This window comes from Mycolicibacterium arenosum, from assembly GCF_024320865.1.
GTDB lineage: Bacteria > Actinomycetota > Actinomycetes > Mycobacteriales > Mycobacteriaceae > Mycobacterium > Mycobacterium arenosum.
On the sequence record NZ_JANDBD010000001.1, the window covers coordinates 511,353 to 567,767 of the forward strand.

Sequence of the window (56,415 nt, forward strand, 5' to 3'; positions counted from 1 at the left end):
GGGCGGGGTGGGCGACGCTGCTGTTCCTGGCGTTCCTGCTGGGCGGTGGATTCGCCGTCTATTCGGGCGTCAAGCGTCGCTGATCGGACGTCCCGCGTTCGCTCTGGGAGAGAACTACGTCTCACTGCGTTGTAACGGTGTAATCATGTAATCATGAAGCCACATCATCACCGCGGCCGCCCCGGCGGCTGGCAGCAGTCACAGCAGCCCGACGCGTCCACCGCGCCGGACTGGATCGCCGGGCGCCTGCCCGAGAACTGGTTCGACGGCGACCCCGACGTCGTCGTCGACCGCGAGGAGATCACCGTCATCGGACGCCTCCCCGACGCCGAGGGCGAGAGCGAGGCCAGGGCGTCCGGCCGCGCGGCCCGATTCCGCGAGGAGACGCGCTCGGAGCGCATGAGAATCGCCGATGAGGCGGAGCATCGCTACGGACGAAAGGTCGCATGGGGCGTGGATGTCGGAGAGGGTGAGTCGGCTGAGCGGATCCTGTTCACCCACATCGCCGTTCCGGTCATGACCCGGCTCAAGCAACCCGAGCGCCGGGTTCTCGACACACTGGTGGACGCCGGGGTGGCGCGGTCGCGGTCGGATGCGATCGTGTGGTCGGTCAAGCTCGTCGGCGAGCACGCCGACGAGTGGCTCGGCAAGCTGCGCGAGGCGATGTCGGCGGTCGACGACGTACGCGCCGAAGGCCCCGGCGTCTAAATCACGGGTCGACGCGCTCCACGCCGACGTAGGTGGAGCTCAACGTCGACGTCTGCGACAGCGGGTCGACCTCGTCGCCGACCAGCAGGTTGCGATTGACGCCGAACGACTGCGGTTCGGCGCCGCCGCGCGGGTCGAAGATCCGCGACCCCCACCCGTGGTCGACGACCACCAGGCCGCGACGCGGGCGGTCGCTGAGCACCGCGGCGAGTTCCACCTCGCCGATGGGGGAGAACACCCGAACCCGGTCGCCAGCCGCGATGCCCAGCTCGGCGGCGTCCGCGGTGTTGATGAGGACGTCGTTGCGCTTGCCCGAGCGATGCAGTCCGGGTAGCTCGTTGAGCCAGGAGTTCATCGAGTGCCGATTGCGCCGATTGCCCAGCTGGAACGGATAGCCGTCGGGGGCGGTCGCGCCGGGTTCGGCCAGCAGTTCGCGTGCGCGCGCGACGAATTCGGGCGGTGCCGCGTGGACTCGCTTGTCGGCGGTGCGCAACGCGCCCCTGAAGTGCCCGAACTCGCGCGGTCCCAGCACGATGCCGTGCGGGTTCGCCATCAGATCGCGCCAGGTGAGTCTGCGGCCGTTGTACTTTCGGGACATCCGCACGAACAGTCGGTCCAACCAGTCCGGACTGAACGCGAGGCCGGGCCGACGGGTCGCCGCCGCCACCCGTCGACTGGCCCTGATGAAGCCGTTGAGGCCGCGCGCCCCGAACAGCGGTCGACGCATCGCTATCGCGAGGTCGACGAACATCCGCCATTCGGGGCGGGTGTCCGGCGGTGGCTCAACGACTTTCGCGCCGTACTGGACGAACGGCTCGTCGTGCATGTTGCTGGTGAAGGCCAGCAGGTCGGCGCGTTCCAGCCAGTGCTGGGCGGGCAGCAGCCAATGCGCGTGCCGATGACTCTCGCGCTGGACGAGATCGACGACGACCAGCAGGTCCAGCTGCGCCAGCGCCCGGTCGAGCTTCGCGCCGTCGGGGCCGGAGATCACCGGGTTGCCGCAGTTGATCAGCATCGCGCGGATCTGGCCGGGTCCGGGAGTCAGGATCTCGTCGGGCAACTCGGCGAGCGCGTGCGCGCCCGCCACCATCTCCCGACCCGCCACGCGGCTGACGTGTGGCTTCGTCTTCGCCAGTTCGGCCAGGCGCAGCGCGTCGAAGTAACCGGGCTCGAATCGGCGGCCACCCGGCCGGTCCATCCGCCCGGTGATGACGTTGAGTACCTGGCCGAGCCATTCGCCGACCGTGCCCGCGGCGTGCAGCGAGATGCCGGTGCGGGTGACCACCATGGCGCGGCGAGCGGTGGCGAAGTCGCGCGCGGTCCGTTCGATCACGGTGCGGTCGAGGCCGCAGCGAGTGGACAGGTCGTCGAGATCGGCCTCGGCGACGAGGGCCCGCAGGTCGTCGACGCCGGTCGCGAGGTCGCGGCAGTCGGTGGTGTGTTCGAGCCGCTCGTCGAGGATCACCTTAACCACGGCCAGCAGCAGCGCCCAGTCCTGGCCCGGCCGAACCGCGAGGTGCACGTCGGCCTTCTCCGCCGACTCCGTGCGCACCGGGTCGACGACGACGATCGTCGCGCCCTCCCGTTGCCGGTTCAATGCCCGCTGCCACCCGCCGGGCACGGTCTCGAGCCAATTCCAGGCGCTGACAGCGGGATTGGTGCCGATCAACAGGAAGTAGTCGCAGTTGTCGACATCGGAGACGGGCACCATCAGGGCGGAGCCGAACATGGCCTCGGCGACGACGTGGAGCGCGTTCTGGTCGACCGACCCGACGGCGAAGCGGCTGCGGGTGCCGATGGCGTCCATCCAGGCGCTCATGAACATCACGTTGGACGACGAGTGTCCCGACGGATTGCCGTAGTACGCACCGATGGCGTCGGGTCCGTCGGCGTCGATCAGGGCGTTCATCCGATCGGCGATATCGCGGATCGCCTCATCCCAGGTGGCCTCGACGTAACCGTCGCCGACCCGCCGCATGGGGGCGAGGATGCGGCGCGGATGCTCGACGAGCTGGTTGGCGGTGCGGCCCTTGGCGCAGAAGTCGTGCCAGCTGTGCGGGTTCTGCTTGTCGGGTGCGATCTTCGTGATGCGGTTGCCCTCGACCGTGACCTCGAGGCCGCACGATGCCATGCAGTAGCGGCAGAAGGTGTGCACGGTGGAGGTCACGCCCTCATGCTGCCGCACGCCCAGCAGTCACACGCCCGAACGTGATTGAGCACCCCGCTCACTTCATTCACGCATTGACCATCGCCCAGTACTCGCCGCGGCGGGCGAGCAGTTCGTCGTGCGTGCCGCGTTCGACGATGCGGCCCGCCTCGACGACGAGGATCAGGTCGGCGTCGCGAATCGTGGACAGCCGGTGCGCGATGATGAAACTCGTCCGGTCGCGGCGCAGTTCGGCGGTGGCCAGCTGGATCAGCAGCTCGGTGCGGGTGTCGACCGAGCTGGTGGCCTCGTCGAGGATCAGCAGCCGCGGCTGCGCGAGGATCGCCCTGGCGATGGTGATGAGCTGCTTCTCGCCGGCACTGATGTTGCCGCCGTCGTCGTTAACCCGTGTCTCGTATCCGTCTGGCAGGGTGTGCACGAACCGGTCGACGTGCGCGGCCGTCGCGGCCTCGATGACCTCGGCCTCGGTCGCGTCGGGCCGACCGTAGGCGATGTTGTCGTAGATGGTGCCGCCGAACAGCCAGGTGTCCTGCAGCACCATGCCGATGCCGGAGCGCAACTCGTGCCGGTCCATGTCCGCGATGTCGACGCCGTCGATCAGGATGCGGCCCTCGTCGACCTCGTAGAACCGCATCAGCAGGTTGACCAGCGTGGTCTTGCCCGCACCGGTCGGCCCGACGATGGCGACGGTGCTGCCCGGTTCGGCGACGAACGACAGGTCCTCGATGATCGGCGTACCGGGGCGGTAGGCGAACTCGACGTGCTCGAACTCCACTCGGCCCGCGAACGGCTGGGCCCGCGGCGTCGGCGGCACCGGGTCGGGCCGCTGCTCGTCGGCGTCCAGCAGGTCGAAGACCCTTTCGGCACTGGCGATCCCGGACTGCATGGTGTTGTACATGGCCGCAACCTGGGTGAGCGGCTGGTTGAACTGGCGCACGTACTGGATGAACGCCTGGATGCTGCCCAATGTTATCTGTCCGGTGGCGACCTGGATGCCGCCGACCACCGCCACGGCGACGTAGCTGACGTTCCCGATGAACGTCGTTGCCGGCCCGACCAATCCGGACAGGAACTGGGCACCGAAACTGGCGCGGTACACGTCGCCGTTCAACTCGCTGAACTTCTTCTCGGCGATCTCCCGGTGGCCGAACGTCTTCACCACGGTGAAACCGCTGTACGTCTCCTCGATGTGGGCGTTGAGTCGCCCGGTGTTGCGCCACTGGTCGATGAACAGTTTCTGGCTGCGTCGCGCGATGGTCCGCGTCGCCAGCAGCGACAGCGGCACGGTGAGCACCGTGATGAGGGCCAGCAGCGGGGAGATCGTCAGCATCATCACGAACACCGCGATCACGGTCAGCACCGAGGTGAGCAGTTGGCTGATGGTCATCGTCAACGACTGCTGGATGTTGTCGACGTCGTTGGTGACGCGGCTGAGCACCTCGCCGCGTTGCCGGGTGTCGAAGTAGGACAGTGGAAGTCGATGGACCTTGTCCTCGACGTCGGAGCGCAGGGCGACCATGGTCCGCTGCACGGTGACGTTGAGCAGTCGGGCCTGGACCCAGATCATCAGTGCGGCGATGAGGTAGAGGCCGAGTGCGAGCAGCAGCGTCCGCGCGATCGCGGCGAAGTCGACACCGTAGCCGGGAATGACGTTCATCCCGGACAGAAGGTCGGCGAACTGGCCGTCGCCGCGGGCCCTGGCCGCCTCGACGGCCTGCTCCTTGGTGAGGCCCAACGGCAGTTCGCGGCCGATGACGCCGTTGAACAGCAGATCGGTGGCGTGTCCGAGCACGCGCGGGCCGATCACCCCGATCGCGATCCCGCCGATGCCGAGCAGCAGCACCATCGCGGTGAGGGTGCGTTGCGGCGTGAGGCGTTTGACGAGGCGCAGCGCCGAGCCGCGGAAGTCCTTGGAGCGCTGCGTCGGTGCGTTCATCGCACCGCCGATCGGGCGGTTCATCGGTCCGCTCATCGCGCGTCTCCTACGGCGATGGACTGAGAGTCGGCGAACTCCGCGTAGATGGCGCAGTCGGCGAGCAGCGTCTGGTGGGTGCCGACGCCGACGACCGCGCCGTCGTCGATAACGACTACCTGGTCGGCTTCGGCGACCGTCGAAATGCGTTGGGACACCACGATCACCGTCGCGTCGGCGGAGGCCTCGCGCAGCGCCGCTCGCACCCGCGCGTCGGTCCGGACGTCCAGTGCGGAGAAGGCGTCGTCGAACAGGTAGACGGTCGGCCGTCGGATCACTGCACGGGCGATGGCCAGGCGCTGCCGCTGCCCGCCGGAGAAGTTGATGCCGCCCTGCGCGACGGGCATGTCGAGGCCGTCCGGGTGCGCGGACACGAAGTCGTCGGCCGCCGCGACCCGCAGCGCCGCCCACATCTCCTCGTCGTCGGCGTCGGACTTGCCGAACCGCAGGTTCTCGGCCACCGTGCCCGAGAACAGGTAACCGCGCTGCGGGACGAGGCCGATCGTCGACCAGAGACGTTCGATCTCGTAGTCGCGAACGTCGATGCCGTCGATCCGGATCGCGCCGCCGGTGACATCGAACAGCCGGCAGATCAGCGAGACCAGCGTCGACTTGCCGGAACCCGTCGAGCCGACGATCGCCGTGGTGCTGCCGGGGCGCGCGGTCAGCGAGATGCCCTGCAGCACAGGCCGATCGGCACCCGGATAGCTGAACGTCACGTCGTCGAGTTCCACCCGTCCGGTGACGGTGGCGGGCGCAACCGGCTTCGGTGGGCTCGCGATCGCGGGGTCGGTGTGCAGCACGGCGGTGATGCGCTCGGCGCAGACCGATGCCCGCGGCAGGATCACCAGGATGATCGTCGCCAGCAGTACCGACATCAGGATCTGCATGAAGTAGCTCAGGAACGCGATGAGCGAGCCCACCTGCATCCGGCCATCGTCGATGCGCATCCCGCCGAACCAGATGAGCGCCACGCTGGACACGTTGATGACCAGCGTCGTGACCGGCAGCATGAGCGCCTGCCAGCGCCCGACGGCCAGCGCGGTGTCGGACAGCTGCTGGCTCGCCGCGCCGAAGCGCGCCCGTTCCTTCGCCTCACGGGCGAACGCCCTGATCACCCGAATACCCGAGAGTTGTTCTCGCATCACCCGGTTGATGTTGTCGATGAGGCCCTGCATCGAGCGGAACAGCGGCAGCAGGTGCGAGATGATCCAGTAGTTGGCGATCGCGAGAACCGGGACGCTGACCAGCAGCAGCCACGACAGTCCGGCGTCCTGGTGCACGGCCATCGCGATACCGCCCACGCACATGATCGGCGCGGTGATCAGCATGGTGCACGTCATCTGCACCAGAAGCTGGATCTGCTGGACGTCGTTGGTGGTGCGGGTGAGCAGGGTCGGCGCGCCGAATCGCGCCGCCTCCGCGGCCGAGAGTCCGGTGACGTGGTGGAAGACGGCCGAGCGCAGGTCGCGTCCGAAGCCCATGCCCGCCCGCGATCCGAAGTACACCGCGCCGACGGCGCAGACGACCTGACCACCGGTGACCGCGAGCATGAGCAGTCCGAGTTCGGTGATCCTGCCGGTGTCACCCCTGGCGACGCCGTCGTCGATGATCGCCGCGTTGATCGTCGGCAGGTACAGCGAGGCCAGCGTGCTGACCAACTGCAGCGCGGCGACGACGGTGAGCAAGCTGCGGTACGGCCGCGCGTACTGTCGCAGCAGGCCGGAGAGCATCTCGTAACTGTCGCACACCAACCTGCTCGCCCCGTGTCGGGACGCGGTCCGGAGCCGGTGACGAAAAGGCCAGGTCAGTCGGCATGTCTGCGAGCCTTCTCACGGGCTGCCGCTACAGTTGCGGGCGTGATTGGACGACGCGCCGACTGCAGCAGGCGCAACGCGAAGATGCTGTTCGCGGCGGGCGTGGCGCTGCTCCCGCTACTCGCCGCCTGTTCATCGGACTCCGGGGATTCGGGTGGGCCCGACGTGCCGCAGAGCGAGGAGCCGCAGGGAAGCATCAAGCACGGCCCGTTCTTCCCCGAGTGCGGTGGTGTCAGTGACGACGAGATCTCCGCGCAGACGCAGGTGCCCGGACTGGTGAACACGGCCAAGACCTCCGTCGGCTGCCAGTGGTTGGCGGGCGGCCAGATCACCGGGCCGCACTTCTCGTTCTCCTGGTACCGCGGCAGCCCGATCGGTCGTGAGCGCAAGACCATGGAGTTGACGCGGACGAGCGTGGAGGACATCAACATCGAGGGTCACGACGGCTTCATCGGCTACACCGACAGTCCGCCTCTCGGCGTCGCCCTGTGCGAGGTCGGCATCCAGTTCGACGACGATTTCATCGAGTGGTCGATCAGCTTCGACCGCCAGCCCTTTCCCGACGCGTGTGAGGTCGCCAAGGAACTCACCCGCCAGTCGATCGTGAACTCCAAGTGAGCGCGCGCTCCGGCCGACGCGTGACCGCGGCGGTGCTGGCGGTGCTCGCCGCGGCGACGCTGGCCACCGGGTGTGGTCGCACGGTCGAGGGAACCGCGACGAAGGCGGGGACCGGTGACGTCGCCCGCAACGACGACTCCGAGCGCAAGTACCCCAACCTGCTCAAGGAGTGCGACGTCCTGACGACGGACATCCTCGCCGAGACGGTGGGTGCCGACCCGCTGGACATCCAGAGCACGTTCGTGGGCGCGATCTGCCGGTGGCAGGCGCTGAACCCCGCCGGGCTGATCGACATCACCCGCTTCTGGTTCGAGCAGGGCAGTCTCGACAACGAGCGGCAGGTCGCCCAGGAACTGCAGTATCAGATCGAGGACCGCAGGATCAACGGCGTCGACTCGATCATCATGAAGACCTCCGATGCCAACGGCGGATGCGGTGTCGCGAGCGACGCGGCGGGTGCCGTCGGCTGGTGGGTCAACCCGCAGGCGCCGGGTATCGACGCGTGCGGCATGGCGACCAAGCTGATGGAGCTGACGCTCAACACCAACAGCTAGCAATTCAACGCCGACGAGCGCTTGCGCGAGGAGAATTCAACGCCGACGAGGGCTTGCGCGAGGAGAATTCAACGCCGACGAGCGCTTGCGCGAGGAGAATTCAACGCGGCACGTGGAACGCGACCAGCGTCGCGCTGCGCGGCTCGAGCCGCTGCCACGGTTGGTCGGTCCGCAGCACGGCCAGCGCCGACGTCGGGTACTTCAGCGACATCGCCTCGAACGCGGCGTCGTCTCCGCTGCCCGCGAGGCCGAGAGCCAGTTGCGAGGTGGTCGGTTCGTGCCCGACGACCAGCAGCGTGCGGACGTCGATGCCGAACAGGTCGTCGACGCCGTTGATCACCTCCAGCGTGATCCCCGGCGACGAGTCGTACAACCGGTCGACGAACTGCGTCGGCGCCTCGACACCCGTGCGGGCCAGGGTCTGCCGGGTGCGGGTCGCCGTCGAACACAGCACGGCGTCGATCGCGGGTGCGTTGGCCCGAAGCCAGTCACCGGCCAGTCCGGCCTCGCGTTCCCCGCGCGGCGCCAGCGGCCGCTCGTGGTCGCCGACGCCATCCGGATAGCCCGACTTGGCGTGACGTAGCAGCACCAACGTGCGCTCACTCGTGCTCACCCCCGTCACGGTAGCCGGTACGGTTCACCCGTGACCGCCGCACGAACGAAGGCCGCGCAGCTGCGCGGCGTGTTCGTCGGCGCGATATCCGGAGTGACCGCCGTCGCCGGACACGGCCTCGGCGGCGCCCATCTCCCCGGCAGCGCCGCCGTCCTGCTCGTCGTGCTGTGCTCCGCCGTCGCGGGGGCCGCCGCGTCCGCCGCCGTGGTCCGTCGCGTGCCGATCGTCGTCGCCTGCCTGCTGCTGGGCCAGGTGCTCGGGCACTTGCTGCTGGGCGTCGCGTCGGAGCACGCGCACGCGACGCAGTGGTCGGCGGCGATGGTGTGCGCGCACCTCTGCGCCGCCCTCTGCGCCGCCGCCCTGATCTGTACCGCCGAGCGCCTGTTCGCGGCGGTCGCGGTTGCGGTGTGGCGGCTGGTTCTCGTCCTCGTCGCGCTGCGCGATTCGGCGCACCGCCGTCCGATCCTCACCCGCTGGGGCGTCGCAGCCCTCGCCGCCCGCCCCGACGTCGGCTGCGGCCGCGTCACCCGGGGTCCGCCGGCGCTCGCCGCCGCGTAACACCGCCGCACCTCCACCACACCGGACGCACCCCGATGCCGTCCGGCGTTCGCCGTTGCGTGTGCCCGCATCGGGCCGCGACGGCGCCAGCCACGTTCACGAAAACGAAACGAGCTTGCATGTCCTCATCGTCTCCATCCCTGTCCACCCCCGACGACCCCGCGCTCGCATCCTCGATGCCGGCACAGCGCGGCCCCCTTCCGCTGCTGCGGCGCCTGCACTTCTACGCAGGCGTCCTGGTGGCACCGTTCATCCTGATCGCCGCCGTCACCGGCGCGCTCTACGCCGTCGCCCCGACCGTCGAGCGATTCGTGTACGGCGACATCCTCTCCGTCACCCCGGCGGGGGATGCGCTTCCCCTCACCGCCCAGGCCGAGGCCGCCGGGGCTGCGGTACCCGACCTGCAGATGTCGGGGGTCCGCCCGGCCGCGGACCCGCACGCCGCGACGCGGGTGATGTTCACCGACCCCGATCTCGGCGAGGAGTTCGCCCGCGCCGTGTTCGTCGACCCGTATTCCGGCCGGGTGCTCGGGCAGGAGCCGACGTGGTTCGGCTATCTGCCGGTGAGCACCTGGCTCGACGGCCTGCACCGACACCTGCAACTGGGTGAGCCCGGCCGCGTCTACAGCGAGTTGGCGGCCTCCTGGCTGTGGGTGGTGGCGCTCGGCGGCGCCGTCCTGTGGTGGGCCAGGCGCCGTCGGAGCAGGCTGTTGCTGCCCGACCGTTCGACGACGGGCCGGCTGCGCACGCTCAACTGGCACGCGGTCGTCGGGCTGTGGATCCTGCCGATGCTGCTGTTCCTGTCCGCCACCGGGATCACCTGGTCGACCTACGCGGGTGAGTGGGTGTCGGATCTGCGGGCCCACTTCGCCTGGGAGCGCCCGCAACTCGACACGGCGGCCGTCGGCGGTCACGACGATCACGGTGCCTCGAGTGGCCACCGGGGCGACGGCCCCGTCGATCTCGACGCGGTGGTGCGGGCGGCCAACGGTGTCGGCGTCGACGCCCCGCTCGAACTCACCCTGCCCGCGACGCCCGGAGACTCCGTCGGGGTCACCGAGATCGACGAGCCGTACCGCCTGACCACCGACGCGGCCGCGGTCGACCCGGCGACGCTGCAGGTGACGAGCGTCGTCGATTACGCCCGCGACTACTCGACGATCGCGAAGCTCGCCGACTGGGGGATCCGGATGCACATGGGCTTCCTGTTCGGGTGGCTCAACCAACTCCTGCTGTTCGGTATCGCGGTGGCGCTGGTGACGGTCATCGTTCGCGGCTACCGCATGTGGTGGCAGCGCAGGCCGACGCGGGGGACGCAGTGGGCGGTCGGGAGGCCGCCGGTGCGCGGGTTCCTGCGCAGGCAGCATCCGGCGGTGCTCGGGGCGCTGACCGTGGGTGCGGTGGCCGTCGGGGTCGTCCTGCCGCTGCTCGGCATCAGCCTCGCGGCGTTCCTGGTGCTCGACGCGATCGTCGGGCGGGTGAGGGCCGGCTAGCCACATGCCGAGTGAGGTCCGCGGACTTGTCGGTCCGCGGACCTACACTCGCCATGCCCGGTTATCGACGAGGCCGTGTCGTCCACAGAGAAGGGGAGCCATCCGGATGCGTTTCATTCACACCGCCGACTGGCAACTCGGCATGACTCGGCACTTCCTGAACGACGAGGCGCAGCCGCGGTATTCGGCCGCACGTCGTGACGCGGTCGCCGGTCTCGGTGCGCTCGTCGCGGAGGTCGGCGCCGAGTTCGTGGTCGTCGCCGGTGACGTGTTCGAGCACAACCAACTGGCCCCAGGGGTGGTGGCGCAGTCGCTGGAGGCCATGCGGGGCATCGGCGTTCCGGTGTACCTGCTGCCCGGCAATCACGATCCGCTCGACGCGGGATCGGTCTACACCAGCCCGCTGTTCACCGCGCAACGTCCCGACAACGTCGTCGTGCTCGATCGCGACGGTGTGATCGACGTGCGGCCCGGTGTCCAGATCGTCAGTGCGCCTTGGCGTTCCAAGAGGCCGACCGTCGATCTGCTCGGTGCCGCGCTCGCCGACCTGACCGGTGACGGCACCATCCGCATCGCCGTCGGCCACGGCGGAGTGGACATCTTCGAACCGGACCGCGAGAAGGCGTCGCAGATCCGGCTGGCCACGGTCGAGGCGGCGCTCGAGCGGCGCGCCGTCCACTATGTGGCGTTGGGCGACAAGCACTCCCGCATGCAGGTCGGCGGTTCGGGCCGGGTGTGGTACTCGGGCTCACCCGAGGTGACGAATTACGACCACGTGGAGCCCGACTCGGGGCACGTGCTGGTCGTGGACGTCGACGAGGACGACGCCGCGCATCCGGTCCAGGTCGACGCCCGCCGGGTCGGGCGGTGGCGCTTCCTCACGCTGCGCCACACCGTCGACAGTGCGCGGGATGTCACCGATCTGGACATCAACCTGGACAACCTGACCGACAAGGAGCGCACGGTCGTTCAGGTCGGGCTCACCGGCACGCTGAGCGTCACCGACATGGCGGCGCTCGACGAGTGCGTCGCCAAGTACAGCCGGCTGTTCGCCGCACTTACCATGTGGGACAAGGAGACCGACGTCGCGGTGCTCCCCGCCGAGGGTGAGTTCGACGATCTCGGTGTGGGCGGCTTCGCGGCGGCGGCAGTCGACGAACTGGTGACTCTCGCGGCAGCGGGCGGTGCGCGGTCCGAGGACGCACAGGCGGCGCTGGCGCTGCTGCGACGCATCGTCGACAGAGGGAGCGCGGCGTGAAACTGCACCGGTTGGTATTGACGAACTACCGCGGCATCTCACATCGCGAGGTGCAGTTCCCCGATCGCGGGGTGGTCGTCATCAGCGGCGCCAACGAGATCGGCAAGTCCTCGATGATCGAGGCCATCGACATGCTGCTCGAGGTCAAGGACCGCTCGACCAAGCGCGAGGTCAAGGACGTCAAGCCCACGCACGCCGACGTCGGCGCGGAGGTGACCGCCGAGATCTCGTCGGGGCAGTACAGGTTCGTGTACCGCAAGCGCTTCCACAAGCAGGCGCAGACGGAGTTGACGGTTCACGCGCCGGTCCGTGAGCAGCTCACCGGTGACGAGGCGCACGAACGCGTGCTGGCCATCCTCGCCGAGACGGTCGACATGGATCTCTGGCGTGCACAACGGATTCTGCAGTCCGGTTCGACCGGGCCGGTAGACCTGTCGGGCAGCGACGCGCTGTCACGGGCACTCGACGCCGCGGCCGGGCAGGCGGCGACGCTCTCGGGCGTGGAGCCGCTGCTGGTCGATCAGATCGACCTCGAGTACCGCCAGTACTTCACCGCGACGGGCAGGCCCACCTCCGAGTGGCTGGCCGCGACCAAGCGACTGCAGCAGGCGGTCGACCGGGTCGCCGAGTGCCAAGCCGCCGTCGACGAGGTCGACGGCGCCGTGGCCCGCCACGGTGAGCTCGCCGAGCGTCTCGCCCGATTGGCCCTGGAACGGTCCGCGGCCGCGCAGCGCCTGGACGCGGCGAAGACCGCCGCGGCAGCGGTGGCGACGATGCGGGGTCGCCTGGACCACGCCCGCGCGCTGGCCGACGCGGTCGGCGCGGCGCACGGGGCGGCGGTGGAGAAGGCGCAGCGTCGCGCCGCGCAGTGCGCCGCGCTCGAGGTGCTCGCCGGCGCCATCGCCGAACTCGATACGGCCGTCGGCGTTGCGACCGCCGAGCACGGCACCGCACAGGCTGCGGCCACGGCTGCGCACGCTGCCGCCGAGAAGTCGCGCGCCGCGGCCGATGAGGCCGACCTCGCCGTGCGCGACGCGCGCAGCGCCGTCGACGCGATCGTGCGGCGCGACGAGGCCGTGCGGTTGGCGGCCCGAGTCGCGAAGCTCGACACCACCGACGACGAACTCGCCGCGGCCGCGCGGGCCCTCGAGGCGGGCACCCTGACGGCGAAGGTGATGAAGGGCATCGAGACCGCGCAGACCGCAGTCGAGGTGCAGGCCGCCAAGGCCGAATCCCTTTCGGCGCGTGTGGAGGTCACCGCGTTGGCCGATCTCGCCCTGAGCGTGGCGGGCAGCTCGGTGGAACTCGCCGCGGGGGCCGTCCACTCGGTGGTCGTGTCGTCGGATACCGACGTCGAGGTCCCCGGTGTGGTCAGCATCCGCGTCGTCCCCGGCGAATCGGCTGCCGACTCGCAGGCGACGCTCGACGCCGCACGGGAGTACCTGGCCTCGCTGCTGGAGGTGGCCGGTGTTGCCGATGTCGATGCCGCGCGCGCCGAGTTCGACCGCCTGCGCGGCGTGTCGTCCGAGCGCGACCGGCTGAGGGCGACCCGCGAGGGCCTGCTGGCGGGCGACGATCTCGACACGCTGCGTGCGAGGCTGACGGCGCTGCGCGACGTCGTGGACGTCTCCGGTGACGCGGACGCCGCCCGCGCCCATCTCGAGTCGGCCGTCGCGGGACATCGCGCTGCCGTCGCTCAGTGCAACGCGCAGCGCATCGCCGCCGAGAAGGCCGCCGCAGCGGTCGCCGACGCGACCACCCGCCTCACCGTGCTGACCGAGAAGGCAGCCGGGTCCCGTGAGCAACTGCGCACGGGCACAGCCGAACTCGACGCGCAGCGTGCAATCGACACCGACGAGCAGTTGGCGGCCACGGCGGCGGACACCGCGCAGCGCACCGCCGAGGCCGTGGCACGGGTGCAGACCCTGACCGCCGAACTCGCCTGCCTGGCGCCCGATGCGGTCGCCTCCGAGCTCGCCGATGCCGCCCGCACCGCCGCCCGCGTGGCGGCATGCCACGACGAGGTCGGCGAGGAACTGCGCGATGTCTCCGCCCAGCTGAAGGTGTACGGCGGTGAGGGCCGCAAGGGCCGCTTGGACGACGCTGAGGCCGAGAGGCAGCACGCCGCCTCCGAGCACGCGCGGCTGAAGCGTCGCTCCGGCGCGGCCGATCTCCTGCGTGCTGTGATGAACCGGCACCGGGACGCGTCGCGGGAGCGGTACGTCGAGCCGTTCCGACGCGAGGTCGAACGGCTGGGCCGCATCGTGTTCGGCGCCGACTTCAAGGTCGAGATCGACTCCGCGCTGCGCATTCTCAGCCGGACGCTGAACGGCTGCACGGTGCCCTACGACTCGCTGTCGGGGGGCGCCAAGGAGCAGCTCGGCATCGTGGCACGCCTGGCGGGTGCCGCACTCGTCGCCAAGGAGGACGGCGTCCCCGTCGTCATCGACGACGCGCTGGGATTCACCGACGCCGTGCGGCTCGCGAAGATGGGTGAGGTGTTCGACGCCGTCGGCGGCGACGGCCAGGTCATCGTGCTGACGTGCGCACCGGACCGGTACGCCTCGGTCGGCGACGCCCAACACGTCGAACTGAGTGCGTAGTTCCGACCACAGCGCCGTGTCGTCCTCCTAGACTCCGCGGGATGGACGCCGACTACATCGTCGTGGGTACTGGCTCGGCCGGCGCCGTCGTGGCAAACCGACTGAGCGCCGCTTCGGACGTGCGGGTGACCGTGCTGGAGGCGGGCCCGCCGGACAAGGACAGGTTCATCCACATCCCCGCCGGGTTCGCCCGGTTGTTTCACAGCGAGACGGACTGGGACTACGCCACCGAGCCGCAGAAGCAGCTCGACGGCCGCGAGATCTACTGGCCGCGTGGCAAGACGCTGGGCGGCTCGTCGTCGATGAACGCGATGATGTGGGTGCGCGGATTCGCCGCCGACTACGACGAGTGGGGTGAGGTCGCCGGGGAGGGGTGGAACTACGCCAACGTCGAGAAGTACTTCACCCGAATCGAATCCGGCCCGCTGGTGGTGTCGGAGCAACGCAGCCCACGCAGCCTGACGGCCGCGTGGCTGGCGGCCGCGGCCGAGTGCGGGTACCGCGTCGAGGAGCCCAACAGCGCTGCGCCGGAGGGGTTCTGCCAGACGATGGTGACCCAGCGCCGAGGTGCGCGGTGGAGTACCGCTGACGCGTACCTGCGACCCGCGATGCGCAGGCCGAACCTCACGGTGATCACCGAGGCGCACGCGACCAGGGTGCTGTTCGACGGCAACCGCGCCGTCGGGGTCGAGTACCAGCACGGCGGTCGACGACAGGTGGTGCGGGCGCGGCGCGAGGTCGTTCTCTGCGGCGGCGCGATCAACAGCCCGCAGTTGCTCATGCTGTCCGGGATCGGCGACCGCGAGTTACTCGCCGACCACGGCATCGACGCCGCGGTGCATCAACCCGAGGTCGGCCGCAACCTGGCCGACCACCTGTGCGTGCCGATGGGATTCGACGCCGACGCCGACACCCTGTTCGCCGCCGAGAAGCCGGGGCAGCTGGTCAACTACCTGCTCCGGCGGCGCGGGATGCTGACCTCCAACGTCGGCGAGGCCTACGGATTCGTCCGCAGCAGAGACGATCTCGAGGTGCCGGATCTGGAACTGATCTTCGCGCCTGCACCGTTCTTCGACGAGGGCCACGGCGACCCGTATCCCCGGCACGCCATCGCCATGGGCCCGATCCTGCTGAAGCCGAAGAGTCGTGGCAGCGTCACGCTGCGCTCCGCGGACCCGTTCGACAAGCCGGTGATCGACCCGCAGTACCTCAGCGATCCCGACGATCGTGACGTGCTGCTGGCCGGGCTACGTATCACCGCGCGAATCGCGCAGAGCCCCGCCATGCGGGCGGTGCTCGGTGCGATCGCCCGCCCGACCGGTGCGACCGAGCTCAGCGACGAGACGCTCGAGACGGCGCTGACGTCGGTATCGCACACCCTGTACCACCCGGTCGGCACGTGCCGGATGGGCACCGACGACGCCAGTGTGGTCGACCCGACGCTCCGGGTCCGCGGCGTCGACGGTCTGCGCGTCGCCGACGCCTCGGTGATGCCCACGATCATCCGCGGCCACACGCACGCTCCCAGCGTGGTGATCGGGGAGAGGGCTTCCGAGCTGATCCTGGCCGGCTGAGTGACGACCGTGAACTCTAGGGCTTCATGAAGCCGATCGCGGAGTAGTTCAGGTCGCCGATCCCCGCGGGGCCGAAGTTCGCCAGATTGCTTCGCACCGCCACGTTTCCGGCCGACTGGAACAACGGCAGGCTGTGGCCGATGTCCCACAGCATCGTGTCGAGTTCGTTGGCGTACTCCCGCGCCTTGGTCGGATCCAGCTCGGCGAGGGTCTTCTCGATCTGTGCGTCGATCTCCGGGCTGCCGATTCGGCCGCGGTTACCCGACCCGTCGCTCGCGTAGATCTGCGTCAGGCTGGACAGTGGGAACGCGTCACCGCCGTAAGCGAATTGGACGATATCGAAGTTGCCGGGGTTGACGTAGTCGCTGAACAGCGACCCGCCGGCGACGGCGCTCAATTGCAGATTGACGCCGATCTGCGCGAGGTTGGCCTGCGCGATCTGGGCGATCTGCCGGGTGCTCTGCGCGTCGTAGAACACGTCGCGGATGGTGAGCTGCCTGCCGTCCTTCTCGCGGAACTGGCCGTTCATCGTCCACCCAAGGGCGTCGAGATCGCGCTTGGCCGCCTCGGCGTCGAACGGAATGCTGTTGTCCTGATAGCCTTCCTGGCCCGCCAGGTAGATGTGATTGTTCAACGGTCGCGGTGTGTCGACCATGCCGCGCTGGCTGATGTCGGCGATCGCCTGCCTGTCGATGCCCTTCATGACGGCGACGCGCAGTTTCGGGTCGGCCAGGATCGAGCCCTCGGCGCCGTTGAACGTGAAGTGGTACCAGCTGTTGGCGGGTGCCCGGCGGATCGCGACGTTGGCGAGCCGCTTGGCCCTGGTGAGGTCATCGAGCGTCGCCAGCCCGACCGCGTCGATCGCGTTGTTCTCCAGGGCCGGGATCTTCGCGTCGTCGGACAGCACGGTGTAGGTGATCGAGTCCAATTTCGGCGGTGTGCCCCACCACTTCGGGTTGCGGGTGAGTGTGACGCGCTGGGCGGCCTTGTCCAGGCCGGTGACGATGAACGGCCCCGCCGACGGACCGGGGGCGTTGAGCTGGCCCTTGTCGAACGCCTCGGGCGTGCCCGTCACCGCCTTGGGGTAGAGGAACGTGTTGCCTGCGAACATGCCCTGCCAGTCGGCATAGTGCCTGGCGAACGTGATGATCGCCTGGCGATCGTCGACGCCGCGCGTGACGCTCGCGACGCGCTCGCTGCCGTTCGGCGAGGCGATTCGGTAGGCGGGGTCGGTGCCCTTGGTCGCGTTGATCTGGGCGGCGATGTCCTCCCAGGTGATCGGGGTGCCGTCGCTCCACACCGCCTTCGGGTTGATCGTGTAGGTGACTTCCTGCGGCTCGGTCTTCGTGAGCTCGACGTTCGTGAAGTAGTCCTTGTTGACCGAGGTTTCACCGTTGGGGGCCACGACGAACGCCCGCGGCATCGTCGGCCGCAGCATGCCGCCGAGCTCGCCGAGGTTTCCGTCGATGTGCAGCGTGTTGAAGTTGGGCGGGTAGCCGGACAGCGACAACCGGAGGGTGCCGCCGTCCTGCAGGGTGGCCGGTTCCTGGGGATTGATGTCGTTGGTGGCGCCCAACTCGGCGTTCCCACCGGGCGACGGCGCCGACTCGGTGCCGCCCGAACAGCCGGTGAGGGTCAGACCGACGACCAGCGCGGCGCTGACGGCGGCGCGAAGTGAACGCAACATCATGATCGCCGATGCTAGAGGTTCGGAGGCTTCGTGGTGGTCAACGCTCCGAAGCGAGCCGTTAGCCGGGGGTCGGCTGCGGCACCGCGGCGAGCAGGCGCCTGGTGTAGTCGTGGCTCGGTGACCCGAAGACGGTGTCGGCGTCGCCCTGTTCGACGATCACCCCGCGATACATCACCGCGACGTCGTGGGCCAGGTGCTTGACCACCGACAGGTCGTGTGAGACGAACAGGTAGGACAGCCCGAACCGCTGCTGCAGATCCAGCAGCAGGTTGATGATGCCCGCCTGGATCGACACGTCGAGTGCGGAGACCGGTTCGTCGAGCGCGAGGATCCTGGGCTGCAGCGCTAGTGCGCGAGCGATGCCGATGCGCTGCTTCTGGCCGCCGGAGAACTCGGCGGGATACCGGCTGGCGTCCTCGCGACGAAGGCCGACGATGCCGAGCAACTCGGCGACCCGCTCGCCGATGCGGGGCGTGTCGTATCCGTTCGCCGTCAACGGCTCGGCCAGCACCTCGTAGATCGGCAGGCGCGGGTCCAGCGATGCGACGGGATCCTGGAACACCACCTGGAGGTCACCGCGCACCTCCCGGCGCGACCGGGTGTCCAGCTGTGCGACGTCGCGCCCGAGCACCTCGATCGAACCACCTTGCGGCGCAGTCAGTTCCAGGATCTGATGCAGTGTGGTGGATTTCCCGGAGCCGGACTCGCCGACGATCGCGAGCGTGCGCCCCTCGTGCAGTTCGAAGCTGATGCCGTCGACCGCGCGGACCTCGCCGATCCGTCGGCGGAACACGATCCCCTTCGTGAGCGGGAAGGTCTTCACCAGGTCGCGCACGCGCAGTACCGCGGGCCCCGCACCGTGGGCCGACTCGTCGGGCGGGGCGGTGGAGACACCGTACAGTTCGGCCGCGCTGCGACCGGCCACGTCGTCCGTGCGAATGCAGGCGGCGGCGTGGTCCGCCGCGATCTCTCGGAGATCCGGTTCGCGCGTGCGGCAGTCGTCGATCACCAGCGGGCACCGCGGTGCGAACGGACACCCCTCGGGCAGGGCGGCCAGCGACGGCGGGGCGCCGGGAATCGGCACCAGCCGGGCGCCCTGAGGCGCGTCGAGCCGTGGTACCGAACCGAGAAGTCCTGCGGTGTAGGGCATTCGACGATCGGCGTACAACGTACCGACCGGCGCGACCTCGACGGCGCGGCCGGCGTACATCACCAGCGCGCGGTCGGCGAACTCGGCGACCACGCCGAGGTCGTGGGTGATGATCAGCACGCCGGCCCCCGTGACGTCGCGCGCCGTCTTCAGCACGTCGAGGATCTGCGCCTGCACGGTCACGTCGAGCGCGGTGGTCGGCTCGTCGCAGATGATGAGGTCGGGGTCGTTGGCGATCGCGATGGCGATGACGACGCGCTGCCGCTCCCCGCCGGACAGTTCGTGCGGGAACGACCGGGCGCGCTGTTCGGGTTGGGTGATGCCCACCAGGTCGAGCAGTTCGACCGCCCGCGCGCGTGCGGCCTGCTTGCCGAGGTCGCGCTGATGGACCCGAAGGGCTTCGGCGATCTGGTCGCCGACGGTGTAGACGGGGGTGAGCGCCGACATCGGATCCTGGAACACCGTGCCGATTCGGGCGCCCCGAATGGCCGACATCCGGTGGTCGCCGAGGCCGATGAGCTCGTCTGAGGCTTCACTGCCCGCTCCGCGCGCGGCGGCCAAACGCACCGACCCCGACACCCGCGCGTGCTCGGGCAGCAGACCGATCAGCGCCATCGCGGTGGCCGACTTGCCGGAGCCCGATTCGCCGACGATCGCGAGCACCTCGCCGGCCTCGACGTGGAAGTCCATCCCGCGGACGGCGGCGACGTCCTCGGTGTCGGTCGGGAACGTGACGTGGAGGTCGGTCACCTCGAGCAGGCTCACGGGCGTCGGCTCCGCTTGGGCCTGCGGCTGTCCGGGTCGAACGCGTCTCGCAGCCCGTCACCGACCAGGTTGGCGCACAACACGATCAGCACCAGCACGCCCGCCGGGAACAGGAACAGCCAGGAGAACGTCAGCACCGAGTTCTTCCCGTCGGCGATGAGCGTGCCGAGGGAGACGTCGGGCGCCTGAATGCCGAAGCCCAGGAAGCTCAGGCCGGTTTCGGCCATGATCGCGACGCCGACGTTGAGCGCGGTGTCGATGATGAGGATGGACGCGACGTTCGGCAGCACGTGCCGCACGATGATCCGGGTGTTGCTGACACCCATGTACCTTGCGGCGGTGACGAACTCGCGTTCCCGCAGGCTCATCGTGAGGCCGCGGACCATGCGCGAACTGATCATCCACCCGAACAGCGAGAACAACACGATCAGCCAGAAGATCCTGGCGTCCTGCCCGAGTCGCGGCGTCACGATGGCCACCAGGATGAAGCTCGGCACCACCAGCAGGAGGTCGACGATCCACATCAGCGCGCGGTCGCGTAACCCGCCGAAGTATCCGGCGACGGCCCCGACCGTCGCGGCGATCAGCGTCGAGGCGAACGCCACGCACACCCCGATCAGCATCGACTTCTGCATGCCCCGCAACGTCTGCGCGAACAGGTCCTGCCCGAGCGCGTTGGTGCCGAACCAGTGCTGCAGCGACGGCGGCTCCTGCAACGCCGTGTAGTCGAGGTCGGAGTAGTCGTACGGCAGCAGCGGCGGCAGAGCGTAGCAGCCGATGAACATGATCGCGAGTACGGCGAGCGCGACGACCGCGGGCGTGTTTCCGAGGAAACGGCGGCGCACCAGGGTTCGTCGCGACGCGAAGACGTTCGGGTCGATGCCGGACTTCGCGGTCGTCGATGAGGTGGTCGTCACGGGTTCGCTCACGACACCCGCACTCTCGGGTCGAGCGCCGCGTAGACGACGTCGGACAGCATTCCCGCTAGCAGGACCGTGACCCCGGTGAAGAGCGTGTACGCGACGACGACGTTGGTGTCCTGATTCGTGATCCCCTGCAACACCCACTCTCCCATCCCGTGCCACGCGAAGATCTGCTCCACGAACACCGAGCCCGTGACGAGACCGCCGACGCTGTAGGCGAACAGCGTCGCCATCGGGATGAGCGCGGTGCGCAGGCCGTGCTTGAACAGTGCCTGACGTCGCGTCAGGCCCTTCGCCCTGGCGGTGCGGATGTAGTCCCTACCGAGTTCGTCGAGCATCGCGTTGCGTTGGTAGCGGCTGTATCCCGCGATGGCGAAGAGCGCCAGCGTGACGGTGGGCAGCACCAGGTGTTTCAGCCGGTCCACGAGTGCGCCCCACGCGTCGGCGGGCGGGGATGCGGATGTCTCCCCGATGTACTGGAACAACTCGAAACCGACAGCGTGGTTGATCGCGTTGGCGGGCAGCATCAGCACCGAGGCGAGCACGAAAGTCGGTGTGCTGATGAGGATCAGCGAGATGATCGTGATGACCCGGTCGGAGAGGTGGTACTGCTGGATGGCACCCCATGCACCGATGACGACGCCGATGACGGTTCCGATGACCGATCCGATGAGCACCAGTCGCAGGCTGACGCCGATGCGCTGCCACAGTTCCGCGGTCACGGGCTGACCCGTGATGGTGAACCCGAGGTCGCCCCGTACGAGGCCCGCCACCCAGTGCACGTAACGCTCCAGCAGCGGCTTGTCGAGGTTGAGCATCATCGCGGTCTGCTGGATGACCTCCGGCGGGGGCTTCGGACTGCGACTCTCCAGACTCTCGAGCGGATTGAACGACCACGACGTCAGCGCGAACGCCATGAACGAGGCGATGACGAGCAGCACCGCGTAGTTCAGCAGGCGGCGCGCCAGGAAGCGCGTCACGCCGCCGCCGCCGCTGTCCGCATGCGCACAGGGTAGGAGATCGGCCCTGCCCGACGTGGGAAGGCCCTGTGAAGTGGCGGTTCGGGCGCGGCGTGTTTCGGCTCCGGCCCCATCGGTTACCCACGCTCACGAAGGGGTTACCGCAGACCTCGAGACGTTGTGTAGTCAACCGAATTGGAGTGATTCACCGTGAAAGGCAAGAACCTGAAACTGGTGGCGGCCACTGCTGGTACCGCTGGACTGCTGGCGATGGGGGCCATCGGAGCATCCTTCAGTGCGATGGCCGAGGAGGAGCCGCCGACGCCCGGCCCGGTCGCGCCGCCCGAGGTCACCACCGGGGAGACCACCACCGACCAGACCGTGCCGCCCACGACGCCGACCACGTCGATCGCGGTTCCGGAGATCGAGGGCCCGGCGCCCCTGGCCCCCGAGCAGGAAGACGCGATGTAGGCGCACGCGAACCAGCTCAGCGCCCCAACCGCTTTCACGGCGCTAACGCAGCGACACGATCGTTGCGTTAGCGCCGTTGCGCGTGGCCCGAATGCTCACCTCGTCGCCCACCTGAAACGGTGGCGCGGTCGCGGTCGCCGGAATCCGATAGACCTGAACGAAACCGTCGGCGCTGCGGGCGGTCACCGATCCGGTGTCGATGGCCGTGATGGTGCCGCGCTGCGACAGTTCGACCGTGAATCCGCCGCGTCCGTCCGCCACCACTGATTCGGCGTGCACCGCGGGGACCGCGTCGGCAGCGGTGTCGTGCACGGCCGGTGGGGGCGCGAACCCCGGCGGCGGGCCGCCGTGCCCGCCCGACGCGCTGAGGCCCCCGCCCGTGGCGGCGTACACGGCGGCGCCGCCCGCTCCGGCGATGGCAGCGGCGACTGCCACCGCCGCCAGCGTGCCGCGCAGGCCCCAGGTGTCCATTCGGCCGTCCATGGGAGCCACTGTGCCGCCGCCGGATGTGGGTCCGCTGTGAACAGCCCAGATGGCCGATATGCGTGGCTTTCACAGCCCGCGCATAGGAACGGCACACCATCCGCCCATCGCGGGGGCGAATAATGGGTCGTCATGGCCACCGCGAACGACTCCGACAACCAGCGCGTCGTCATGCGGCGCGCCGACGGGAAGCCGATCAACGTGCTGGTCGTGGACGACGAGCCGGTGTTGGCCGAGTTGGTGTCGATGGCCCTGCGCTACGAGGGCTGGGACATCGCCACCGCAGGCGACGGCGCCTCGGCCATCGCGATCGCGCGTGATCAGCCGCCGGATGTCGTCGTCCTCGACGTCATGCTGCCCGACATGAGCGGGCTCGACGTGCTCGCCGAACTACGCAAACAGATCCCCGGCCTGCCGCTGCTGCTACTGACCGCCAAGGACTCGGTCGAGGACCGCATCGCCGGCCTCACGGCGGGTGGCGACGACTACGTCACCAAGCCGTTCAGCATCGAGGAGGTCGTGCTGCGGCTGCGCGCCCTGTTGCGCCGCACCGGTGTCGCCGACGAGACCGGTGGATCGCAGCTCGTCGTCGGAGACCTGGTGCTCGACGAGGACAGCCACGAGGTGACCCGCGCCGGCGACACGATCACGTTGACGGCGACGGAGTTCGAGCTCCTGCGATTCATGATGCGCAACGCCAAGCGGGTGCTGAGCAAGGCGCAGATCCTCGACCGGGTGTGGAGCTACGACTTCGGAGGCCGCTCCAACATCGTCGAGCTCTACGTCTCGTATCTGCGCAAGAAGATCGACACCGGTCGCGAGCCCATGATCCACACGCTGCGGGGCGCCGGTTATGTGCTCAAGCCCGCACGCTGAGGCCAGCCGGTGGTCGCCGCGGACGTGGACGCTTCGGGTGCGGCTGCTCGTCACGGTGGTCGCCCTGCTGGCGGTGGTGTGCGCGGTCATCGGTGTGGCGACAGAGGTTGCGCTGCACCGGTTTCTGATGCAGCAGCTCGACGTCCAGCTCGTCGACGCCGGCAGGCGTTCGGCCGCGATATCCGAGATGCCCCCGCCGCCCGATCCCGAGATGCGCGGGCCGCGACCGGGGGCGGACGGCCCGTCGATGCCCGGCTACCGCGAGCGGTTCGACCCGGAGGCGGGACCCGGTCCCGCGTTCCTGAACGCCCCCGGCCAGGCCACGCTGACCGTCGGCGCGGTGGTAACGAGCCGCGGCGTCGACGCGGGCGTCATCACCGCGGACGGCGGCCGGTCGACCCTGACCGCGACAGCCGAGGCCCAACTGGGTGCGGTGCCGCCGGACTCCACCGCCCGCACCCTCGAACTCGACGGGCTGGGCACCTACCGGGTGATCGGGCTCCGTCAGCGACACGGCGGCCAGACGATCATCACCGGCCTGCCCATGGCCGACATCAACCGCACGCTGCTCTGGGTCGTCGGCATGTTCTGCGTGGTGTCCGTGGTCGCCGTGCTCGCCGCCACGACCGCAGGCATCGTGCTCATCCGGCGCCAACTCGCCCCGCTGTCACGGGTTGCCGCCGCGGCCCGTGAGGTCGCGGACCTCGAGCTGGACCGCGGTGAGGTCCGGCTGCCGACGCCGATCGTGCGGGTGGACCCCGACGCGGTGCACACCGAGGTCGGTCAACTCGGCACCGCGCTGAACCGGATGCTCGACCGCATCGCGGGCGCGCTGTCGGCGCGCCACGCCAGCGAGACCAGGGTGCGCAGATTCGTCTCCGACGCCAGCCACGAACTGCGCACCCCGCTGGCGGCGATCCGCGGCTACACCGAACTGGTGCAGCGCAAGCGCAACGACCTGCCGGACGACGTCGCGCACGCGATGAGCCGCGTCGAGTCGGAGGCCGAACGCATGACACAGCTGGTCGAGGACATGCTGCTGCTCGCGCGCCTCGACGAGGGCAGGCCGCTGGCGAGCGAATCGGTGGATCTGTCCCGCCTCGTCGTCGATGCGGTCAGCGACGCCCACGTCGCAGGCGCCGACCACGAGTGGACTGTCGAGCTACCCGAGGAACCGGTCGTGATCACCGGTGACGAGGCACGGCTGCACCAGGTGCTGGCCAACCTGCTCGCCAACGCGCACCTGCACACCCCGGCGGGCACCACGGTGGTCACGTCGCTGAGCCGGCGTGACGGCACTGCGGTGCTGACGGTCGCCGACGACGGCCCCGGTATCCCCGCGACCCTGCGGCCCGAGATCTTCGAGCGGTTCGCCCGCGGCGACTCGTCGCGATCCCGCCGCGGCGGCAGCACCGGCCTCGGGCTGGCGATCGTGGCCGCCGTGGTGCGAGCGCACCGCGGCACGATCGACGTCCGAAGTGCGCCCGGCAGCACCGAATTCGTCGTGACACTCCCGGTCGGCTCACAGTTGACGCACAGCGCGGTCAATACCGGCGCCTAGCGTCGCAGGCCATCATCGAACCGATGACTGCCGTACTGTCGCGCGCGAACACCGCCGACATCGTCGACCCCGTGTCCGATATCCCGTCCTTCGGATGGTGGGAGCGGGTGCGCCTCGGGGTGCTTCTCGCGGTGACCGCGGCGATGTACCTGTGGAACCTCTCGGCGAGCGGCTGGGCCAACGCCTTCTACTCCGCTGCCGCGCAGGCGGGCGCCGACAGTTGGACGGCGATGCTGTTCGGCTCCAGCGACGCCGGGAACGCCATCACGGTCGACAAGACGCCCGGTGCGCTCTGGATCGTCGACCTCTCGGTGCGGCTCTTCGGGCTGAATTCGTGGAGCGTGCTGGTGCCGCAGGCGCTCATGGGTGTCGCGGCGGTCGCGGTGCTGTACGCGGCGGTGCGCCGGGCGGCCGGACCGAGCGCTGCGCTCATCGCGGGCTGCGTGCTGGCGCTGACCCCCGTGGCGGCGTTGATCTTCCGCTTCAACAACCCCGACGCGCTGCTGGTGCTGATGCTCGTCGTGGGCGCCTACTGCGTGCAGCGCGCCTGCGAGGAGGACGCCAGCCGATGGTGGCTGGTGGGTGCCGGCGCCGCCGTGGGGTTCGGCTTCCTCGCGAAGATGCTGCAGGCGTTCCTGGTGCTGCCCGCGTTCGCCGCCGCCTACCTGTGGTCGGCGTGGGCACCGCTGCGCAGCCGATTAGTCGGTCTGACAACGGCTTTGGCGGCCCTCGTCGTATCCGCTGGCTGGTACCTGGCCCTCGTCGAACTCTGGCCCGCGTCGTCGCGACCGTACATCGGCGGGTCGCAGCACAACAGCATCCTCGAACTCGCGCTGGGCTACAACGGGATCGGACGCCTCACCGGAAACGAGACGGGCGGCCTCGGCAACCTGAACTTCGACGTCGGCTGGGGCCGGCTGTTCGACCGGGGGATGGGCGCCGACATCGCCTGGCTGCTCCCCGCCGCACTGGTGTGCCTGGTGGCCGGGCTCGTCATCACGAGGAGGGCGGGTCGCACCGACCCGACCCGCGCCGCGCTGGTGCTGTGGGGCGGTTGGCTGGTCGTGACGGCGGTGGTGTTCAGCTTCGCCAACGGCATCGTGCACCCGTACTACACCGTTGCGCTGGCCCCGGCGATCGGTGCGTGCGTCGGGATCGGCTCGGTGCTGCTGTGGCGGCACCGCCGCGACGTCCGCGCGGCGACGGCGATGGCGACCACGGTGCTCGTCACCGGCGTACTCGCGGCGGTGCTGCTGGCGAGGCACGAGGACTGGCACCCCTGGCTGCGCGCCGCGGTAGCCGTCCTCGCGGTGGCGGCGGCGGTCCTGCTGCTGGTCGTCGGCAGACTGCCGCGCCGGGTGGCGTGGGGAGTCGGCGCGCTCGCGATCGTCGCGTGCCTCGCCGGACCCGCGGCGTTCACGGTGGCCACCGCGGCGGCCCCGCATAGCGGCGCGATCCCGTCGGTCGGCCCGGCCGGGCGGCACGGTGGGTTCGGCGCATTCGGCGGACCCGGCGGACTGCTCGAGTCCCCGCAACCCGGCCCCGCGCTCACCGCGCTGCTCGCCGACGCGGGGCAGTACCGGTGGACCGCAGCGGTTGTCGGCTCCAACAACGCCGCCGGGTACCAGCTGGCCAGTGGCGAGCCGGTGATGGCGGTCGGCGGCTTCAACGGCACCGACCCCGCGCCGACGCTGGCGGAGTTCAAGACGCTGGTCGGCGAAGGCGAGGTGCACTACTTCATCAGCGGCCGTTCCATGACGGGCATGTTCGGCGGTGGCCACAGCAGTGGCAGCCGCGAGGCCGCCGACATCGCCACCTGGGTGGCGGGCGCGTACTCCCCGATCCGCGTCGACGGCGTCGTGCTGTACGACCTCACGTCGGCGCCGCGGGATTCACAGCCTGCGCATAGCGTGCACCAACTGCCGGCACACCCCGCCGCTCGACGATAGGTGTCATGACCGAAACGGTTCTCGCCCCCAGCCTGCGCTTCGAGTCCCGCCCCAACGCCGCGCTCGTCGCGCGGCGGTTGTCGGTGCCGGTGCTCGACGTCGTCGTCCCCGTCTACAACGAGGAGGCGGCGCTAGCCGACTCGATCCACCGGCTGCATCGACACCTGACCGACAGCTTCCCGTATCCGGTGCGGATCACGATCGCCGACAACGCCAGCGTCGACGAGACGCCGCGCATCGCAGCCGAACTCGCGACCGAACTGAGTGACTTCCGGGGCGAGCGAAGCGACGGGGGTGTTGAAGTACGCGTGGTCCGGCTCGAGGAGAAGGGCCGGGGCCGGGCGCTGCACCGGGTGTGGGCCGAGTCCGACGCGCAGGTGCTGGCCTACATGGACGTCGACCTGTCGACCGACCTGGCGGCCCTGGCGCCCCTGGTGGCGCCGCTGATCTCCGGGCACTCCGACCTCGCGATCGGAACGCGGCTCGGCCGCGGCGCTCGCGTCGTGCGAGGCGCCAAGCGCGAGTTCATCTCCCGCTGCTACAACCTGATCCTGCGGTCGACGCTGTCGGCCCGCTTCTCCGACGCGCAGTGCGGGTTCAAGGCGATCCGTGCCGACGTCGCCGAACGACTTCTCCCGCACGTGGCGGACACCGGCTGGTTCTTCGACACCGAACTGCTGGTGCTCGCCGAGCGCAGCGGGCTGCGCATCCACGAGGTGCCGGTCGACTGGGTCGACGATCCGGACAGTCGCGTCGACATCATCGCCACCGCGGCAGCCGATCTGCGCGGTGTCGGACGCCTGCTGAGTGGCTTCGCCAAAGGCTCGATCCCCGTCAACGCCATTGCCGCCCAGCTGAGTTCGGGCCGGACCGCGGCGGCACCGGGGTCGCTGTTCCGGCAGGTCGTGCGATTCGGCGCGGTCGGGGTGGCCTCGACACTGGCGTACCTGCTGCTGTTCGTGCTGCTGCACCCGTCGATGGGTGCCCAGGTGGCCAACCTGGTGGCCCTGCTGGTGACGGCGGTCGGCAACACCGCTGCGAACCGCCGCTTCACGTTCGGCGTCGGCGGCCGCTCCAGAGCCGCGCGCCACCACGTCGAGGGGCTCATCGTGTTCGGCATCGCGCTCGCGATCACCAGCGGCGCGCTGGCCGGACTGCACGCCGTCGTAGACCAACCGCACCGAATGATCGAACTCACCGTGCTGGTGCTGGCCAACCTGGTGGCCACCGCCGTGCGCTTCGTCCTCCTGCGCGGCTGGGTGTTTCACCCCCGCCGGACCCGCTGACCGAAACCGAGGAACACCGATGACACTCACGATCGACGCCGCGCCCGAGCCCGCGGCACCCGAGAAACCCGTCGACCCGCGCTGGGCCCGCCCCGGTGTGCTGGCCCTCCTGGTGGGCACCGCCGTGCTGTACCTGTGGGGGCTCGGTTCGTCGGGCTGGGCCAACAGCTACTACGCCGCAGCGGCGCAGGCGGGCACGCAGGACTGGAAGGCCTGGCTGTTCGGCTCGCTCGACGCGGGGAACGCGATCACCGTCGACAAGCCACCCGCGGCGATGTGGGTGATGGGGTTGTCCGGCAGGGTGTTCGGCTTCAACGCGTTCACCATGCTGTTGCCGCAGGCGCTGATGGGGGTGGCCGCGGTCGCGCTGCTCTACCTCGCGGTGAAGCGGGTCAGCGGCCCTGGTGCCGGTCTCATCGCGGGCGCCGTGCTCGCGCTGACGCCGGTGTCCGCGTTGATGTTCCGCTACAACAACCCCGATGCGCTGCTGGTGTTGCTGCTCGTCGTCGCGGCCTACTGCACCGTGCGTGCGATCGAGAACGGCAGCACGCGCTGGATGGCGCTGACGGGCTGCGCCATCGGCTTCGCGTTCCTCACCAAGATGCTGCAGGCGTTCCTGCCGGTGCCCGCCCTGGCCCTGGCGTTCCTGATCGCCGCACCGACGGGACTGTGGAAGAGGTTGGGCGCGTTGGCCGTAGCCGGTATCGCCGTGGTGGCGTCGGCGGGCTGGTACATCGCGCTGGTCAGCCTCTGGCCCACCGATTCGCGGCCCTACATCGCGGGTTCGACCGACAACTCCCTGCTGCAACTGGCGTTGGGCTACAACGGCCTCGAGCGCATCACCGGCGGTGAGGGCGGCGGGCCGGGTGGCGGACCGGGCGGAGGCGGTGGTCCGCCGGGAGGCAACGTGTTCTTCGGCGGGGACCCCGGCATCACCCGGATGTTCGGCGCGTCGTTCGGCGCCGAGGCGTCGTGGCTGCTGCCCGCTGCACTCATCGGCATCGTCGCCGTCGGGTGGCTGACGTGGCGGACGGCCAGGACCGATCGCCTGCGCGCGAGCCTGGTGCTGTGGGGTGGATGGCTGTTGATCACCGCTGCCGTGTTCAGCTTCATGGACGGCACGGTGCACCCGTACTACACGGTGGCTCTCGCGCCGGCGATCGCCGCGATGGTCGGCATCGCGACCGCGGAGTTGTGGCGCCGCAGGGGGTCCCGCGTGTGGCGGTCGGTACTCGCGCTGACGCTCGCCGTGACCGGCGCGTGGGCGTTCGCTCTGTTGCGTCGCGCTCCGGACTGGCTGCCCGCGCTGCGCTGGGTCATCGTCGTCGGCGCCGTCGTCCTGGCGGTGGTGCTGGTGTTCGGCCTGCAGCGGTTGGGCCGCGCCACCGCTGCGGTGGCCGCGGCGGCGGTGCTCGTCGGCCTCGCGGGCAGCACGGCGTTCGCGGTGTACAACGCCACGCAGACGCACAGCGGCCCCGGCACCATGTCCGGCCCGGTGAAGGTCGACATGTTCGGCGGCCACGGGGGACCGGGTGGCCCCGGCGGACCGTTCGGGGATCGCGACAACACGGCGGTCGAGGCGCTGGTCGAGGGATCCGACGCCCGCTGGGCGGCCGCCGGTATCGGCTCGATGCAGGTCAGCGATCTCGAGCTGAAGACCGGAAAGTCGCTCATGGCCATCGGCGGCTTCACGGGCGGTGACCCGTCACCGACCCTCGAGCAGTTCCAGCAGTACGTCGCCGACGGGCAGGTGCGGTACTTCCTGCCCAACGACCGGCGCGGACCGGGCGGGCCCCCCGGCCACGACTCCGGCTCGGCGGCGGACATCACCGCCTGGGTCGAGCAGAACTTCGCCAAGCTCGAGGTGGGCGGCTCGACCGTCTACGACCTCTCCCAACCCCTCACCCCCTAGCGATTTGTGCACCCGCAGGAGCGCTCACCGCTCCCGCGGGTGCACGAATCGCGGAGAGTAGAAGGGCGTCGCGGTCGTGGCGTGCATGGACGCCCGTATCGACGTCTATCGGGTGTTGGGGCTGAACGACGGTGAGGCGCATGTCATCCGCAACGCGGGCGGGGTGATCACCGACGACGAGATCCGGTCGCTGGCCATCAGCCAGCCGGGGACGAGACCGGACTCAAGCCGGAGTGGGCCGCTGAGGCGTTCGCCGACGTCGACGAGGACGTCCGGCAGTCGCTGCGCCGCATCGAGGCGAGCCCGTTCGTCACCAAGCACACCTCGGCGCGGGGATTCGTGTTCGACGTCGCCACCGGCAAGCTGAACGAGGTCACCCTCTAGGGCCGCATGGGGTCAGCCGACTTTGTAGGTCGCGATCGCCTTGGCGACGAGGTCGCCGTCCGGGGTGACGACGTCGACGTCGCAGGTGACGAGCGACTTGCCCTGCCGCAGCACGCGGCCCACACCGATCAACTCGGTGGCGCGGGCGGGTGCGAGAAACTGGATGGACATCGACACCGTGACGCCGCGCAGCGAGTGCGCCTCCCGGACGCCCGCCCACGCGGCCGCCATCACGGTGACGTCGGCGAGCGCCGCGATCGCGCCGCCGTGCACCATGTCGCCGAGTGTGACGTTGGTCGGATCCCACGGCATGCGCAGCCGCACCTCGTCGCCGTCCAGCGAGTCGGCCACGATGCCGAGTTTGGTCACGAAGGGGGACTGCGGCAGGAACTGCGCCATGACCTCGGCGCCGATCGGAGTGCTCATGATCAACGAGTGTGCGAGGTGGCGCGCCGCCGCTCAATGACGTGTCAGGTAATGGTGGTGGTTACGTCCTAATCGGTGGCCTTCGCGACCGTCACCAGCGTCGCCGCGGTGCGTGCGCAGAACCCCTCGGCATCGGTCAGGCCCCGCGTCATCGCCCGCGTGAAGGTGGCGGCGACGAGCAGGTCGAACACGTCGTCGGCGCGGTGACCGAACTCGCCGAGCAGGTCGGTCATCAGGCGTCGGACGTCGGATTCCGACCGCACCACCAGGCGCTCGTACAACTCCTCGTCGCGGTGGTAGGCCGCGAGCAGGCCGGGGAGGGCCGCGCGGGTCACCGGGTTGGCGAGCCACTCGAGGAACGTCGCCACCCAGGCGTGCAGATCGGCGCGCAGGTCACCGGTGGCCGCGGGTAGCGGTGCCGGGTGGGGATGGGCGAACGCCGCGTCCTCGACGAGCGCCTCCTTACTGGCCCAGCGGCGGTAGATCGTCGGGGCGCCGACATTGGCGCGCCTGGCGATCGCGACGACGGTCGTGCCCTGATATCCCTCCTCGACCAGCAGGTCGCGCGTGGCCTCGAGCACGGCGACGTCCTTCTCGGGATCGCGCGGCCGCCCGGGCGCTGACATCGGTGCACTCATTACGTTGCACACGATAACGGAATCAAGCGCGGAATCGTTGACACATCCCCGCGGCGGCACGTACATTCCTGGGCATGATTGCAATTCTGGCTAACTCTACCAACTTAAAGAGGAAGTCGTGACGGTCACCGAGGACATCGATCAGGCGGGGAAGTACGAGCTCAGCCATCTCAGGTCGCTGGAGGCCGAGGCCATCCACATCATCCGCGAGGTCGCCGCGGAGTTCGAGAAGCCCGTGCTGCTGTTCTCGGGCGGCAAGGACTCGATCGTCATGCTGCACCTGGCGATCAAGGCGTTCCGGCCCGGTCGGCTGCCGTTCCCGGTGATGCACGTCGACACCGGGCACAACTTCGACGAGGTGCTGCAGGCGCGCGACGAACTCGTCGCCGAGAGCGGCGTGCGTCTCGTGGTCGCCAAGGTGCAGGACGACATCGACGCGGGACGCGTCGTCGAGACCATCCCGTCGCGCAACCCGATGCAGACGTTCACGCTGCTGCGCGCCATCCGCGAGAACAAGTTCGACGCGGCATTCGGCGGCGCCCGGCGCGACGAGGAGAAGGCGCGCGCCAAGGAGCGGGTGTTCAGCTTCCGCGACGAGTTCGGCCAGTGGGATCCGAAGAGCCAACGGCCCGAACTGTGGAACCTGTACAACGGCAGGCACCGCAAGGGCGAGCACATCCGCGTCTTCCCACTGTCCAACTGGACCGAGTTCGACATCTGGTCCTACATCGGCGCCGAGAAGATCAAGCTGCCCTCGATCTACTACGCACACCAGCGGCAGGTGTTCGAGCGCGACGGCATGCTGCTGGCGCTGCACAAGTTCCTGCAGCCGCGCAAGGACGAGAAGGTCGTCGAGAAGACCGTGCGGTTCCGCACCGTCGGTGACGTCACCTGCACCGGCTGCGTCGAGTCCGAGGCGGCGACGGTGTCAGAAGTCATTGCAGAGACCGCGATTTCGCGGCTCACCGAGCGTGGCGCTACCCGCGCCGACGACCGGATCTCCGAAGCGGGAATGGAAGATCGTAAGCGGGAAGGCTACTTCTGATGGCGACACTGTTGAGGATCGCCACCGCGGGCTCGGTGGACGACGGTAAGTCGACGCTGATCGGCCGGCTGCTGTACGACAGCAAGGCCGTCATGGAGGACCAGCTGGCCGCCGTCGAGCGGACCTCCAAGGAACGCGGAAACGATTACACCGACCTGGCTCTGGTGACCGACGGCCTGCGTGCCGAGCGTGAGCAGGGCATCACGATCGACGTCGCCTACCGCTACTTCGCGACATCCAAACGCAAGTTCATCATCGCCGACACCCCCGGGCACATCCAGTACACCCGGAACATGGTCACCGGCACCTCGACCGCGCAACTCGCGATCGTGCTCGTCGACGCCCGGCACGGGTTGCTCGAGCAGTCGCGCAGGCACGCGTTCCTGGCGTCGCTGCTGGGCATCCGGCACATCGTGCTCGCCGTCAACAAGATGGACCTGGTCGACTGGGATCAGCAGCGGTTCGAGTCGATCCGCGACGAGTTCCACGAGTTCGCCGCGCGTCTGGACATCCACGACGTCACGACCATCCCGCTGTCGGCGCTCAACGGCGACAACGTCGTTACGAAGTCCGACGTCACGCCGTGGTACGACGGACCCGCGCTGCTGAGCCATCTCGAAGACGTCTACATCGCGGGTGACCGCAACCTCGTCGACGTCCGCTTCCCAGTGCAGTACGTCATCCGGCCGCAGACCCACGAGCACGCCGACCACCGCAGCTACGCGGGCACCATCGCCAGCGGCGTGATGCGCCCCGGCGACGAGGTGGTGGTGCTGCCTGCGGGCAAGACCAGCCGGATCACCGATATCGAAGGGCCGAGTGGCCCTGTCGCCGAGGCGTTTCCGCCGATGGCGGTGTCGATCAGCCTCGCCGACGACATCGACATCTCGCGTGGCGACCTCATCGCCCGCCAGAAGAACCAGCCGCATGCGACGCAGGAATTCGACGCCATGGTGTGCTGGATGGCCGACGCGACAGCGCTCGAGCCCGGCCGCGAGTACGTCATCAAGCACACCACCCGCACCACCCGGGCCAGGGTGACCGGACTCGGCTACCGCCTCGACGTCAACACGCTGCACCGGGACAAGAGTGCAACGGCGTTGAAGCTCAACGAACTCGGCCGGGTCACGCTGCGCACCCAGGTGCCGCTGCTGCTCGACGAGTACTCGCGCAACTCGGCCACGGGGTCGTTCATCCTGATCGACCCCGACACCAACGGCACGGTCGCCGCGGGCATGGTCCGGGACACGACGCCCGTGGAGAGCCGTGCCGCGACGCCGAACACCGTCCGGCATCAGTCGTTGGTGTGCGCCGACGACCGATTGTCGAAGGGGCGCACCATCTGGTTCACCGGGCTGTCCGGATCGGGCAAGTCGTCGGTGGCGGTGCTGGTGGAGCAGAAGCTGCTCGAGAGGGGTTGCCCCGCATACGTTCTCGACGGCGACAACCTGCGCCACGGGCTCAACGCCGATCTCGGCTTCTCGATGGCCGACCGCGCCGAGAACCTGCGACGGCTCGCTCACATCGCCACGCTGATGGCCGATTCCGGGCTCACCGTGCTGGTGCCCGCGATCAGTCCGCTCGAGGAGCATCGCGACCTGGCCCGAAAGGTGCACTCGGACCAGGGCTTCGACTTCTACGAGGTGTTCATGGACACCCCGATCGAGGACTGCGAGGCGCGCGACCCGAAGGGGCTGTACAAGAAGGCGCGGACCGGTGAGATCACTCACTTCACGGGGATCGACAGCCCGTATCAGCGGCCGAAGAACCCGGATCTGCGACTGGTGCCCGGCCCGTCGCCCGACGAGTTGGCCGAGCAGGTCGTCGCCCTGCTGAAGGTGCAGCCGTGACGGACCACGACGTCGCCGCGCGGCTGGCCACCGAAGCGGGCGAACTGCTGCTGAAGGTGCGGGTGGAGTTCGCCGACGCCGAGTCGAAGGAACGCAAAGCGGCGGGGGACAAGCGGTCCCACGATTTCCTGATGGCGGCGCTGGCCAAGGAACGCCCCGGTGACGCGGTGCTCTCGGAAGAGGGTGCCGACGACAAGGTGCGCCTGACCTCGGACCGGGTGTGGATCATCGACCCGCTGGACGGTACCCGCGAGTTCTCCGAGCTCGGACGCGAGGACTGGGCCGTGCACGTCGCCCTCTGGGAACGCGGCGAACTCGTCGCCGGCGCCGTGGCGCTACCCGCGCAGGGCGTCACGCTGGCGACCCCAGACGTTCCCGCCCCCGCGGCCTCGCCGGTCCCGCCGCGGATCGTCGTGTCGCGCACCCGCCCGCCCGCCGTCGCGCTGGCGGTCCGTGACGCGCTGGGCGGAACCCTGGTCGAAATGGGTTCCGCGGGAGCCAAAGTCGCGTCGGTCGTGCAGGGCGTCACCGACGTGTACGTGCACTCCGGCGGTCAGTACGAGTGGGATTCCGCGGCACCCATCGCGGTGGCCCGCGCCGCCGGGCTGTACACCTCTCGGATTGACGGCTCGCCGCTGATCTACAACCAGGACGACGTGCTGCTGCCCGATCTGATCGTGTGCCGACCCGAACTCGCCGACGCGGTACTGGCCGTCACGACCGCCTAGCCAGCGGCACGTTCTCGTCGCCGATTCCGGGGCACGCTGTCACGATCTCGTGGAGCGCCTCGTTCATGCGCGTCGTCGCCGTGAAGTACTCCCTGCTGGGAGTCGTTGGATGGGCAGGACTCACGCGACCCCGGCTGAGCAGGTCGAAGGCGTCGGCGACGTCGTTCAGCCTCGCCCGGAGCTCAGCGGACGGCACCTGCGCTGCTCTCGCGCGGATGTCGTCGGCGGCCTTGGCCTCCCGCGCAGCGGCCGACGCGTAGTCGGGTTCCTGTTCCCCCGGCTCGCGGGGGTCGACATCGGGCGGAAGCGTCGACATGACAGCGGGCATGGTGTCGCCCCACGGTTGCAGCGCGCTCTCGGCTCGCCGGCAGTCAGGGCTCAGTTGATCGTCGGCATCTGCGCAGCCGACCAGAACACCCGCACACAACGCCGCAACGACGATCCCGCGCTTCTGCACGGTCTGAGCCTAAGGTCAGTCGGGCATACAGCCGGACACGAATTCGGCCTAGTCCATGCCGTTGGCGAGCGTGATCGACTCGCCGGAGCGGCACCGCACCTGATCGGACACCAGGTACAGCACGGCGTTCGCGACGTCCTGTGGATCGAGCAGGCCCGGCTGGTACCGGCCCTGTGCGAACACCTCTTCCGCGTTCTCGACGCTGCGCACGGTCTCGCAGAGCACCCTGTCGTCCAACAAACCCATTCGCTCGTACCCCAGGGTCGGACTCTCCCCGTTCGGACTCCGTCGTCGGACCGATCTCATCGGACTACCCTTCAACCATGACGAGACCGACGTTGCGTGACCTGGCCGGACTGCCGACCGTACCCCAGCCCCTCGCCGACTCGACGCTGGTGCTGATCGACTGCCAGAACACCTACACCCACGGCACGATGGAACTCGAGGGCGTACAGGCGGCGCTGGACGAAGCCGCCGTCCTGCTCGACCGGGCGCGCACCGCGGGCGCTCCGGTCATCCACATCCAGCACTCCGACGGACCGGGGTCGCTGTACGACATCGACGGCGAGACCGGGGCGATCGTCGCGCAGGTGGCGCCGCGCGACGGTGAGCCCGTCGTGATCAAGCAGTACCCGAACTCGTTCGTGCAGACCGACCTCGACGAGAAGCTGAAGGCGATCGGAGCGACGAATCTCGTGCTGGCCGGGTTCATGACGCACATGTGCGTCAACTCCACGGCGCGAGGCGCTTTCAACCTGGGTTACGCTCCGACGGTTGTCGCCGCGGCCGCCGCGACGCGGTCGTTGGCCGGGGTCGGCGGCGTCCCGGTGTCCGCGCAGGACCTGCACGCGGCCAGCCTGGCCGCGATCGCGGACCTGTTCGCCATCGTCGTCCCCGACGCCGCCGCAGTACCGGAGTAGCGCCCGTGGTGCCGCAGCCGTCGACGAAGGTGAGTCGGCTCGACGAGAAGCAGTCGACGTCGCGTAGCAACCTCGATGCCCTGCTGGACGCCACGCCGCTGGCGACGGTCGCGTTGGTCCGGGACGGGCACCCGGTCGTCTTCCCGACGGGATTCGCCCGCATCGGAAGCGAATTGGTGATCCACGGCTCCACCGGGTCACCGTGGATGCGCGCCCTGGCCGAAGGTGCCGACGCCGCGGTGTCGGTGACCGCACTCGACGGAGTGGTGGTGGCCCGCAGCGCGTTCGAGTCGTCGTTCCGGTACCGAAGTGCGGTCGTGTTCGGGGTGTTCGAGACGGTGCCCGCCGAGGAGAAGGTCGGCTATCTCAACGCGGTGACCGACAAGTTCATCCCCGGCCGGGTCGGCGAACTCCGCGCGAGCACACGCAAGGAACTCGCCGCGACGCTGACGTTGCGCATGGCGATCGGCGCGGACAACTGGTCGCTCAAGATCAGCGCGGGCTGGCCGGAGGATCCGGACGAGGACGTCGCCGGTGACGCGTGGGCGGGCGTCGTGCCGATGACGGTGACCTACGAAACACCGCAATCCGCACCGGATCTCAGGCCCGGTATCGCGATACCCGACTCCGTGCGCGCGTTGGCTGCCGGTCGCGGTCCCGACTAGGATTTTTTGTCGTACTGTGGTGCCAGTATGGGGTCATGTCCACGGCGGCAGCGTCTTACGGGCCCGACCTCAGTCGCGGCGAGCGCCTCGACGCGTTGTTCGCCGAACTCGCCGAGATCACCGGACAGCGCAACGCGCTGGACGGCCGCATCGTCGACATCGTCGCCGAGATCGACGGCGACGGCGTCTACGGACTCTGGGGCAACACCGGGTGCCGCTCCATCGCCGCACTGGTGGCCTGGAAGACCGGCTGCTCGCCGCGCAACGCCGAGACCGTCGTCGCCGTCGCCAAACGCGCCTCCGAGTTCCCGCAGTGCACCGACGCCCTGCGCGAGGGCCGGCTCTCACTCGATCAGGTCGGCGCGATCGCCGAGAACGCCGGCGACGGCTCCGACGCCCACTACGCCCACCTCGCCCGGAGTGCGACCGTCACTCAACTGCGCACGGCGATCAGCCTGGAATCCACACCCGACAAGCCGACGCCCAAGCCGGAACCGACACGGTCGGTCACCAAGTCCGAGCACGGGGATCACACCACCTGGAAGATCACCCTCCCCAAGCTGGACGCCGCCCGGTTCGACGCCGCCCTGGGCTCGCACCGCGACGCGCTGATCGCCGACTGGAAACGCGATCACGCCGACCGCGAAACCGGGCAGACCCCGCCGATGCCCACCACCGTCGATGCGTTCATGAGCCTGGTCGACGCCGGCTGGGACGCCGACGCCGCGGCCCGCCCGCACGGCCAGCGCACCACCGTGGTCGCGCACCTCGACGTCGACAAGCCCGCCGCATCGCTGCATCTGGGGCCGCTGCTGTCCGACGAGGAGCGCCGCTACCTGCTGTGCGACGCCACCTGTGAGGTGTGGTTCGAACGCCAGGGCCGGGTGATCGGGACCGGGCGGGCCACCCGCACCGTGAACCGGCGCCTGCGCCGGGCTCTGGAGCACCGCGACCGCGGCACCTGCGTGGTCCCCGGCTGTCACGCGACCCGCGGACTGCAGGCCCATCACATCGTGCACTGGGAGGACGGCGGCCCCACCGACCTGGACAATCTGGTGCTGGTCTGCCCGTACCACCACCGCCTGCATCACCGGGGTGTCATCACGATCGGCGGTGACGCCCGCCACCTCACCGTCACCGACCGTCGCGGCCGACCCATGACCAACGCCTCGCTGGCCCGACCACCCACGACACCCCCACCCGCGGTCGCCCCCTACAAGGGGCCGACCGGCGAACGCGCCCACTGGTGGTGGTACGACCCCTTCAAGCCGAACCCACCACCGACGACCAACTAGCTCAGTCGAATAGCGCTGTGCGCCGGTACAACTCGACCCGTCGGTCGCCGAAGACGTCGTTGTTCTCGTTGAACTTCTTGATCCGGGACTCGGCCAAGTCGATATCGGCGGTGACGTTGGTGGCCGTCCCGAACTCGGCGATGGCCAGCGGGTAGCCGTCGGCGTCGGTGATCACGCTGCCGCCGATCCACTCGACGCCGCGCTCGATGCCGGTGCGATCGCACACCGCGATGGGTAGCCGGTTCACGCCGGAGTTCGCGAGTACCCGAACCATTTCGGCGGGCCGCTCGCCGGCGGGCCGGGGGAGCAGCGGCCAGTTCACCGGTGCGCAGAGCAGGTCGGCGCCCGCCAGTGCGGTAGCGCGCACCCACTCCGGGAACTCGACGTCGTAACAGACCATCACGCCGATCCGGCCGTGCTCGGTGTCGACGATGAGTGGGAGGTCGTCCGCGCGGTCGAACACCGCGTTCTCGGTATCCCAGAGATGCGTCTTGCGGTACACCCCGCGCAGTCCGGTGCGGTCGACGACGGCCGCGCTGTTGTAGACGGCGTCGCCCGCGGCTTCGGGAAACCCGGCGACGATCGTCAAGTCGAACGCCTCGGCGAGGTTCGCCCACTCCGTGATGGCCGCACCGTCGCGCGGCTCGGCCAGTGACACCAGCTCGGCTCGGTCGGCGAACACGTACCCGGACGACGCCAGCTCGGGAAGGACCACGATCTGTGCGCCGTCGCGGACGGCTTGCTCGACCGCCTCTCGGGCGGTGGCGCGGTTTCCGGTGGTGTCGCCGATGCGCAGGGGGAGCTGGCAGCAGGTGACGCGGGTGGTCATGTGTCGATGTCTACCACCCGGGCGGGCAGGAGCGGAGCGACCGGGGAATCGGGCGGTTCCCCGGTTCGCGCCCCCGTCGATGGCAGAATCCGACCCATGCGGATGTCGGCCAAGGCGGAGTACGCCGTCCGGGCCATGATCCAGCTGGCCACGGTCTCAGACGGGGAGCTGGTCAAAACAGACGACCTCGCCAAGGCGCAGGGCATCCCATCGCAGTTCCTCGTCGACATCCTCTCCGATCTGCGCACCGACCGACTCGTGCGCAGCCACCGCGGCCGCGACGGCGGCTACGCGCTGGCCAGGCCGGCCGCCGAGATCAGCATCGCCGACGTACTGCGCTGTATCGACGGGCCGTTGGCCAGCGTGCGCGACATCGGCCTCGGCGATCTCCCGTACTCCGGTCCGACGGCCGCGCTCACCGACGTGTGGCGGGCACTGCGGGCGAGCATGCGCTCGGTGCTCGAGCAGACGAGCGTCGCCGACGTCGCCGTGGGCGAACTGCCCCCGCACGTGGCCGCACTCGCCAGCGACTACCTCGGCCAGGAGGAGTCGCGCGGGCACGGGTGACTCGTCAGCGGCGTCGTCTCGCCCGAGCGGCGATGCCGTCGATGAGCATCCGGAGTCCGCCGTCGAAGTCGTCCTCGACCGATGTCGTGACCGCCACCGCCGAGAGGGCCGTGATATGCGGGTGGTCATCTCCCGCGACCGCGCCGATGCGCGCGGCGGCATGCGCGGCGCCGTCCGCGTCCCGCATCAGCGGCCCGGCGAGTTCGGCCTGCGCCGCGCCGGTCACCAGGGCGAGCACCGCGTGGAAGGCCGATAGTCTATCGCGGTCGGAGAGGCCGGCCCGGTGCAGTGCGCCCACGAGCGCATCGGCGATCGCGAAACCCGTCGCCGACGTCATCCGCCTGGTCAGCACCAGGGGAACGGCGGCGGGATGCGCGCGGACGCCGCGCCACATCGCGGTGGCGACCGCGTGCACGTCCTGCCGCCAGTCGTCCGAGGGTTCGGGCACCTCGACATCGGCGACCACGGCCGCGACGACGAGTTCCTCCAGGCCCTCCTTGTCGGCGACGTAGTTGTACATCGTCATCGGTCCGGTGCCCAGCGCCGTGGCGAGTCCGCGCATGCTCAACGCCGCAGGGCCCGACGTATCCACGATTTCCAATGCCGCGGAGGCGATTTCGTCGATGGTGAAGCGCGCTCTCACAACTCTCCCTTGACAAGTACGGTGTACGTGTTTGTAGTCTAGGCCATACGTACACCGTACCTATGGAGGGCCATGATCAACCGGCCGGGCATCCCGACCCATCGCTGCGACTTCACCAGGGGTGGGGTGCGGTGCGCCGCCTGGCTCACCGTGCCGCGCGGCGGCGGCCCGCATCCGGCGATCGTGCTCGTGCACGGTCTCGGCGCGACGCGCGACATGATGCTGCCGCAGTACGAACAGCACTTCGCCGCCGCGGGTATCGCCACCCTGGCGTTCGACTACCGCCACACCGGGGCATCCGAAGGGCAACCACGCCAACGATTCTCGTTGCGAACCCAGCAGGCCGACATCGTCGCCGCACTGGAACACGTGGCGGCGCAGCCCGGCATCGACGCCGGCCGTCTCGGACTCTGGGGAACCAGCCTCGGCGGGCTCAACGTCGTCCGCGTCGCGGCCCGTCGTCCTCAGGTCGGCGCCGCCGTCGTGCAGTGCCCGATCGTGCACGGCCCCGGCGCGGCACGCAGCCTCGGCCTGACGGGCGCCCTGCGGCTGACTCCGGCCATCGCCGCCGACGCGGTCCGTGCCGTCACCAGGCGAGGCCGAACCTACGTCCCCATCGTCGGCCCGCCGGGTGGGCACGCGGTCGTCACCGCACCCGGTGCCGAGGCGGGCTGGAACTCGACGGTGCCCGCCGGTGCGACGTTCGACAACCGGATCGCGGCCGCCGACGCGATCACGATGATCACCGCGTCGGCGTTGCGGGACGCCCGCCGCGTGGCCGCGCCGCTGCTGGTGTGCGTGTGCGACCGCGAGAATCTGATGAATCCGAAATACGCTGCGCTCGTTGCCGAACGGGCCCCGCACGGCATCACCAAGCACTATCCCTCGGATCACTTCGACATCTACCACCCGCCGTTGGTCGCCGATGTGCTGGCAGACCAGACCGCCTTCCTGATGGAGCACCTCGATGTCGGTGGGTGATCTGCTGGCGATGAATGACGCGCGGTTCCTCGACGTCGCGCGGGGGCTGAGCGTCGGCGAGTGGGCCGCGCCGAGCCTGTGCGCCGAATGGTCGAACCGCGAGGTGCTCGCCCACCTCGTGCTGGGTCGCAGCTCCCGGCTGGCGGGGCTGATGGCCGAGATGCTCAGGACGCGAGGATCCTTCGACAGCGCGAACGCGCAGCTAGCGAGCGCCTTCGCCGCCAGCCGATCGGACGCCGAACTCGTCGACGGCTTCGCCCGGTACTCGGACGGGCCGCGCGGGATCGGCCGCTACTTCCCCCGCACGCTCCTGCTCGGCGACCACGTCACCCACGAGCTCGACATCTGCTTCGCACTGGACCTCGAGCCGACGGTCGCGCCTGCGGCATTGGTCGCGGTGCTGAATGCGCAGGTGCAGGTGCCCAATCCGTTCGTCCCGGCGTTCCGCAACAGTCGGGGCGTGCGCCTCGTCGCCACCGACGTCGGCTGGGTGCACGGCAGCGGTCCGGACGTCGTCGGCAGTTCCGCGGCGATCGTCTCCGTCCTCGGCGACCGGCCGAAGGCGTTGTCCCGGCTCACCGGCGAGGGCGTGGCCGTGCTGGCGGGGCGCGTCAGCCGCCCGAGCCGTACGGCCGGGTGATGGTCTCCAGATGGTTCGGACACGGCGATCAACGTCGTGGGCGTTGCGCTGCGCTCCTCCCGCGTGGTGCAGGATGAGCTCGTGGCTGACGTCGACGTCGTGACGGGCGCTCGGGTGCGGCTGCGAGCGCCCCGCGTCGACGACGCCGACACGCTGTACGCCGAACTGGCGTCCGACCCCGAGGTCACCAGATTCCTGTCGTGGCGACCGCATCGCGACGTCACCGAGACGCGGTCCGTCATCACCGACCTCTTCAACGCCGGCGAGGATCCCACGTGGCTCGTCGAACGCGCGGACGACGGCGCATTACTCGGCTTGTGCGGATGGACCCGCACCCGGCCGAACACCGTCGAACTCGGTTACTGCCTGTCCCGTCGATGGTGGGGCAACGGCTACATGGCCGAGGTCGCGGAACTGCTCTGCCGCACGGCGGAGCGCGATCCGACCGTGTACCGCATCTCCGCCTACTGCCACGTCCACAACTCCCGGTCGGCGGGTGTGCTGCGCCGCTGCGGCCTCGCCCTCGAGGGGCGGCTGGTGCGCTACGCGGTGTTCCCGAACGTCGGTCCGGACCCCCAGGACTGCCTTCTTTTCGCCAAGGCCGTGAAGTGACAGGAGACGCCCGTGAGTGACTTCCATCTGCAGGACCTGAACGCACCGATACTCGTCGCGCCGATGGCGGGCGGTCCGTCGACCCCGGAACTCGCCGCCGCGGGCTCGAACGCCGGGGCGCTCGGGTTCGTGGCGGGCGGCTACCTCAGCGCCGATGCGTTCGGCGAGAAGCTGACCGCCGCCCGAGCACTGACCACCGGCCCGCTGGGCGCCAACCTGTTCGTGCCGGGGCCGAGCGCGGCGATACCTCAGGCGATCGACGGCTACGCGCATGATCTCGCGGGCGAGGCCGAACACTACGACGTCCGGCTCGGCGAACCGCGCTTCGACGACGACGCGTGGGCGGGCAAGATCGAGGTGGTGCTGGACCTCCGGCCCGAGGTGGTGTCCTTCACGTTCGGGTTGCCGACGGTCGGCGAATGCGGGCGGCTGCGCGACGCGGGCATCCTCACCGTGGCCACGGTGACCTCGCTCGTTGAGGCGGAGCAGGCGGCGGCCTGCGGGGTCGACGCGCTGATCGCCCAGGGGCCCGGCGCGGGCGGCCATCGCGGCACGTTCGACCCGGTCGCCGATCCCGCGTCGCAACCGCTGGCGCAACTGCTGCACGCGGTCGCCATCGGCACCGGACTGCCGGTCGTCGCCGCGGGTGGGCTGATGACGGCCGCCGACGTCGCCGACGCGCGCGCCGGGGGCGCGGTGGCCGCCCAACTCGGCACGGCGTTCCTGCTCGCCGACGAAGCGGGTAGCAGTCCCGTGCACCGGGCGGCGCTGACCGATCCCGAGTTCACCGAAACCGTGGTGACGAAGGCGTTCTCGGGCCGATTCGCCCGCGGCCTGCGCAACCGCTTCATCGTCGAGCACGAGGACCAGGCGCCGTTCGGCTACCCGGAGGTGCACTACCTGACCAGCCCGCTGCGCAAGGCCTCCGTGGCGGCGGGCGATCCGCACGCCACCAACGTGTGGGCGGGCACCGGCTTCCGGAAGGCGCGGTCCGGTTCGACGGCGGAGATCATCGCGGCGCTCACGTGAATGTGTCTTTTCTATGAGGTTTTAGAATTACTTGAGCGCGCGAATTAGCGTGGATGGTGTCGAAGAAATTCGAAGGCAACCACCCACTAACAGGAGATTCGCGCATGATGAGATTCCTCGCCGCCGCGCTCACCGCGGGCGGCATGACCGCTGTCACGCTCGGACTGGCGGACATCGCCAGCGCCGCGCCGGCTGGCCCCTCGCAGGTCGAGCAGACCGTGAGAACCCTTGAGGCCAGCGGCTACAACGTGATTGTCAACCGGTCCGGCTCGGCCCCGCTGGAGACCTGCTCCGTCTCGGCCGTCCGGCAGGGCCAGGAGCACAGTACCGTCGATTCACGCGGCGGGAGCAGTCCGGCGACCACGGTGCTATCGAAAACCGTGTACCTCGACGTGTCCTGCTGATAAACCGGATAGAAGGAGTGCGACGCGAATTTCGCGTCGCACTCCTTTCGTGCATTTCGGGCGAATTGCTGAAAATGCTATTTCGCGTGAAGTGCGAATTCCGCCGAATGCCTCTCGGCCGGCACCGGCAGCGGCAGCGGCAGCGTCATCGTGAACGTCGTGACACCGGCGGCGGACGTGGCGGCGATCGAGCCACCGTGCGCCTCGACGATCGACGCCGCGATGGCCAAGCCCAGTCCCGAGTTACCCGACTGCCGCGACCGCGACTTGTCGGCCCGGACGAACCGCTCGAACAGATGGGGCAGCAGGTCGTTCGCGATTCCGGGGCCGTCATCGCTCACCGTCAGCACCACCGACGAGTCGTCCGCGGTGATCGTCGTCGTGACCGTCGTTCCCTCCGGGGTGTGCACCCTCGCGTTGGCCAACAGGTTCGCGATCGCCTGATGCAGCTTGGCTCGATCGCCGTGCACCCACACCGGTTCGTCGGGCACCCGCGTCACCCAGAAATGGGTGGTGGCTGAGACCGCAGCGTCGTTGACGGCGTTGACCACGAGTTCGGCGACGTCGAGATCCGAGGCCTCCATGTCCTGGCCCTCGTCGATCCGCGCGAGCAACAGGAGGTCGGACACCAGCGAGTTCATCCGGGCGGACTCCGCTTCGATACGGGCGAGCGAGTACTCGGTGGTGTGCGGCAGCACGTCGCTGTCCTGACGCGTCAACTCCGCGTAGCCCTGGATCGCGGCCAACGGCGTGCGCAGTTCATGGCTCGCGTCGGTGATGAACTGGCGCATCCGGCGATCGGAGGCGGCGACGTCGGACAGCGCCCGTTCGACATGGGCGAGAAGACGATTCAACGCGTCACCGACGAGACCGACCTCGGTTCGCGGGTCGGTGTCACCTGCGGCCACGCGGGGCGTGATGGCGTACTGGTCGCGGGTGAGCGGAAGCGTGGCGACCTCGGCGGCGGTCGCGGCCACCCGGCCCAGCGGCCGCAGGGCGATGCGCACGATCGCCAGCGTGCCCAGTGCGGTGACGATGAGCGCCAGCACCGTGATCACGGCGATGGCCGTGGTGACACGCGTCGTGGCCTCGCTCGTCGGCCGCAGCGACATCGCCGTCACCAGCACCTCACCGGGCGCGCCCGGCCGGGTGGTCACCAGGTAGAGGCCGAGGTCTTCGAGCCAGTCGTCCTCGGCCTCGGCGAAGACCGTGGCGTGGCGCACCAGATCGTCGAGTGCATCCGCGGGTGGCTGCACCGTCTCGTCGCCGCCGAACATCGCGGCGTCGACGACCCTGCCGTCCACGATGCGGACCACGATGTTGCCGGGGGCCTGACCGATCAACTGGCTGAGGGGTTTGAACGCGGTCGGTGCGGGCATCTCGCCGGACGGTAACGGCGTCGCTCGGTACTTCGCGACTCCATTGGTGAATCCGTCTGCGGCCGTGTCCAATTGCGTGGACACCACGTCGTTGATGGACGATCGCAACACCATCACCGACACGGTGCCGACGATGGCGAGCACCGCCATCACCACCGCGGACACCCCGACGACCAACTGCGTGCGCAGCGGCCAGTCGCGCGCCCTCATGGCGCTCATTCGGCGGGCCGGAGCAGATAACCGACGCCGCGCACCGTGTGGATCATCGGCGGGTTGCCCGCGTCGATCTTCTTGCGCAGGTACGACACGTAGAGGTCGACGATGCTCGACTTGCCGCCGAAGTCGTAGTTCCAGACGCGATCCAGGATCTCCTGGCGCCCGACGGCGCGCTTGGCGTGCCGCATGAGGTAGCGCAGGAGCTCGAATTCGGTTGAGCTCAGGGCGATCTCCTCGCCCGCCCTGGTGACGGTCCGGCTCGCGGAGACCAGTTCCAGGTCACCAACCCTCAGCGTCTCCTCGGAGGCGGGCGTCAGGTACGCGGAGCGCCGCAGCAGACCCCGCAGCCGGGCGACCAGTTCCTCGAGGCTGAACGGCTTGGTCATGTAGTCGTCGCCGCCCGACGTCAGCCCGACGACGCGGTCGTGCACCGAGTCGCGCGCTGTCAGGAACAGAATCGGCGTGTAGCCCTCGTCGGCGCGCAGTCGCTCGAGCACCCCATACCCGTCCATGTCGGGCAGCATGATGTCGAGCACCACGACGTCCGGGGGGTTCGCCCGGTACTTCTCGATGGCCTCGGCCGCGTCGTGAGCGACGTCGATGTCCCAGCCCTCGTACTGCAGCGCCATCCGGACCAGGTTGGTGAGGGCGCGCTCGTCGTCGACCAGCAGCGCCCGGATGGGCGAGCCGTCGGCCCGGTACATTCGCGGCAGTTTGCCGAGCACCGCGCGGCGGGGTGCGGAGTCGCCGACCTGCAATGTCGTCATCCCCACATTCTGCCGGGTCGGCCGCCGGCACTCGGCGTACTCATAGCCGGCTCACATGTACCGGGCTCAGGGATGCCTGCGATGGTCGCCGCCGGTGAGCGGCGACACGGTGACGGACCCGTCGTCGGAGCGTGCGGTCACCTCGGCGACGGCCCGCTTCGGATCGGTCGTCTGAGGCACCGTCACCGTCGACTCGGACGCCGAGTCGGTGCGCACCAGATACGGCCCGCTGGCGGGCAACTCGAGCGCGACGTCGCCGTTGTTGGTGGTCGCCTCGATGGTCCGCGGTGCGGCGTCGGCGAAGTCGACCACCATGTCACCGTCGACGGTCTCGGCGGTGAACGACTCGGTCACCGAGATCGGCTCGCGGGTCACGACGCTGCCGTTCTCGTTGTGCACTTCGATGCGCCGCGCGTCCCCGCTGAGGATGACCGCGCCGTCGGTGCCGTGGGCGATCAACTCGTCGACGTCAGCCTGCGCGAGCAGCACGCCGGCGTCCTGCCGGACGGTGATGGAGATGTCCCTGGCCAGCGCGGGCGGCAGCGTCACCGTGATCTGCCCGGTGCGCGACCACCGCATGAACCCGGCGGTCTCACCGCTGACCGTGACGGTGGCCGTGCGGCCGTTCTGCGCGATGGCCAGCGCCTGCTCGCCCGAGCGCACCGAGTTGACCATCCGCATCGAGACCCTGGGCTCGGTCGCGTCGCGGTCGGTGGTGAGCGTGACGGCGGCGGGCACCTCGGCGGTGTCGATGACCAGTGCGCGGAGGTCGGCGGGCAGCGACTGCTCGTCGGCGATGACGCGGAACCTGCTGAGGCCGACAGCCGAGAGGCTCAGCGCGATCACGGATCCCCCGACCAGCACGACGGCCGCGATCACGACCAGCGCGCGCAGGGCGCTGCGGCCGCCCGGTGTCAGTGCCGGTGGCCCCGGCTCGGTGGGCGGTGCGGGTGGCGGCGGGGTGAGGGTGGTCATGAGTGGTCCTCTCGAGGATTCGATCGAGTTCGGTTCGGCTGGTTCAGGATTCGAGATAGCGCAGCACCGCGAGAACGCGGCGGTTCTCGCTCTCGTCGGGCGCTAGATCCAACTTCGCGAAGATCGAGGCGATGTGCTTCTCCGCGGAGCCGACCGACATGTGCAGCGCCGCGGCGATGGCGGAGTTCGCCTTGCCCTCCGCCATCAGCTGCAGCACCTCCCGCTCGCGCGGCGTGAGCTGCTCGAGCACGGACCTGCGCCGCGAGCGGACGAGGATCTGCGATACGACCTCGGGGTCGAGGACCGTGCCGCCACCACCCACCACATCCACCGCGTCGAGGAAGGCGGGCACGTCGGCGACGCGATCCTTCAGCAGGTAGCCGAAACCCCTGGTGTCCGAGGCGATCAGGTCGGCCGCGTAGCGCTCCTCGACGTAGTGCGACAGCACCAGCACGGGCGACTCGGGATTCTGGCTGCGCAGCAGTGCCGCAGCGCGGATCCCCTCGTCGGTGAACGTCGGGGGCATCCGCACGTCGAGGATCGCCAGATCGGGCCGGAGTTCGTTGACGAGGCGCAGCAGGTCGGTCGCGTCGGACACGCCCGCCACCACGTCGTGACCCGAGTCGGTGAGGATCCGCTCGATACCCGCCCGCAGCAGCGCCGAGTCCTCGGCGATCACGATGCGCATGGCAGCACCGCCGTCACGATCGTCGGGCCGGTGGTGGGACTGGACACGGTGAACGTGCCACGGGCCGACCGCACCCGGTCCTCGAGGCCACGCAGTCCCGTGGCTTCGCTCGCCTCGGCATCGGTGATGACTGCGGCGCCGCCGACGCCGTCGTCGAACACCGAGACGTGCAGCGTCTCCGACGGCGGATCGAACCGAACGGTGACGACGGCCTGGGTGGCGTTCGCGTGTTTCGCGACGTTGGTCAGTGCTTCGGCGACCACGAAGTAGGCGACCGACTCGACCTCGTCCGGGAGCCGTTGCGGCAGCTGAACGTTGAGGGTGGTCGGCACTCCCGAGGTCTCGATGCGCTGCACCACCGAGGACAGCGCGGCGTCCAGCCCGCGATCGGACAGGATGGTGGGGGCGATACCCCGCACCACGTTTCGCAGCTCAAGCAGTGCGCTCTTGGCGTCGTCGTGCGCCTCGGCGATCAGCTTCTTCGCCTGTGGCAGATCGTTGTCCAGCTTCGTCTGCGCGAGCCCGATGGTCATCGCGAGGGACACCAGTCGCGGTTGCACGCTGTCGTGCAGGTCGCGCTCGATGCGGTGCCGCTCGGTCTGCGCCGACGAGACGGCGCCCTCCCGTGCGTCGCTCAGGGCGCTGACCTGATGCTGCAGTGCCGCGGTCGGCGACCCGGACAGCAGCCATCGGTCGATCGGGGCGTCGACGGCGGGGGCGAACACGATGATCGCGATCGCGGCGGCCACCGCGACGACGGCGAGGACGAACGCGAGGCCGGGGGAGATGAAGGACAGGCCGGCTTCGGCGTCGCTGTTGTCGAGCGCGATCGCGGCGGCCGGGCCGATGAACGCGAAGACGAGCAGGGCGAACGCGACGCCGGTGGCGAGCACGTCGTACGTCATCCGCAGGTAGTGGTGGGCGCAGGCCTTCCAGAAGCGCGCGCTGCTGACGTCGAGCCAGAGTTGGTGCGCCCATCGTTGGAAGCCCTGGTAGTGCGACAGCCTGCGCGGCGGGACCGCGATCCCGAAGCCGAACACCGCCTCGCTGCGCACCCGTTCGAGCCACTCGACGCCGCGCATCAGGTAGATGAAGACGACGCCCGCGAGCAGGAAGCCGATGACCGACGGGATCGACGAGATCGCGATGACGAGGATCGCCAGCGGAATCCAGAACCACACCACCGCGATCGCGGCGCCGGTGATCATCGACGCGCTCGGAACGAGGCCGATCGGACGGGAACGGGACGGGGCGTCGTCGGGTGCGTCCACTGGTGGGGCGACGACGACGTCAGGGGTAACGGCAACCATGGGTCTCAACCTAGGGACTCGTGACGGCCGCCGACACGACGTTTCCCCGCCGATCCTGCGGGGGATAACCCCCGCCCGATGAGTTCTCCCGCCACCGGCGGTCTGCCCGGTATCCGTTCACCACCAACGACAGGAACCGACATGACCGTCACCTCGCACACCGCAGGCACCGCCGTCGACGGAGCCACCAAGCGCACGCTCGCCAACAAGGTCGGCATCGCCATCAGCGTGTTGATCGGCGCCTTCCTGGCATTCGACGCGGTCGGCAAGTTCATGCTCCCCGAGGCCGTCGCCGACGGCACGGCGGCACTCGGCTTCCCGGTGCACCTGGCCCTGGTGATGGGCATCGTGCTGGCCGTCTGCGTCGTCGTCTACGCGGTGCCGCGCACCGCGGTCCTCGGCGCGCTGGGCCTGACCGCCTACCTCGGCGGCGCCGTCACAGCCAACATGCGCATCGAGGCGCCGCTGCTGACCCACACGCTGTTCGCCGTGTTCTTCGGTGTGCTGATGTGGGTCGGCCTGGTGCTGCGCCGCCCGGAACTGCTGAAGGTCGCGGGCTTGACCCGCTGATCTACCCGGGAGCGATCAGTTCCAGCGCGATGTTGTCCGGATCGCCGTGCCGCCCGCACTGGCGGCTGTCAAGATCGGCATCATGATCCGCAGATGTCTCGCCGTCGTCGGCGTTCTCGGCGTCCTCGTCGCGTGCGCACCGCTCGCGTCGGCGGAGCCGACTCTCGAACAGCGTCTCGATGCCGCCGTCACGGCGAAGCTCGCCGAGATGAGCGCGCCGGGGGTGATCGTCGGTATCTCGGTGCCCGGCGACATCGACTACGTGCGGGCGTTAGGTACCGCGGACACCGCGACCGGCGCGCCCATCTCGGTCGACGACCACATGCGCATCGGCAGCGTCACCAAGACCTTCACGGGGACCGCGGTTCTGCAGCTCGTCGACCAGGGCCGAATCAGCCTGTTGGACCCCATCTCCCGCTACGTCGACGGAGTCCCCGACGGCGACGCGATCACACTCGACATGCTCGGCAGGATGCGCAGCGGGCTGTTCGACTACACCAAGGACCAGGACGCGTTCCTCGGGCCGGCGTACACCGAGTCTCCGAAGGGCCCGGACGCATTCGCGTTCACCCCGCAGCGAATCCTCGACATCGCCTTCGCGCATCCACCGAACTTCGCGCCGGGCGTGGAGTACGAGTACTCCAACACCAACACGGTGCTGCTGGCCATGGTGGTCGAGCGGGTGTCCGGTACGGCGTTCGGCGACTACCTGGCGCAGTACGTGTTCGGCGCGGCGGGGCTGACCCGGACGAGCTACCCGTCCAACGGCGCGATGCCGGAACCGTTCGCCCACGGGTACACGCCGGCTCCAGACGGCCGCGTGCTCGACGCCACCTTCTGGAATCCGTCCTGGGGTGACGCGGCGGGCCGGATCGTTTCCACCTACGCCGACCAGCGCATCTGGGCGTCCGTGCTCGGCACCGGTGCCCTGCTGTCGCCGGCCACACAGGCCGCACGGCTGTCAAACATGTCGAGCGTCATCCCCGACGTCGGGTACGGGTTCGCGATCTTCAACGCGCACGGCTGGATCGGGCACAACGGCGACATTCCCGGCTACACGACGGTGACGGTGTACCTGCCCGAACGTGACGCGACGCTGGTCGTCATGGTGAACTCCGATGCCCCCGAACCGCATTCGGCGGGGCAGATCGCCACCGCGGTCACTCAGCTCGTCACCCCGGAGCACGTCTACCGGCTCGCCGGTGTTGCACCGACCGCGGGGAACTGAGCCACCCGGCGGCCCGGCCGTGCCAGAATCCCGAGAGCTATGCATACCGAACTTCTCTAGTGCGGCACGAAAGACGTCGCAGTTGATCATGTGTCTGCCGCTGATTCTTCGTAGATGCCGGGAACACGCTTAACAAAGTCCGTGCTAACGCAAAGCTTTGCTGCTAGTTTCGCGAATCAAGGTATTGCTCCGCAAAGTTCAAGGTCGGTCGAGCAACTAAGTGCCGGGGGGGTAAGTGTCGGTTCCGGAATGCGACGAAGACATCGTGGGAGGCGATCTGCGTCAAGGGGACGTCATCCGACCAGTCAACGCGACCAGTGACCACTGGGAGGGGCCGGCAATTGTCATTACCGCGGACTGTGATCTCGCCAACAACAAGCATGGCGGTCGAATCAGCTGCGTCCCGGTGCTACCGCTATCTGTGTACCTGCACCTCTTCTACCTGCCGCCTCGATTACAGCGGCTGCAGCTAGCGACGCGGTCGCGTGCGGGTGACTTGGTTCGTACTCACCAAAAGCAGCTGCCTGAATACGACGAGCCCATATCGGATGATCGAGTGATTTCATGGGTTGCCGAAACGTCAGCCCAGGCCGTTGCCACTACATTCTCGATGACAAAGGAAAATACCGCCGCCTTGGGTGCATATGCCTCGTCGTATTTTCGTTTGGAGAGATCGGTGCGGGAGAAGTTCATGGACGCTGCCGAAGCCCTAATTGAGTCGCAGGTACTTCTGGGTCATCATAAGTCTGAATCTAACTCACGAAGAGCTTTCGGGAAAGATTTACGGAGTTTTTTAGCAAGCCTTCCTGGCGACGCGATGTTTCTAAACTCACTAAGCACGGACCTTAACCAAGGATACGTTTGTTATCTTCGTGTACTACGCGAAGTTTCTATTCATGAAATTGCTACACGTGCAATTATGCGCCCATTTAACGTGAAGTTCGAAAGGGTATCGCGCCTACGGGCACCATATGTCTACGCTCTTTCGCAGCGTTTAGGGAATGTCTTCAGCGCGATCGGGTTGCCCGAAGAGTATGAGATAGGCAGACAGAAACATAGTGACGCTCTCGCCGAATTGATCTCCAGAGTGGAGGATTGATGCTTCTAGTCGCCACAGAGTCAGCTCTTAAAGAGATCGTCGCAAGTGGAGCGACGATCTCAGATATGGACGAAAAATCTGAACTTCACCCAGATCTAACGTGTCTTACCCATAACGAAGCCATCATAATATTGCATCGCGGTGATGATGAGACCTCTAAACGGATATTTTTCGCTGTTCCGCAAACACTCATAGAATTTGGCGGAAGGGTTGAGCCCGCTGAGGCGCTTGTGCTCGAGCGCTTACTTTCCTTTTTGGCAAGGCTAACCGCCAAGAAGATCGTGACGCCTCCAAGTTGGAACCAGGAAAACCACGGATCATATATCACGTTTTACGCCGCCAGTAGGGACAAAATATTCGGATCCCCACGCTGGCTTAGCGAGGTGAAAACGCAGAAAGATGTGTGCTTGTGGGAGCTATTCGATGCTGGTCAGCAAATTGATTTTAAGGGATACTCTCCACCAAATGATAAGTACGATCGTATTACGACCTCTTGGCATCGATTACTAGATCGAGCGCGATCGCAGTTTGGACCAGCGCAAAGCGCGGGACCTCAGGTCGAGGTCGAACTGAGTAAACCGCGATTCGCCGATGTAACGCAAGATCTAAAGTTCTCCGGCTGGATGAAGCGATTAACCCATGGGCAGCGAATCTTTGTGACTCAAAGTCCCCAACATTCGATCAAGCTCCGTGGGCCGGCAGGTAGCGGCAAAACGCTCACTCTCATACTCAAAGCGATGAACGAATTGCGGCGTTCACGCGAATCTGGCGACAGCATCCAGATTTTAGTGATCACACATACGTGGGCTTTGGCGGGTGAGATTGACGAAATGATAGCCCGACTCAGCGAGCAGGGCGAAGCAGAATCTATTACCGTGTTACCGCTGGTTGCAGTCGCCCAAGAGATTCTTCCACACGATTTGTGGGACGATAGTCTGGAAGTAGTAGGCGACGACTCATTAAGTGGTAAAGAGGCTCAGCTCGAAGTAATCGAAGAGATTCTTGACCGTTTTTGTCGAGGTGACTGGTTGACTTTCACGGAAACCGTTAGCGACGAGCTGAGAGCACGAATCGAATCAGCCGACATTTCGGAGCGCCGCGCGCTTGTATGGGATCTGATGATCGAGTTCAGCTGTGTGTTCGGGGCAGATGGGATTTTTCCGAACACATTGGATGCTGAGTCACGTTATCTGCGGCTTGCTCGTGTTCCGTGGATGATGCCACTTAGTGGGGATCAAGATAAGCGGCTAGTATTGTATCTGTATCGAAAATTCTTCAACGAGTTCGATGCGCAGGGTAAGGCCACGTCTGATCAGCTGGTGAATGAACTACTAAACTACTTTGAGTCGATGGTATGGAATCGTCGCCGGACGTTGCGTGGTTACGATGAGATATATGTTGACGAATTTCACCTTTTTAACGCGCAAGAGCGCCAGATGCTTAAGTATATGACCAGATCAACGATGGACCTGCCGCGGATATTTATGGCTCTGGACCCCCGGCAGTCTCCGTGGGAGTCCTATGTACGATCAGAGGAAACTACCCCCTCGTCAACTGTTAGGTCCGACGATCCATTGAATGATGTTTCGGCAGTAGATTTAATTGATGTTCATCGTTATACACCCCAAATTTTAAATCTTGTGAAGCACATCCATCTTGAATACCCTAACCTCGACCTTGGGGCAGATTGGCAAATGTCGTTTTCGGACATAACTTCTTCTGCTGAAGACGGTTCTGTTCCGCTGGTTGTTACTTGTGGCACTAGAGGGGCTGAAGGCAACGAGATCTATAGTCGTATCAGTGCATTGGGTCCCACGGTGCAAGCGGCAATTGCGATTGTCGACGAGAAGCAACTCGGTCAATACACCTTCATTGCGGAAGGCCTCTCACAGCGCGGCTTCAAGACTAAGGTTTTGACGAGTCGGGACGACGTAAATGCAGTGCAGTATCGCCGGCGTGGGGTAGTGCTGGCTCCTGCGGAGTACCTAGCGGGTCTGCAATTCGAAACGGTTTTCATCGGAGGGTTGCCCGAGTTCTCCGTCGGCGTCGTAAACCAAAGCTACCGTCGTCGGAGGGCCTTGTCGATGCTGTACGTTGCTGTAACTCGAGCATCGCGGACAATCGAACTTTTTGTGAATGATGACAACGGAGGAATGCCGCACCTGCTGCGGACAGCTCAAGATAGACAAATTGTGAGAGTCGTTGAGGGCCCCCGCGTGTAACCCTTCGAGTCTGATCCCGGTACACCCGGCGGCCCCGCCGTGCCAGAATCCCGAGGTGCGAATCGGGATGACGATGCCGGTGATGGAGCCCAACCTCGACGCGGCGACGCTCAAGGCGTGGGCCAGGGCCGTCGACGGCGGCCCCTTCTCATCGCTGTGCTGGGGCGAGCGGATGTGCTTCGACAACCCGCACTCGCTGACGCTGCTCGGTGCGCTGGCGGCGTGGACGGACCGGGTGCGCCTGGTGACGACGGTCATCGTGCCGCAGTTGCACGACCCGGTGATGCTCGCGAAGGCACTGGCCACCGGTGACGTGATCAGCGGAGGACGGCTCACCGTCGGTCTCGGCGTCGGCGGTAGGGACGAGGACTACCGCGCCGCTGGCGCGGACCCCGCGACCCAGACGATGCGCGGAATGGCGGAGCGGGTGGCGGTCATGAAGCGGGTGTGGGCGGGGGAGAAGGTCACCGATGCCGTGCTTCCGGTCGGACCGCCGCCGGTTCAGCACGGCGGTCCGCAACTCCTGGTGGGCACCATCGGTCCGAAGACGGTGCGCAGCGCAGCGGCCTGGGCCGAGGGGCTCGCGGGGACGACGCTGGACCTCGACGCCGAACGGGAGAACGCGTTGTTCGACGTCGCGCGCACCGCCTGGGCCGAGGCGGGGAAGCCCAAGCCGCACCTCGCCACCTCGTTCTGGTTCGCCCTCGGTGACGGCGACGAGCCGCGCGATCAGGTGCACCGCCACCTGCGGCGCTACATGAACTGGATTCCGGCCGAGTACGTCGACGCGATGGCGCCGACGACCGGGTGGGCGGGCACCGACGATCAGCTGATCGACGTGCTGCGCCGGTTCGAGGCCATCGGCGCCGACGAGGTCCACCTGATCCCGACGAGTTCGAACATCGACCAGGTGCGGCACGTCGCCGATGTGATCACGGAGTTCGCTTGACGCCCAACGCAGCCCATTGACGGGATGTGAGCCCGCTGCGCAGCTGCTGAAGCACCCGGCGGGGCAGCATGAGCCGAGAGTACGTGTAGTACGGGCTGCGGCTGGAGTATGCGAACGTGACCGAGTACCGCTCGGCGGCGGTCGGCGCGAAGACGCGATGGAAGACCTGGCCGGTGTCGGCGTACACGGCGGTCAGCCGTCGCCCGGTGACGCTGTGCCAGTCCTCACGCGGCACGACCGTCGCCATGTCCACGTCCGAGACGGCATCGTGATGGTGCTTGGCAAGGCGGCGAACCCGTTCGGTGTTGGAACGCTCGACGTATCCGAACGGTCCGGCGTCCTCGTCGACGTCGCTGAGGTAGACGATCACCTTGAACATCCGGCGATCCTCGTGGTCGAGGTGCCAGCGGCGCACCGTCTCGTGCCGACCCCCGTCGGCGGGACTGACGAGCTCGCGCTTGACTTCGATGCCCAGGAACCGGGCCGGTAGTCCCAGGTGGCACTCCGCGACATCGAGCATGCCGGGCGTGAGACCGAACAGGAACAGGGTGGGGTCGACGGCGAGCTCGGCCGGACTGGCTTTGGCGCAGGGTTCGTTGGTGTGCCGGTGTCGGAGCATCTCGGTGAGGCGGTCGGCGGATGCGAGCACGTCGGTTGGCAGATCGATGTCCCGAACCGCGACGCCGAACTCCCGCATCTCGGCGACGATGCCTCGCTGAGCGGCGGCGAGCACGGGCGTTCGGTCGGCGTGCCGAGCCAGCCGGGTCGCGTATCGCCGGTCGCTCAGCGGGCCGATGACCGTCGACTGCGACAGCGAACGCCGGTAGAAGGCGGCGCGCCGGTGTATCGCGCCGGTGGCGCGGAGCATCAGGGCACCCGGCGTCGATGCCGACTCGTCGTCGACGCCGTGCATGCGCCGGTCACGCTGGCGCTCAGTTC

53 protein-coding genes and 2 pseudogenes (1 of these 55 cut by a window edge) are annotated in these 56,415 nt (G+C 68.4%); 34 read left to right on the plus strand and 21 right to left on the minus strand.

What is annotated here, in order from left to right:
* Both NM203_RS02530 and NM203_RS02535 read left to right on the plus strand, forming a co-directional pair.
* Window positions 1–83, plus strand: the 3' end of a protein-coding gene (locus NM203_RS02530) for a hypothetical protein (protein WP_255058027.1). Its footprint begins 127 nt before the window's first position; 83 of the gene's 210 nt are visible here — the last part of the coding sequence; the start codon falls outside the window, past its left edge; it ends in the stop codon at window positions 81–83.
* A 70-nt stretch (window positions 84–153) separates the two neighbouring features.
* Window positions 154–708, plus strand: coding sequence for an ATP-binding transcription factor AbmR (locus tag NM203_RS02535; RefSeq protein ID WP_255058028.1), 555 nt, complete (start codon window positions 154–156; stop codon window positions 706–708).
* Window position 709: 1 nt separating this feature from the next.
* On the opposite strand, the gene NM203_RS02540 is transcribed toward NM203_RS02535, so the two are convergent.
* From NM203_RS02540 to NM203_RS02550, 3 genes are all read right to left on the minus strand, one after another.
* Entirely contained in the window at window positions 710–2,875 is a 2,166-nt protein-coding gene (locus NM203_RS02540) for a molybdopterin-containing oxidoreductase family protein (protein ID WP_255058029.1), read from the minus strand.
* 67 nt (window positions 2,876–2,942) lie between these two features.
* Complete coding sequence (locus tag NM203_RS02545; protein WP_255058030.1) at window positions 2,943–4,847, minus strand: ABC transporter ATP-binding protein; 1,905 nt, start codon at window positions 4,845–4,847, stop codon at window positions 2,943–2,945.
* The gene (locus NM203_RS02550) at window positions 4,844–6,580 is read right to left on the minus strand and encodes an ABC transporter ATP-binding protein (RefSeq protein WP_255058032.1); all 1,737 of its coding nucleotides are present in this window, start codon (window positions 6,578–6,580) and stop codon (window positions 4,844–4,846) included. Before NM203_RS02550 ends, NM203_RS02545 begins: the two co-directional genes overlap by 4 nt.
* 168 nt (window positions 6,581–6,748) lie before the next feature.
* On the opposite strand from NM203_RS02550, the gene NM203_RS02555 reads away from it, so the two are divergent.
* Entirely contained in the window at window positions 6,749–7,282 is a 534-nt protein-coding gene (locus NM203_RS02555) for a DUF3558 domain-containing protein (RefSeq protein ID WP_255058294.1), read from the plus strand.
* Window positions 7,279–7,836 carry a DUF3558 domain-containing protein gene (locus tag NM203_RS02560; RefSeq protein ID WP_408633282.1) on the plus strand — a complete coding sequence of 186 codons (558 nt, stop codon included), beginning with the start codon at window positions 7,279–7,281 and terminating at the stop codon, window positions 7,834–7,836. Before NM203_RS02555 ends, NM203_RS02560 begins: the two co-directional genes overlap by 4 nt.
* 100 nt (window positions 7,837–7,936) lie before the next feature.
* Here the strand turns inward: NM203_RS02560 and NM203_RS02565 are convergent, their stop codons facing one another.
* Window positions 7,937–8,449, minus strand: coding sequence for a SixA phosphatase family protein (locus NM203_RS02565; RefSeq protein WP_255058033.1), 513 nt, complete (start codon window positions 8,447–8,449; stop codon window positions 7,937–7,939).
* A 30-nt stretch (window positions 8,450–8,479) separates the two neighbouring features.
* Between NM203_RS02565 and NM203_RS02570 the strand changes: the two genes are divergently transcribed.
* From NM203_RS02570 to NM203_RS02590, 5 genes are all read left to right on the plus strand, one after another.
* Window positions 8,480–9,007 carry a hypothetical protein gene (locus NM203_RS02570; protein ID WP_255058034.1) on the plus strand — a complete coding sequence of 176 codons (528 nt, stop codon included), beginning with the start codon at window positions 8,480–8,482 and terminating at the stop codon, window positions 9,005–9,007.
* A 119-nt stretch (window positions 9,008–9,126) separates the two neighbouring features.
* Window positions 9,127–10,500, plus strand: coding sequence for a PepSY-associated TM helix domain-containing protein (locus tag NM203_RS02575; protein ID WP_255058035.1), 1,374 nt, complete (start codon window positions 9,127–9,129; stop codon window positions 10,498–10,500).
* A 106-nt stretch (window positions 10,501–10,606) separates the two neighbouring features.
* Window positions 10,607–11,758, plus strand: coding sequence for a metallophosphoesterase family protein (locus NM203_RS02580; protein WP_255058036.1), 1,152 nt, complete (start codon window positions 10,607–10,609; stop codon window positions 11,756–11,758).
* Window positions 11,755–14,361 (plus strand): AAA family ATPase, encoded by a 2,607-nt coding sequence (locus NM203_RS02585; protein ID WP_255058037.1) that lies wholly within the window; start codon window positions 11,755–11,757, stop codon window positions 14,359–14,361. The genes NM203_RS02580 and NM203_RS02585 overlap by 4 nt, the downstream gene beginning before the upstream one ends.
* Before the next feature lie 41 nt (window positions 14,362–14,402).
* Window positions 14,403–15,935: a GMC family oxidoreductase gene (locus NM203_RS02590; protein ID WP_255058038.1), complete on the plus strand. Its 1,533-nt coding sequence runs from the start codon at window positions 14,403–14,405 to the stop codon at window positions 15,933–15,935.
* A 16-nt stretch (window positions 15,936–15,951) separates the two neighbouring features.
* Here NM203_RS02590 and NM203_RS02595 read toward each other — a convergent pair whose 3' ends face one another.
* From NM203_RS02595 to NM203_RS02610, 4 genes are read right to left on the minus strand one after another with little or no spacing between them, the layout of a single operon-like run.
* Window positions 15,952–17,625 carry an oligopeptide ABC transporter substrate-binding protein OppA gene (locus NM203_RS02595; RefSeq protein WP_255058039.1) on the minus strand — a complete coding sequence of 558 codons (1,674 nt, stop codon included), beginning with the start codon at window positions 17,623–17,625 and terminating at the stop codon, window positions 15,952–15,954.
* Between the two features lie 58 nt (window positions 17,626–17,683).
* On the minus strand, window positions 17,684–19,540 hold the full coding sequence (locus NM203_RS02600) for an oligopeptide ABC transporter ATP-binding protein OppD (protein WP_255058040.1): 1,857 nt from the start codon (window positions 19,538–19,540) through the stop codon (window positions 17,684–17,686).
* Window positions 19,537–20,469, minus strand: coding sequence for an oligopeptide ABC transporter permease OppC (locus NM203_RS02605; RefSeq protein ID WP_255058041.1), 933 nt, complete (start codon window positions 20,467–20,469; stop codon window positions 19,537–19,539). The genes NM203_RS02600 and NM203_RS02605 overlap by 4 nt, the downstream gene beginning before the upstream one ends.
* Entirely contained in the window at window positions 20,466–21,443 is a 978-nt protein-coding gene (locus NM203_RS02610; protein WP_255058042.1) for an ABC transporter permease, read from the minus strand. Before NM203_RS02610 ends, NM203_RS02605 begins: the two co-directional genes overlap by 4 nt.
* Window positions 21,444–21,632: 189 nt before the next feature.
* On the opposite strand from NM203_RS02610, the gene NM203_RS02615 reads away from it, so the two are divergent.
* Window positions 21,633–21,893 carry a hypothetical protein gene (locus NM203_RS02615; protein ID WP_255058043.1) on the plus strand — a complete coding sequence of 87 codons (261 nt, stop codon included), beginning with the start codon at window positions 21,633–21,635 and terminating at the stop codon, window positions 21,891–21,893.
* 42 nt (window positions 21,894–21,935) lie between these two features.
* On the opposite strand, the gene NM203_RS02620 is transcribed toward NM203_RS02615, so the two are convergent.
* Window positions 21,936–22,376: a hypothetical protein gene (locus NM203_RS02620; protein WP_255058044.1), complete on the minus strand. Its 441-nt coding sequence runs from the start codon at window positions 22,374–22,376 to the stop codon at window positions 21,936–21,938.
* Window positions 22,377–22,547: 171 nt separating this feature from the next.
* Here NM203_RS02620 and NM203_RS02625 point away from each other — a divergent pair, with 171 nt between their 5' ends.
* From NM203_RS02625 to NM203_RS33450, 7 genes and pseudogenes are all read left to right on the plus strand, one after another.
* Complete coding sequence (locus tag NM203_RS02625) at window positions 22,548–23,252, plus strand: response regulator transcription factor (RefSeq protein ID WP_255058296.1); 705 nt, start codon at window positions 22,548–22,550, stop codon at window positions 23,250–23,252.
* The gene (locus tag NM203_RS02630) at window positions 23,230–24,813 is read left to right on the plus strand and encodes a sensor histidine kinase (RefSeq protein ID WP_255058046.1); all 1,584 of its coding nucleotides are present in this window, start codon (window positions 23,230–23,232) and stop codon (window positions 24,811–24,813) included. The genes NM203_RS02625 and NM203_RS02630 overlap by 23 nt, the downstream gene beginning before the upstream one ends.
* 23 nt (window positions 24,814–24,836) lie before the next feature.
* Window positions 24,837–26,762, plus strand: a complete 1,926-nt coding sequence (locus tag NM203_RS02635; protein ID WP_255058047.1) for a glycosyltransferase family 39 protein — start codon at window positions 24,837–24,839, stop codon at window positions 26,760–26,762.
* Between the two features lie 5 nt (window positions 26,763–26,767).
* The gene (locus tag NM203_RS02640; RefSeq protein ID WP_255058048.1) at window positions 26,768–28,048 is read left to right on the plus strand and encodes a bifunctional glycosyltransferase family 2/GtrA family protein; all 1,281 of its coding nucleotides are present in this window, start codon (window positions 26,768–26,770) and stop codon (window positions 28,046–28,048) included.
* 19 nt (window positions 28,049–28,067) lie between these two features.
* Window positions 28,068–29,960 carry an ArnT family glycosyltransferase gene (locus NM203_RS02645; RefSeq protein WP_255058049.1) on the plus strand — a complete coding sequence of 631 codons (1,893 nt, stop codon included), beginning with the start codon at window positions 28,068–28,070 and terminating at the stop codon, window positions 29,958–29,960.
* Between the two features lie 61 nt (window positions 29,961–30,021).
* Window positions 30,022–30,165 (plus strand): annotated as a pseudogene (locus NM203_RS33445) (carbonic anhydrase); the annotation flags it as partial.
* Window positions 30,166–30,170: 5 nt separating this feature from the next.
* A pseudogene (locus NM203_RS33450) lies at window positions 30,171–30,344 on the plus strand (carbonic anhydrase); the annotation flags it as partial.
* 12 nt (window positions 30,345–30,356) lie between these two features.
* On the opposite strand, the gene NM203_RS02655 reads toward NM203_RS33450, so the two are convergent.
* Together NM203_RS02655 and NM203_RS02660 are read right to left on the minus strand one after the other, a co-directional pair.
* Window positions 30,357–30,770 carry a PaaI family thioesterase gene (locus tag NM203_RS02655; protein ID WP_255058050.1) on the minus strand — a complete coding sequence of 138 codons (414 nt, stop codon included), beginning with the start codon at window positions 30,768–30,770 and terminating at the stop codon, window positions 30,357–30,359.
* 68 nt (window positions 30,771–30,838) lie between these two features.
* Window positions 30,839–31,396: a TetR/AcrR family transcriptional regulator gene (locus NM203_RS02660; RefSeq protein ID WP_255058051.1), complete on the minus strand. Its 558-nt coding sequence runs from the start codon at window positions 31,394–31,396 to the stop codon at window positions 30,839–30,841.
* 130 nt (window positions 31,397–31,526) lie between these two features.
* Between NM203_RS02660 and cysD the strand changes: the two genes are divergently transcribed.
* The 3 genes from cysD to NM203_RS02675 are packed head-to-tail and all read left to right on the plus strand — an operon-like array spanning window position 31,527 to window position 35,031.
* The gene (cysD, locus tag NM203_RS02665) at window positions 31,527–32,453 is read left to right on the plus strand and encodes a sulfate adenylyltransferase subunit CysD (protein WP_255058052.1); all 927 of its coding nucleotides are present in this window, start codon (window positions 31,527–31,529) and stop codon (window positions 32,451–32,453) included.
* Window positions 32,453–34,303, plus strand: a complete 1,851-nt coding sequence (cysN, locus tag NM203_RS02670; protein ID WP_255058053.1) for a sulfate adenylyltransferase subunit CysN — start codon at window positions 32,453–32,455, stop codon at window positions 34,301–34,303. Before cysD ends, cysN begins: the two co-directional genes overlap by 1 nt.
* The gene (locus tag NM203_RS02675; RefSeq protein ID WP_255058054.1) at window positions 34,300–35,031 is read left to right on the plus strand and encodes a 3'(2'),5'-bisphosphate nucleotidase CysQ; all 732 of its coding nucleotides are present in this window, start codon (window positions 34,300–34,302) and stop codon (window positions 35,029–35,031) included. The genes cysN and NM203_RS02675 overlap by 4 nt, the downstream gene beginning before the upstream one ends.
* Here NM203_RS02675 and NM203_RS02680 read toward each other — a convergent pair.
* Together NM203_RS02680 and NM203_RS02685 are read right to left on the minus strand one after the other, a co-directional pair.
* The gene (locus NM203_RS02680) at window positions 35,018–35,488 is read right to left on the minus strand and encodes a hypothetical protein (protein WP_255058055.1); all 471 of its coding nucleotides are present in this window, start codon (window positions 35,486–35,488) and stop codon (window positions 35,018–35,020) included. The two genes, NM203_RS02675 and NM203_RS02680, sit on opposite strands and share 14 nt — an antisense overlap.
* 48 nt (window positions 35,489–35,536) lie before the next feature.
* Window positions 35,537–35,734 (minus strand): SDR family oxidoreductase, encoded by a 198-nt coding sequence (locus NM203_RS02685; RefSeq protein WP_255058056.1) that lies wholly within the window; start codon window positions 35,732–35,734, stop codon window positions 35,537–35,539.
* A 77-nt stretch (window positions 35,735–35,811) separates the two neighbouring features.
* Between NM203_RS02685 and NM203_RS02690 the strand changes: the two genes are divergently transcribed.
* Genes NM203_RS02690 through NM203_RS02700 form a run of 3 tightly spaced genes read left to right on the plus strand, consistent with a single transcriptional unit; the run spans window position 35,812 to window position 38,368 of the window.
* A complete protein-coding gene (locus tag NM203_RS02690; RefSeq protein WP_255058057.1) occupies window positions 35,812–36,408 on the plus strand; it encodes a cysteine hydrolase family protein in 597 nt (198 codons plus the stop codon).
* An 8-nt stretch (window positions 36,409–36,416) separates the two neighbouring features.
* A complete protein-coding gene (locus tag NM203_RS02695) occupies window positions 36,417–37,073 on the plus strand; it encodes a pyridoxamine 5'-phosphate oxidase family protein (RefSeq protein WP_255058297.1) in 657 nt (218 codons plus the stop codon).
* Window positions 37,074–37,108: 35 nt separating this feature from the next.
* Complete coding sequence (locus tag NM203_RS02700; RefSeq protein WP_255058058.1) at window positions 37,109–38,368, plus strand: HNH endonuclease signature motif containing protein; 1,260 nt, start codon at window positions 37,109–37,111, stop codon at window positions 38,366–38,368.
* Window position 38,369: 1 nt separating this feature from the next.
* Here the strand turns inward: NM203_RS02700 and NM203_RS02705 are convergent, their stop codons facing one another.
* On the minus strand, window positions 38,370–39,197 hold the full coding sequence (locus NM203_RS02705; protein ID WP_255058059.1) for a nitrilase-related carbon-nitrogen hydrolase: 828 nt from the start codon (window positions 39,195–39,197) through the stop codon (window positions 38,370–38,372).
* A 96-nt stretch (window positions 39,198–39,293) separates the two neighbouring features.
* Between NM203_RS02705 and NM203_RS02710 the strand changes: the two genes are divergently transcribed.
* Window positions 39,294–39,764: an Rrf2 family transcriptional regulator gene (locus NM203_RS02710; protein WP_255058060.1), complete on the plus strand. Its 471-nt coding sequence runs from the start codon at window positions 39,294–39,296 to the stop codon at window positions 39,762–39,764.
* A gap of 4 nt (window positions 39,765–39,768) precedes the next feature.
* On the opposite strand, the gene NM203_RS02715 is transcribed toward NM203_RS02710, so the two are convergent.
* The gene (locus tag NM203_RS02715) at window positions 39,769–40,407 is read right to left on the minus strand and encodes a TetR/AcrR family transcriptional regulator C-terminal domain-containing protein (RefSeq protein WP_255058062.1); all 639 of its coding nucleotides are present in this window, start codon (window positions 40,405–40,407) and stop codon (window positions 39,769–39,771) included.
* A 72-nt stretch (window positions 40,408–40,479) separates the two neighbouring features.
* Between NM203_RS02715 and NM203_RS02720 the strand changes: the two genes are divergently transcribed.
* The 5 genes from NM203_RS02720 (at window position 40,480) to NM203_RS02740 (ending at window position 44,073) form a co-directional block, all read left to right on the plus strand.
* Window positions 40,480–41,388 carry an alpha/beta hydrolase gene (locus NM203_RS02720; protein WP_255058063.1) on the plus strand — a complete coding sequence of 303 codons (909 nt, stop codon included), beginning with the start codon at window positions 40,480–40,482 and terminating at the stop codon, window positions 41,386–41,388.
* Window positions 41,375–42,028, plus strand: coding sequence for a maleylpyruvate isomerase family mycothiol-dependent enzyme (locus NM203_RS02725; RefSeq protein ID WP_255058064.1), 654 nt, complete (start codon window positions 41,375–41,377; stop codon window positions 42,026–42,028). The genes NM203_RS02720 and NM203_RS02725 overlap by 14 nt, the downstream gene beginning before the upstream one ends.
* Window positions 42,029–42,109: 81 nt before the next feature.
* Window positions 42,110–42,640: a GNAT family N-acetyltransferase gene (locus tag NM203_RS02730; protein WP_255058065.1), complete on the plus strand. Its 531-nt coding sequence runs from the start codon at window positions 42,110–42,112 to the stop codon at window positions 42,638–42,640.
* A gap of 12 nt (window positions 42,641–42,652) precedes the next feature.
* Window positions 42,653–43,669, plus strand: coding sequence for a nitronate monooxygenase (locus tag NM203_RS02735; RefSeq protein ID WP_255058068.1), 1,017 nt, complete (start codon window positions 42,653–42,655; stop codon window positions 43,667–43,669).
* A gap of 53 nt (window positions 43,670–43,722) precedes the next feature.
* Window positions 43,723–44,073, plus strand: coding sequence for a hypothetical protein (locus NM203_RS02740; protein WP_308212797.1), 351 nt, complete (start codon window positions 43,723–43,725; stop codon window positions 44,071–44,073).
* A 77-nt stretch (window positions 44,074–44,150) separates the two neighbouring features.
* Here the strand turns inward: NM203_RS02740 and NM203_RS02745 are convergent, their stop codons facing one another.
* From NM203_RS02745 to NM203_RS02765, 5 genes are all read right to left on the minus strand, one after another.
* Entirely contained in the window at window positions 44,151–45,662 is a 1,512-nt protein-coding gene (locus NM203_RS02745; RefSeq protein ID WP_255058069.1) for a sensor histidine kinase, read from the minus strand.
* 5 nt (window positions 45,663–45,667) lie between these two features.
* Window positions 45,668–46,435: a response regulator transcription factor gene (locus NM203_RS02750; protein WP_303624019.1), complete on the minus strand. Its 768-nt coding sequence runs from the start codon at window positions 46,433–46,435 to the stop codon at window positions 45,668–45,670.
* Window positions 46,436–46,501: 66 nt separating this feature from the next.
* Window positions 46,502–47,410, minus strand: a complete 909-nt coding sequence (locus NM203_RS02755; RefSeq protein WP_255058070.1) for a DUF4097 family beta strand repeat-containing protein — start codon at window positions 47,408–47,410, stop codon at window positions 46,502–46,504.
* 43 nt (window positions 47,411–47,453) lie between these two features.
* A complete protein-coding gene (locus NM203_RS02760; protein ID WP_255058071.1) occupies window positions 47,454–48,098 on the minus strand; it encodes a response regulator transcription factor in 645 nt (214 codons plus the stop codon).
* A complete protein-coding gene (locus NM203_RS02765; RefSeq protein WP_255058072.1) occupies window positions 48,086–49,408 on the minus strand; it encodes a sensor histidine kinase in 1,323 nt (440 codons plus the stop codon). The genes NM203_RS02760 and NM203_RS02765 overlap by 13 nt, the downstream gene beginning before the upstream one ends.
* A 141-nt stretch (window positions 49,409–49,549) precedes the next feature.
* Here NM203_RS02765 and NM203_RS02770 point away from each other — a divergent pair, with 141 nt between their 5' ends.
* The 5 genes from NM203_RS02770 (at window position 49,550) to NM203_RS02790 (ending at window position 55,476) form a co-directional block, all read left to right on the plus strand.
* Entirely contained in the window at window positions 49,550–49,978 is a 429-nt protein-coding gene (locus tag NM203_RS02770; protein WP_255058073.1) for a DoxX family protein, read from the plus strand.
* Between the two features lie 82 nt (window positions 49,979–50,060).
* Window positions 50,061–51,206 carry a serine hydrolase domain-containing protein gene (locus NM203_RS02775; RefSeq protein WP_255058074.1) on the plus strand — a complete coding sequence of 382 codons (1,146 nt, stop codon included), beginning with the start codon at window positions 50,061–50,063 and terminating at the stop codon, window positions 51,204–51,206.
* 265 nt (window positions 51,207–51,471) lie between these two features.
* Window positions 51,472–52,305, plus strand: a complete 834-nt coding sequence (locus NM203_RS02780; protein ID WP_255058075.1) for a hypothetical protein — start codon at window positions 51,472–51,474, stop codon at window positions 52,303–52,305.
* A complete protein-coding gene (locus NM203_RS02785; protein ID WP_255058076.1) occupies window positions 52,305–54,527 on the plus strand; it encodes a UvrD-helicase domain-containing protein in 2,223 nt (740 codons plus the stop codon). The genes NM203_RS02780 and NM203_RS02785 overlap by 1 nt, the downstream gene beginning before the upstream one ends.
* A 67-nt stretch (window positions 54,528–54,594) precedes the next feature.
* Window positions 54,595–55,476 carry an LLM class flavin-dependent oxidoreductase gene (locus NM203_RS02790; RefSeq protein ID WP_255058077.1) on the plus strand — a complete coding sequence of 294 codons (882 nt, stop codon included), beginning with the start codon at window positions 54,595–54,597 and terminating at the stop codon, window positions 55,474–55,476.
* Here NM203_RS02790 and NM203_RS02795 read toward each other — a convergent pair.
* Window positions 55,460–56,389: a phytanoyl-CoA dioxygenase family protein gene (locus tag NM203_RS02795; protein WP_255058078.1), complete on the minus strand. Its 930-nt coding sequence runs from the start codon at window positions 56,387–56,389 to the stop codon at window positions 55,460–55,462. The two genes, NM203_RS02790 and NM203_RS02795, sit on opposite strands and share 17 nt — an antisense overlap.
* Window positions 56,390–56,415 lie beyond the last annotated feature (26 nt).

What these genes read in the sequence shown, in the direction of transcription:
- NM203_RS02685 (WP_255058056.1), bottom strand. Translation starts at nt 35,734, where the DNA reads ATGGGTTTGTTGGACGACAGGGTGCTCTGCGAGACCGTGCGCAGCGTC.
- NM203_RS02595 (WP_255058039.1), bottom strand. Translation starts at nt 17,625, where the DNA reads ATGATGTTGCGTTCACTTCGCGCCGCCGTCAGCGCCGCGCTGGTCGTC.
- NM203_RS02535 (WP_255058028.1), top strand. Translation starts at nt 154, where the DNA reads ATGAAGCCACATCATCACCGCGGCCGCCCCGGCGGCTGGCAGCAGTCA.
- NM203_RS02755 (WP_255058070.1), bottom strand. Translation starts at nt 47,410, where the DNA reads ATGACCACCCTCACCCCGCCGCCACCCGCACCGCCCACCGAGCCGGGG.
- NM203_RS02785 (WP_255058076.1), top strand. Translation starts at nt 52,305, where the DNA reads ATGCTTCTAGTCGCCACAGAGTCAGCTCTTAAAGAGATCGTCGCAAGT.
- NM203_RS02555 (WP_255058294.1), top strand. Translation starts at nt 6,749, where the DNA reads ATGCTGTTCGCGGCGGGCGTGGCGCTGCTCCCGCTACTCGCCGCCTGT.
- NM203_RS02545 (WP_255058030.1), bottom strand. Translation starts at nt 4,847, where the DNA reads ATGAGCGGACCGATGAACCGCCCGATCGGCGGTGCGATGAACGCACCG.
- NM203_RS02765 (WP_255058072.1), bottom strand. Translation starts at nt 49,408, where the DNA reads ATGGTTGCCGTTACCCCTGACGTCGTCGTCGCCCCACCAGTGGACGCA.
- NM203_RS02775 (WP_255058074.1), top strand. Translation starts at nt 50,061, where the DNA reads ATGATCCGCAGATGTCTCGCCGTCGTCGGCGTTCTCGGCGTCCTCGTC.
- NM203_RS02790 (WP_255058077.1), top strand. Translation starts at nt 54,595, where the DNA reads ATGACGATGCCGGTGATGGAGCCCAACCTCGACGCGGCGACGCTCAAG.
- NM203_RS02635 (WP_255058047.1), top strand. Translation starts at nt 24,837, where the DNA reads ATGACTGCCGTACTGTCGCGCGCGAACACCGCCGACATCGTCGACCCC.
- NM203_RS02620 (WP_255058044.1), bottom strand. Translation starts at nt 22,376, where the DNA reads ATGGACGGCCGAATGGACACCTGGGGCCTGCGCGGCACGCTGGCGGCG.
- NM203_RS02700 (WP_255058058.1), top strand. Translation starts at nt 37,109, where the DNA reads ATGTCCACGGCGGCAGCGTCTTACGGGCCCGACCTCAGTCGCGGCGAG.
- NM203_RS02795 (WP_255058078.1), bottom strand. Translation starts at nt 56,389, where the DNA reads ATGCACGGCGTCGACGACGAGTCGGCATCGACGCCGGGTGCCCTGATG.
- NM203_RS02550 (WP_255058032.1), bottom strand. Translation starts at nt 6,580, where the DNA reads ATGCTCTCCGGCCTGCTGCGACAGTACGCGCGGCCGTACCGCAGCTTG.
- NM203_RS02740 (WP_308212797.1), top strand. Translation starts at nt 43,723, where the DNA reads ATGGTGTCGAAGAAATTCGAAGGCAACCACCCACTAACAGGAGATTCG.
- NM203_RS02630 (WP_255058046.1), top strand. Translation starts at nt 23,230, where the DNA reads ATGTGCTCAAGCCCGCACGCTGAGGCCAGCCGGTGGTCGCCGCGGACG.
- NM203_RS02705 (WP_255058059.1), bottom strand. Translation starts at nt 39,197, where the DNA reads ATGACCACCCGCGTCACCTGCTGCCAGCTCCCCCTGCGCATCGGCGAC.
- NM203_RS02720 (WP_255058063.1), top strand. Translation starts at nt 40,480, where the DNA reads ATGATCAACCGGCCGGGCATCCCGACCCATCGCTGCGACTTCACCAGG.
- NM203_RS02745 (WP_255058069.1), bottom strand. Translation starts at nt 45,662, where the DNA reads ATGAGGGCGCGCGACTGGCCGCTGCGCACGCAGTTGGTCGTCGGGGTG.
- NM203_RS02580 (WP_255058036.1), top strand. Translation starts at nt 10,607, where the DNA reads ATGCGTTTCATTCACACCGCCGACTGGCAACTCGGCATGACTCGGCAC.
- cysN (WP_255058053.1), top strand. Translation starts at nt 32,453, where the DNA reads ATGGCGACACTGTTGAGGATCGCCACCGCGGGCTCGGTGGACGACGGT.
- NM203_RS02645 (WP_255058049.1), top strand. Translation starts at nt 28,068, where the DNA reads ATGACACTCACGATCGACGCCGCGCCCGAGCCCGCGGCACCCGAGAAA.
- NM203_RS02725 (WP_255058064.1), top strand. Translation starts at nt 41,375, where the DNA reads ATGTCGGTGGGTGATCTGCTGGCGATGAATGACGCGCGGTTCCTCGAC.
- NM203_RS02690 (WP_255058057.1), top strand. Translation starts at nt 35,812, where the DNA reads ATGACGAGACCGACGTTGCGTGACCTGGCCGGACTGCCGACCGTACCC.
- NM203_RS02575 (WP_255058035.1), top strand. Translation starts at nt 9,127, where the DNA reads ATGTCCTCATCGTCTCCATCCCTGTCCACCCCCGACGACCCCGCGCTC.
- NM203_RS02655 (WP_255058050.1), bottom strand. Translation starts at nt 30,770, where the DNA reads ATGAGCACTCCGATCGGCGCCGAGGTCATGGCGCAGTTCCTGCCGCAG.
- NM203_RS02640 (WP_255058048.1), top strand. Translation starts at nt 26,768, where the DNA reads ATGACCGAAACGGTTCTCGCCCCCAGCCTGCGCTTCGAGTCCCGCCCC.
- NM203_RS02660 (WP_255058051.1), bottom strand. Translation starts at nt 31,396, where the DNA reads ATGTCAGCGCCCGGGCGGCCGCGCGATCCCGAGAAGGACGTCGCCGTG.
- NM203_RS02770 (WP_255058073.1), top strand. Translation starts at nt 49,550, where the DNA reads ATGACCGTCACCTCGCACACCGCAGGCACCGCCGTCGACGGAGCCACC.
- NM203_RS02710 (WP_255058060.1), top strand. Translation starts at nt 39,294, where the DNA reads ATGCGGATGTCGGCCAAGGCGGAGTACGCCGTCCGGGCCATGATCCAG.
- NM203_RS02750 (WP_303624019.1), bottom strand. Translation starts at nt 46,435, where the DNA reads ATGACGACATTGCAGGTCGGCGACTCCGCACCCCGCCGCGCGGTGCTC.
- NM203_RS02590 (WP_255058038.1), top strand. Translation starts at nt 14,403, where the DNA reads ATGGACGCCGACTACATCGTCGTGGGTACTGGCTCGGCCGGCGCCGTC.
- NM203_RS02760 (WP_255058071.1), bottom strand. Translation starts at nt 48,098, where the DNA reads ATGCGCATCGTGATCGCCGAGGACTCGGCGCTGCTGCGGGCGGGTATC.
- NM203_RS02625 (WP_255058296.1), top strand. Translation starts at nt 22,548, where the DNA reads ATGCGGCGCGCCGACGGGAAGCCGATCAACGTGCTGGTCGTGGACGAC.